Consider the following 55,583-nt stretch of genomic DNA (forward strand, 5'->3'; position numbering starts at 1 on the left):
GATCGAGGTGACGGGCGCAGCCGGCGTGCCCCACCACGCGTTGGCACGGGCGTAGGCCACCTTGTCGTCGCGGCAGGCAAAGATGCGCTCGCCCAGGCCGTTGGGGCCGAGCCCCGTGTGCAGGTCGATCCAGGCCAGGCGCTTCGCGTGGCCGGCATGGCGCTTGAGCACGCCGCGGATGGTCTTGTTGCTCCAGGTCGGTGCCTTGCCGCCGAAGAACAGGCCGTCGTCGAACTGGTACTGGCCGCTGGTCACCGCCGCCTGGTAGGCCGTGGCGCCGTGCTTCTCGATCCACTTCTCGATCGCGGCCTGGTTGTCCGGCGTCGGCGGCCAGGTGTCGGGCAGCAGCAGCGGATGCAGCTTGGCGTAGGGCTCGTTGACCGGCACCGGCTTCGAGAAGTCGAGGAAATTGCGGTTCAGGTCGACGTTCTCGTGCGTCACGCGGCGGCCGTACGAGAAGCCGTGCGGGTTCAGCGCATGCACGTACAGCACCGCCACGCCCTGCGCCTTGGCCTTCTCGCGCCACTCGGCGTCGTGCAGCGCGAACACCTGCACGCCGCTGCCGCAGTGGCCTTCGACACCGTGGCAGGCACTGGTGACGACCAGCAGCCGCTCGGCATTCGCATCGCCGTCGAGCGCCACGTCCATCGACAGCTCTTCGCCGTCGCGACCCTTGAGCGGGTGCGCATGCGGCTCGACCGTGAGACCGGCGCTGACGCAACCCTGCAGGAATTTCTGGCGCGCCTGGGCGTAGCGCGACGAGAAGGCCTCGCCGATGCCGATCATGCCGCGCTACCGCCGGGCTTGAGGAACTGCTCGGCGATCTGCACCCAGCAGGTCGCGCCCAGCGGGATGAGGTCGTCGTTGAAGTCGTAGCTCGCGTTGTGCAGCGTGCACGGGCCTTCGCCGTGGTGCACGTCGCGGTGCGATCCGTCGCCGTTGCCGATGAAGGCGTAGGCGCCGGGCTTGGCCTGCAGCATGAAGGCGAAGTCTTCGGAGGTCATGGCGGCCTCCTGCTTGAGCACGTTCTCGGGGCCGACGATGTCGCCCATCACGCGGCGCGCAAAGTTGGCCTCGGCTTCGGTGTTGATGGTCGGCGGGTAGTAGCGGTCGAAGCGGAACTCGCAGGTGGCGTCGTGCGCGGCGCAGATGTGCTCGGCAATCTGCTTCATCTTGGCTTCGATCATGTCGAGCACTTCGATCGAGAAGGTGCGCACGGTGCCCGACAGCTCGCAGTTGTCGGGAATGACGTTGTTGGTCTCGCCCGCGTGGATGGTGGTGACCGAGATCACCGCCGAATCGGTCGGCTTCATCTTGCGCGTGAGGATGGTCTGGAAAGCCTGCACGATCTCGCAGGCGATCGGCACGGGGTCGATGCCGGTCTGCGGCAGCGCCGCGTGGCCGCCCTTGCCGACCACGTTGACGTGGAACTTGTTGCCCGAGGCCATCACCGGGCCGGGACTCACGGCGAACTGGCCGGCCTTCATGCCGGGCCAGTTGTGCATGCCGAACACGGCGTCCATGGGGAACTGCTCGAACAGCCCTTCCTTGATCATCTCGCGGGCGCCGCCGCCGCCCTCTTCGGCCGGCTGGAAGATCAGGTAGACGGTGCCGTCGAAGTTGCGGTGCTTCGCGAGGTGCTGGGCCGCCGCGAGCAGCATCGCCGTGTGGCCGTCGTGGCCGCAGGCGTGCATCTTGCCGTGGTGCAGGCTGGCATGGGCGAAGGTGTTGAGCTCGGTGACGGGCAGCGCGTCCATGTCGGCGCGCAGGCCGACGGCGCGGTTGCTGGTGCCGTTCTTGACGATGCCGACCACGCCCGTGGTGCCCAGGCCGCGGTGGATGGGGATGCCCCATTCGGTGAGCTTGCCTGCCACCACGTCGGCGGTGCGGACTTCTTCGAAACAGAGTTCAGGGTGGGCGTGAAGGTCACGTCGGACGGCCGCGATGCCGGCCGCCTGCGTGACGAGCGAGTCGATGAGTTTCATAAGACACAGTCTAGGCTTTGCAGGATGCGCCGCAAAGACCGTGCCGGGCAAACCCTCAGCGGCCGATGCTCTTCAGGTATTCGTCGCGCGCGGCCCGCGCGGTGTCGGTGAAGTCGGTGAACACGCCGTCCACGCCGAGCTTGTAATAGACCGCGTATTCGTTCTTGCCGTCCTTGTTGTAGTCGGACGCCAGCCGGCGCGATTCGTTACGGAACGTGAAAGGGTGAACGAACAGGCCGGCCTTGTGGGCGTCGGCGATCAGCGTGGTGGGGGCCATCGAGGTGGCGTCGGCGTCGTTGATCTTGCCGTCCTTGTTGACGTCGACCACCTTGCCGTCGGCGCCGACGGTGCCCTTGACGCTCACGATGTAGCGCTTCCAGGGGCCGATGCCGTCGGCGTAGGTCTTGATCTCGGCCAGCCCGGCGGGCGTGACCATGACGTCGAAGTTGCGCTTGTCGCCGGCCTTGGTCCACTCGTAGGGGCGATCGACCGGCACGGCGTAGGTCATGGCGCCGGTCTTCATGTCGATGCCGTCGCCGTCGATCAGCTGGATGAGCCGGGTGTTCAGGCCCTTGCTCTTCATGTACTTGAGGCTGCCGGGCTCGAACGACTGCACGTAGATGGGCGCGGTCTTGCTGTTCCAGCCCGCCGCGTTGATGGCGGCGACGACCTTGTCTTCCATGGGCAGGCCCAGGTCGCGGAAGTAGGTCGGGTTCTTGGTCTCGGGGTAGATCGCGATGGTGCGGCCGGTTTCCTTCGACTTGGCCTTGGCGAAATCGATGATCTCCTGGAAGGTCACGACCTTGAACTTGCCGTTGAATTCCTGCGGGCGCTCGGGGTCGGTCGAGATGCCGCCCAGGGTCTTGATCTCGGCCAGCGTGAAGTCGTTGCTGAACCAACCGGTCTGCGTTTCGCCGTCGACCTGGATGGTCTTCTTGCGCGAGGCAAAGCGCGGGTGCTTGGCCACGTCGGTGCTGATCGCCAGGTTGGGGTCGTGGCGGGCAATGAGCACGCCGTCCTTGGTGGAGACCAGGTCCATCTCGATCACGTCGGCGCCCAGCTCGATGGCGCGGGCATAGGCCTCCAGCGTCTGTTCCGGCAGCTGGCCCGAGGCGCCGCGGTGGGCGATGACCAGTGGCGGCTGGCCGTCCAGCGTGAGCAGCTTGCCAGCCGACGGGCCGGTGGTGCCGCAGGCGGCGAGGCTCAGGGCGGCCACGGCGGTCAGGGTGATCTGCAGGGACATGCGCATGTTGTCTTCTCCATCCAAACAAAGAAAAAAGAGGAGGCAGGCTACCCGCTCCCGATGACAGGCCCGATACCCGGCGGCGCGCAAATTCAACTTCCGGGACAATCTGTTGCATGCAGCACACGCTTTCTCCCCAGAGCCTCTTGATGGCGCAAACCTTGGTTCGCATGAACACGGTGAGCGCAAACAGCAACCTCGAGCTGATCGACTTCGCCCAGGCCCACCTCGCGGCCCTGGGCGTGAAGAGCCGCATCACCTACAACGCCGAGCGCACCAAGGCGAACCTGTTCGCCACGCTGGGCGAGGGCAAGCCGGCCGGCGTGATCCTCTCGGGCCACACCGACACGGTGCCCTGGGACGGGCAGGCCTGGAGCGTCGACCCGCTCTCCGCCGTGGTGCAGAACGAGCGCCTGTACGGCCGCGGCTCGGCCGACATGAAGAGCTACATCGCGATCGCGCTGGCCAATGCCAAGCACTTCCTCGAGGGCGACGCGCCCTTCGCAGTGCACTTCGCCTTCACGTACGAGGAAGAAATCGGCTGCTTCGGCGTGCGCGAACTCATCGCCGACATGCGCGACGCCGGCATCAAGCCGCTGGCCTGCATCGTGGGCGAACCCACCAGCATGGTGCCGGCCATCGCGCATAAAGGCGTGTACCGCTACAAGTGCTGCGTGCGCGGCAAGGAAGCGCATTCGTCGCTCACGCCGAAGTCGGTCAACGCCATCGAGATGGCTGCGCGCGTGATCGGCAAGGTGCGCGACATGGCGGAAGACTTCGAGCGCAGCGAGCCACGCTACGACGGCTTCGACGTGCCCTTCAGCACCGCCAGCGTGGGCCAGTTCCACGGCGGCATCGCCGACAACGTGGTGCCGCGCGACGCCGAGTTCCGCTACGAATTCCGCGACCTGCCCACGGCCGATGCCAAGCGGATGCAGTCCGACGTGCTGGCCTATGCCGCGAGCATCGAGCCCGGCATGAAGAAAGTGGCGCCCGACGCCGGCTTCCAGTTCGAGACCATCTGCGAGATCCCCAGTTTTCTGGGCGCGGCCACCGACCCCGTCACGCTGCTGGCGCAGCGCCTGGCCAGCGAAGACCGCACCACGCTGGTGGCCTTCGGCACCGAAGCGGGCCTGTTCAAGAACGCCGGCATCCCCACCGTGGTGTGCGGCCCCGGCAGCATCGAGCAGGCGCACCAGCCCGACGAGTTCGTGAGCCTCGAACAGCTCGCGCGTTGCGAGCTCTTCATGCAGCGCCTGGCTTCCGCCCCGCACATTGGCTGACGACGGCGGCCGTTCGCTGCGGGGCATGAAGCGCGTCGCGCTCGGTCTGCTGTGCGCGGCGGCGGCGCTGTATGCGCTGGCCACAGTGCTGCACGACCAGCACGCGGCCTGGGGCTATGTGGCGGCCTTCGCCGAGGCCGCGATGGTCGGCGCCATCGCCGACTGGTTCGCGGTGGTGGCGCTGTTTCGCCATCCGCTGGGCCTGCCGATTCCGCACACGGCGATCATCCCGAGCAACAAGGACCGCATCGGCGCCAAGCTCGCGGGCTTCATCTGCGACAACTTCCTGAGCACGGCGCAGGTGCTGGCCAAGCTGCGCCAGTTCGACGCGGCGGCCCGCATCGCCGACTGGCTGGCCCGGCCCGCCAGCGGCGACAAGCTCGGCGAATGGGGCGTGGCCGCCACGCGCTACGGCCTCTCTGCGTTCGACGACGAGCGCGTGCGCGACTTCATGGGCCGCGCCGCCGCGGCCGGCTTGGCGAAGATCGACCTCTCGCGTCTCACCGGCCAGGCGCTGGACGCGCTCACGGCCGGCGGGCGCCACCAGGCGCTGCTCGACGACGTGCTGCAGCAGGTGGCCGACCTGCTCGACGGCGACGAGGTGCAGGCGCACATCACCGAGGCCATCGCGCGCGAGATCAAGACGCTGCGCTACGTGGGCCTGGACCAGGTGGCGGCCAAGCTCGCCACGCGCAAGATCGTGGCCGCCATCGCGCGCACCCTCGGCGAACTGGCGGCGGAACCGGAGCACCCGATGCGCCGGCGCTTCGACCACTTCGTCGACGACTTCGTGGTGCGGCTGAAGCTCGACCCCGAGTTCCAGCAGCGCGGCGAGCAGATCCGCGCCGAACTCATCGCGCACCCCGCGCTGGGCGACTACCTGCACGGCCTGTGGGGCGAGCTGCTGGGCTGGCTGCACGACGACCTCGGGCGCCCCGACTCGACCATCCGCCAGCGCATCGCGGCGATGGCGGGCGCGTTGGGCCAGCGGCTGCAGAACGACGCGTCCATCCGCGCCTGGATCAACGAGCAGCTCGAAGCCGCCGCGCCAGCGGCCATCGAGCGCTACCGCGAGGACATCCGCCGCTACATCGAGGAGCGCGTGGGCGAGTGGAACGCGCACGAGATGACGAACGAACTCGAGCGCCACATCGGGCGCGACCTGCAGTTCATCCGCATCAACGGCACGCTGGTGGGCGGGCTGGTGGGGCTGCTGATCCACACGGCGACGCAGCTGCTGCGCGGCTGAGGCCTCTCCTTCATTGCGGGTTATCCGCAGCGGACGAAAGTCCGCATCCAGTCCCGCGAGCGACTGCGCGGACCGCATCGGCTCCTAGACTGCGGGCGCACTGTCGCATCCGTCACAACGCCAACCCAGAGGAGATCGCCATGCCCCGTCGTTCGATCCGCGCAGCCGCGCTGACCGCCGCCCTCGCCCTGCTCGCCGCCTGCAGCACGCTGTCGCCACCACCCAAGCGCCCGGCCGCCTGGGCCGCGCCCGAAGTGCTCGTGGCCCCGTCGGCCTTCGCTGGCGTGCACGGCCTGGCCATCGATGCGAAGGGCCGGCTGCTCGCGGGCTCGGTGCTCGGCAACACGCTGTGGGAGGTCGACCGCCAGACCGGCGCCGCCAAGGTGCTGATCGACGCGCCCGAAGGCCAGGCCGACGACATCGCGGTCGGCCCCAAGGGCGAACTCGCCTGGACCAACTACCTCATGGGCATGCTGCGCTACCGCGAGAACGACAGCGCCCCGCTGCGCGTGCTCGCCAAGGACCTGCCCGGCCTGAACTCGCTCGACTTCGACCGCAAGAGCGGCAAGCTCTACGCCTCGCAGGTGTTCCTGGGCGACGCGCTGTGGGAGATCGACCGCGAAGGCCAGAAGCCGCCGCGCCTCATCAAGAAGGACATGGGCGGCTTCAACGGCTTCGAGGTCGGACCCGACGGCATGCTCTACGGCCCGCTGTGGTTCAAGGGCCAGGTCGTGAAGATCAACCCCGCCGACGGCGCCCTGACGGTGATCGCCGACGGCTTCAAGATCCCGGCCGCCGCCAACCTCGACGGCAAGGGCAACCTCTGGGTGGTCGACGCGCGCAGCGGCGAGCTGGTGAAGGTGGACCTGGCCAGCGGACGCAAGACCGTCGCGAAGCAGCTCCGCCCGTCGCTCGACAACCTGGCCATTGCCAAGGACACGCCCGACGGGACGATCTACGTCTCGAACATGGCCAACAACGAGGTGCAGGCCTTCAACCCCGCCACCGGCGAGCTGCGTACGCTCACCAGCGGCAAGGTCGCCGTGCCGGCGGGCCTGAAGATCGACGGCAACGACCTGTGGGTGGCCGACGTCTTCGGCTTCCGGCAGGTCGATGTGCGCACCGGCGAGGTGCGCGACGTGTTCCGAATGCAGCGCGACCCCGAGCTCGACTACCCCTTCGCGGTCGGGCTCTCGCCCAAGCTGTTCGCGCTGACCTCGTGGTTCACGGGCTCGGTGCAGCTGGTCGATCGCCAGAGCCTGAAGACGGTCGAAACCATCCACGGCCTCAAGGCTCCGTTCGACGCCCTGCCCATGGCCGACGGCAGCGTGATCTACGCCGAGCTCGCCACCGGCAGCATCACGCGCGCCAGCGGGCCGAAGTTTGCAGAGAAGTCAGTGCTGGCTAGCGGTCTGAACGGCCCGGTGCAACTGGTGGTCGGGAAAGACGGCGCGCTCTACGTGACCGAGGCGGCCGGCAAGCTGCTGCGCATTCCGCTGGACGCCAGCGCGCCGCTGCGCACCGTGGCCGACGGCCTCGCGTTGCCCGAGGGCCTGGCCCAGACGCCGTGGGGCAGCTTCATCGTGGCCGAGAGCGCGGCGCGCCGGCTGGTCGAGATCGACCCGGCCACCGGCACCCGCCGCACGGTGGCCGACAACCTGCCCATCGGGCTGGCCGCCGGACCCGGCCTGCCGCCGCCTTACGTGGTGACAGGCGTGGCCGTGGGCCGCGACGGCACGGTGTACATGAGCGCCGATCGGAACAATTCGATCTATCGAATTCGCCCTGTCATGCAGGGTAACAATTAGTACAAGTTTCTGTTTACTTTTACAAACACATATTACAAACTGGTCGGGACGCTTCGCAGCGTTCCGGTCGCATAGGGCTGTCGGAGGTCGGCGAGGCGCTCTTTCCGAAGGGACATCGCATGACTCCGCTCGTCGTAGGCCAAGTGCTATCGCCCGAATACTCCCTGGGGCTGGTGGCACTTTCTTTCCTCATTTCCTTCTTCGGCTCGCTGGTGGCCCTGATCTGCGCCGGGCGCATGGTCGGTGCCGACGGCAAACCCAACCTGGCCATCGTGGCCTGCGCGGCGGTGGCGCTGGGGGGCATCGGCATCTGGTCGATGCACTTCATCGGCATGCTGGCCTACCGGCTGCCCTTCGGCATCTCGTACAACATGCCGCTGACCATCGTGTCGCTGGTGGCGGCCATCCTGATCTCGGGCATCGCGCTGTACCTGGCGGGCGGGCGGCGCAAGTTCAGCCGCTCCGGCTGGCTGGCCGGCAGCCTGCTGGCGGGCCTGGGCGTGTGCGTGATGCACTACATGGGCATGTTCGCGATGAACATGCGGGCCACGATGAGCTTCGACTTCAGCATGGTCGCGCTGTCGGTGGTCATCGCCATCACGGCCGCCGCCGCGGCGCTGTGGCTGGCCTTCAACCTGCGCAAGCTGAGCCACCAGGTGGCCGCCGCCGCCGTGATGGGCGTGGCGGTCTGCACCATGCACTACGTGGGCATGAACGCAGCCAGCATGATCTGCACGGCGGCCGCCCCGCTCGACGCACTCGCCCTGGGCGGCAGCTACATGGGCCTCACGGTGTTCGGCACGGCCGGCGCGGTGCTGATCTTCATCTACTGGGTGGTCACGGGCAGCAGCCTCGACGCCGCGCCGGCTGCCTCCACGCAGCAGCGCGTACGCCCCAGCTAGTTGGCGCAAGCGGGCCGGGGGCCCGCCTCCTAAAGTCTGTGCGAAACGACACGCGCGCACCGCACAGACTCCCATGCCCTTCCTCGAATCCCGGCTGCAGACCGCCGGAGACACCTACCAGGCCAACCGCGCGAGCATGCTGTCGCTGCTGGAACAGGTCCGGTCGCACGAAGCCCGCGCCGTGGCCGCCTCCAGCGCCTCGGCCGAGCGCTTCGCCAAGCGTGGCCAGCTGCTCCCTCGCGACCGCCTTGCGCTGCTTCTGGACACCGGCGCGCCCTTCCTGCCGCTGGCCTCGCTCGCGGGCCTGGGGCAGGACAACCCCGACCTCTCGAAGAGCGTGCCCGGCGGCGGGCTGATCGCCGGCATCGGCCGCGTGGCCGGCGTGCGCTGCATGATCAGTGCCTCCGATTCCGGCATCGACGCCGGCGCGCTGCAGCCCATGGGGCTGGACAAACAGCTGCGCCTGCACGAGATCGCGCTGGAGAACAAGCTGCCCTTCGTGCAACTGGTGGAAAGCGCCGGCGCCAACCTCATGCAGTACCGCGTGCAGGACTTCGTGCGCGGCGGCAACATCTTCCGCAACCTCGCGCGGCTGTCGGCCGCGGGACTGCCGGTGGTGACGGTGACGCACGGCTCGTCCACCGCGGGCGGCGCCTACCAGACGGGCCTGTCGGACTACATCGTGATGGTGCGCGACCGCACGCGGGCCTTCCTGGCCGGGCCGCCGCTGCTGAAGGCCGCCACCGGCGAGATCGCCACCGAGGAAGAGCTCGGCGGCGCCGTCATGCACACCCACATCTCGGGCCTGGGCGACTACCTGGCCGAAGACGACCGCGACGCGCTGCGCATCGCGCGCAGCATCCTCGGCGGCATCGACTGGGCGCGCGACGAAACGCCACGCGCCTTCGCGCCGCCGCGCCACGACGCCGAGGAGCTGATGGGCCTCATGCCCGCCGACGGTCGCCGGCCGGTGGACATGCGCGAGGTCATCGCGCGCATCGCCGACGGCTCCGATTTCCTCGCGTTCAGCCCCGACTACGGCAGCGCCACCGTCTGCGGCCACATCCGCCTGGAGGGCCACGCGGTGGGCATCGTCACCAACAACGGCCCCATCGATTCCGACGGCGCCACCAAGGCCACGCACTTCATCCAGCTGTGCTGCCAGAGCCGCACGCCGATCGTCTACCTGCAGAACATCACCGGCTACATGGTGGGCCGCGCGCACGAGGAGGCCGGCATCATCAAGCACGGCGCCAAGATGATCCAGGCCGTGACCAATGCCAGCGTGCCGCAGATCACGCTGCACTGCGGCGCCTCGTACGGCGCGGGCAACTACGGCATGTGCGGGCGCGGCTTCGCGCCGCGCTTCTGCTTCTCGTGGCCCAACGCGCGCACCGCCGTGATGGGCGGCGAGCAGGCCGCGCAGACCATGGGCATGGTGATGGAGGCCGGCATGGCGCGCAAGGGTGCCGTCGACCGCGAGAAGATCGACGCCATGCAGCGCCAGATCGTCGAGCGCTTCGACCGCCAGATGAGCGTCTTCACCACCAGCGCGCTGCTGCTCGACGACGGCGTGATCGACCCGCGCGACACCCGCGCCGTGCTGGCCGAGGCGCTGTCGATCTGCCGCGACGCCGAGGCGCGCGCGCCGCAACCCATGCAGTTTTCGGTGGCACGGCCATGAAGAGTTTTCACAAGATCCTGATCGCCAACCGCGGCGAAATTGCCGTGCGCGTGATGCGCACCGCGCGCGCCATGGGCTACCGCACCGTCGCCGTGTACTCCCGCGCCGATGCAAACGCCGAGCACGTGCGCCAGGCCGACCAGTCCGTGTGCATCGGCGAGTCGCTGCCCGCGCAGAGCTACCTGAACATCGACGCGATCATTGCAGCGGCACACGCCAGCGGCGCCGACGCGGTGCATCCGGGCTACGGCTTCCTGGCCGAGAACGCGGCGTTCGCGCAGGCCTGCCGCGATGCGGGGCTGGTCTTCATCGGCCCCTCACCTGAAGCGATTCTGTCGATGGGCGACAAGGCCGGCGCCAAGCGGCTCATGCAGGCAGCGGGCGTACCTTGCATTCCCGGCTATCAGGGCGAGGACCAGCGCGCCGACACGCTCGCCGCCGAGGCCGAACGCATCGGATGGCCCGTGATGATCAAAGCCACGGCCGGCGGCGGTGGACGCGGCATGCGGCTCGTGAACTCGGCTGCGGCTTTCGCCGAGCAATTGCAGAGCGCGCAGTCCGAAGCGCTGCATGCCTTCGGCGACGCCACCGTGATCCTCGAACGCGCCATCGTCGCGCCGCGCCACATCGAGATCCAGGTCTTCGCCGACCGGCACGGCCATGCGATCCACCTCGGCGAGCGCGACTGCTCGGTGCAGCGGCGCCACCAGAAGGTGATCGAGGAGGCACCCTCGCCCGCCGTCGATGCCGCGCTGCGCGCGCGCATGGGCGCCACCGCCGTGGCCGCCGCGAAAGCCATCGCCTACGAAGGCGCGGGCACGCTCGAATTCCTGCTCGACGCGCAAGGCAACTACTGGTTCATGGAAATGAACACGCGGCTGCAGGTCGAGCACCCCGTGACCGAGGCGGTGACGGGTCTCGACCTGGTTGAACTGCAACTGCGCGTGGCCGCTGGCGAGCCACTGCCGCTGACGCAGGACGACGTGCGCATCACCGGCCACGCCATCGAGGTGCGGCTGTGCGCCGAAGACCCGCAGCAAGGCTTCCTTCCACAGAGCGGCACGCTCGCGGCATGGCGCCCCGCGCCCGCGCTGCGCACCGAGCACGCCTTGCGCGACGGCGCCGAAGTGCCGCCCTTCTACGACTCGATGATCGCCAAGCTCGTGGCCTCGGGCCGCACGCGCGACGAGGCGCGCCAGCGTTTGCTCGCAGGCCTGCGCGACACGGTAGCGCTCGGCCTGCCGACCAACCAGCCGCTGCTGGCACGCGCGCTCGCGCATCCGGTGTTCGCACAGGGCGGCGCGACCACCGCCTTCATCGGCGATCACCTCGACGCACTGCTGGCGCCCGACGCTGCCCTCGACACACGCGCCGCACTGCTGGCCGCGCTGCTGTTGCAGACCGGCGCGCGCGGCTGGCCTTCGCCCCTGGCGCACCGGCTGCCCAATGCGCTGCGCTTCGCACTCGATGGCCGCGTGCATGCCGCGCGCGTCACGCCGCTGGGCGCGGCGCGCTTCGAGATCGCGCTGGACGATGCCGCGCCGGTGTCGCTCGCACTGCTGGCGCTGGCGGACGACGGCAGCCTGCGCTTCGCCTGCGACGGCGTGGCCGACCAGGCGCTCGTGGCGCGCGGCGCCGAACACATCGACGTCCACTTCCAGGGCCGCGCCTTCCGTCTCGACGACCTCACGCACGCGGCGGTGCCCCGCGCCGACGCGGGCGGTGGCGACGGCCTGTTGCGCGCCTCGATGAACGGCCGCGTGGTCGCACTGCTGGCGGCCGAAGGCGACACGGTCGCGGCCGGCCAGCCGCTGGTCACGCTGGAGGCGATGAAGATGGAACACGTGCACTGCGCCCCGCGCGCGGGGCGCGTCGCGGCGCTGCACGTGGCCATCGGCGCGCAGGTGGCCGCGCGCCATGTGGTCGCGGAAATCGCCGAGGCCTGAACGAACCGCTTGCCGAAAGTATTTGCAGCATGAACGCACCCCACTACCGCTCCGTCTTCGCGCCCGGCCTGTTCGCCGGGCAGACCCTCGTCGTCACCGGCGGCGGCTCCGGCATCGGCCGCTGCACCGCGCATGAACTCGCCGCGCTCGGCGCGCACGTCGTGCTGGTCGGCCGCAAACCCGAAAAGCTCGATGCCGTGAAGGCCGAGATCGAAGCCGCCGGCGGCCAGGCCAGCACGCAGGCCTTCGACATCCGCCAGGAAGAGGCCGTGCGCGATGCGGTGAAAGCCATCGTCGCGGCGCGCGGCCGCATCGACGGGCTGGTCAACAACGCGGGCGGCCAGTACATCACGCCGCTCGAAGCCATCTCGGCCAAGGGCTGGGAGGCGGTGATCCACACCAACCTCACGGGCGGCTTCCTGGTCGCGCGCGAGTGCTACCTGCAGAGCATGCGCGCGCACGGCGGCGCCATCGTCAACATCGTGGCCGACATCTGGGGGTCGATGCCGAACATGGGCCACAGCGGCGCCGCGCGCGCCGGCATGGTGAGCTTCACCGAGACGGCAGCCGCCGAGTGGGCCGTGAGCGGCGTGCGCGTGAACGCCGTGGCGCCCGGCTACATCGCCTCCAGCGGCATGGACCACTACCCGCCCGAGGCCGGCGACATGCTGCGCGAGATGCGCCACACCGTGCCCGCGGGCCGCTTCGGCAACGAGGCCGAGACCTCCGCCGCCATCGCCTTCCTGCTGAGCCCGGCCGCCAGCTTCGTCAGCGGCACCGTGCTGCGCGTGGACGGCGCGCGACCGCAGGTGCGCATGGGCTGGCCGATGGCGCTGCCCGACGCGCAAGCGCAGCAGCGCCCGGCGGTGAAGCCCTACGACGGCTTCCACCTCGCGCAGACACCGCGCGTGTTCCAGGACAAGTGACGAACCACCGAGCAACGGACGAACGAACGGAGACCCCCTGATGCAGTACACCCACGAACACCTCGAGATGCAGAAGACCCTGCGCCGGTTCATCGACGAGGAGATCAACCCGCATGTCGACGCCTGGGAAGAGGCCGAGATATTCCCCGCGCACGAGGTCTTCAAGAAGCTCGGCAACCTCGGCCTGCTGGGTCTGAACAAGCCCGAGGCCTTCGGCGGCGCCGGGCTCGACTATTCATTCGCGATGGCCTTTGCCGAAGCGCTGGGCCACATCAGCTGTGGCGGCGTGCCGATGGCCATCGGTGTGCAGACCGACATGTGCACGCCCGCGCTTGCGCGCTTCGGCAGCGATGAGCTGCGCCGCGAGTTCCTCACGCCCGCCATCGCGGGCGACATGGTCGGCTGCATCGGCGTGAGCGAGCCCGGCGCGGGCAGCGACGTCGCGGGCCTGAAAAGCTACGCGAAGAAAGATGGCGACGACTACCTCATCACCGGCCAGAAGATGTGGATCACCAACAGCCTGCAGGCCGACTGGATGTGCATGCTGGTCAACACCAGCGACGGGCCGGTGCACCGCAACAAGTCGCTCGTGATGGTGCCGATGAACCTGCCCGGCATCGAGAAGGCGAAGAAGATCCGCAAGATCGGCATGAACTCCAGCGACACCGGCCTCATCTACTTCGACAACGTGCGCGTGCCGCAACGCTTTCGCATCGGCGAGGAAGGCCAGGGCTTCGTCTACCAGATGCAGCAGTTCCAGGAAGAGCGACTGTGGGCCGCCGCCAGTTCGCTCGTGCCGATGGAAGACTGCATCGCGCAGACCATCGAATGGGCGCAGCAGCGCCAGATGTTCGGCGCCACGCTGGCCGACCAGCAGTGGGTGCAGTTCAAGCTGGCCGAACTGAAGACCGAGGTCGAGGCGCTGCGCGCCCTCACCTACCGCGCCTGCGACCTGCACGTGAAGGGCGAGGACGTGCTCGAACTCGCCTCGATGGCCAAGCTCAAGACCGGCCGCCTCACGCGTCAGGTGGCCGACACCTGCCTGCAGTTCTGGGGCGGCATGGGCTTCACGCTGGAGAACCGCGTGGCGCGCCTGTACCGCGACGGCCGGCTGGGCTCGATCGGCGGCGGCGCCGACGAAGTGATGCTCGGCATCCTCGCCAAGACCATGGGCATCGCCAAGCGCCCGCCGCGCGGCTGATCGAATCCGTGATGGACGCCGAACTGCAGGCCGACCGTGCCGCGCTCGCCGACACGGTGCGACGCTTCGCCGAGCACGAGATCGCGCCGAACGTGCAGGCCTGGGACGAGGCGGGCGAGTTTCCGCGCGCGCTCTATGCCCGCGCGGCCGAACTCGGCCTGCTGGGCCTTGGCTACCCCGAGGCATTGGGCGGCACGCCGGCTTCCTACGCGCTCAAGCTGCCGGCCTGGGTCGCGCTCGCGCGGTACGGCAAGAGCGGCGGCGTGCTCGCCAGCCTGTTCTCGCACAACATCGGCCTGCCGCCCGTGGTGCTGCACGCCAGCGACGACGTGCGGCGCGAGGTCGTGCCGCCCGTGCTGCGCGGCGAGAAGATCGCCGCGCTCGCCATCACCGAACCCGGTGGCGGCTCCGACGTCGCAGCAGTACGCACCACGGCACGGCGCGACGGCGATCACTACGTGCTCAACGGCGAGAAGACCTTCATCACATCAGGCATGCGCGCCGACTGGATCACCGTGGCCGTACGCACCGGCGAGGGCCGCGGCGCGGGCGGCCTCTCGATGCTGCTGGTGCCGGGCGACGCGCCCGGCCTCTCGCGCACGCGGCTCGCGAAGATGGGCTGGCTGTGCTCCGACACCGCGACGCTGCACTTCGACAATGTGCGCGTGCCCGCGCGATACCTCCTCGGCGAGGAAGGCGCGGGCTTTCGCATGATCATGGGCAACTTCAACGGCGAGCGCGTGGGCCTGGCGGCCGGCGCGCTGGGCTTCGCGCAGGCCTGCCTCGACGAGGCGCTGGCCTGGTCGCGCGAGCGCAAGGCCTTCGGCGCCGCGCTCATCGAGCACCAGGCCGTGCGCCACAAGCTGGTCGACATGCAGATGCGCATTGCGTCGACCGAGGCCTGGCTCGAAGTCGTGTCCGCCGAGGGCGATGCGCACGAAGCCGCGGGCCGCATCAACGCGCCGGAGTGGGTGGCGCAGGTCTGCCTGCTCAAGAACCACGCCACGCAGACCATGCAGTTCTGCGCCGATCAGGCCGTGCAGATCCTCGGCGGCATGGGCTTCATGCGCGGCACCGTGAGCGAGCGCATCTACCGCGAGGTCAAGGTGATGATGATCGGCGGCGGCGCCGAAGAGATCATGAAGGAGCTGGCGGCGCGGCAGCTGGGGTGGGTGTAGCCGGCGTCAGTCGTTCGGTTCGGCGTCGTTGCGCTGCGAAGCGGCCGCCAGTGCCGCCGCCGCGCGCAGCTTGTCCTTCTTGCTCGGCCGCGCACCCTTGATGCCGCCGTTGCCCGAGGTATCGACGACCAGCGGCGCCACCTCGACCGGCTCGAAGCCCGCGATGCGCTCGCGCGGCACGCGCTGGCCCTGGCGCTTCTCGATCAGGCGGAAGTGCGCTTCGGTCGCGGCGCTCACGAAGCTAATCGCCAGCCCGCTCGCGCCCGCGCGGCCAGTGCGGCCGATGCGGTGGATGTAGTCGGTCGGCGAGCGCGGCAGGTCGTAGTTGATGACCACGGGCAGCTGCGCGATGTCGAGGCCGCGGGCTGCGAGATCGGTGGCGATCACCACGTCCCAGCGGCTTTGCTTGAACTGCGAGAGGATGTCGCGGCGCGTGCCCTGGGCGATGTCGCCATGGAAGGGCACGGCGTAGATGCCGTTGCGGTACAGCTTCTCGGCCACGGTCTGCGCGGCGTGCTGCGTGGCGACGAAGACGAGCACGCGGTCCCACGTGCCTTCGTTTTCCTTCAGCAGTTGGCGCAACAGCTGGGTGCGGCGGCTGGCGTCGACCTCGATGGCGCGCTGCACGATGTCGGGCCGGGTACCGGTCTCGCCCTGCACGTCGACCAGGGCCGGGTCGTGCAGCATGTCGTCGGCCAGCGCCTGGATGGCGATGGGGAAGGTGGCCGAGAACAGCAGGTTCTGGCGCCGCGCCGGCAGCAGCGCGAGGATGCGCTGGAGCTCTTCGGCAAAGCCGAGGTCGAACAGGCGGTCGGCCTCGTCGAGCACGAGCATCGACACCGCGTCGAGCGCGAGCGCGTTGTGCTCGACCAGGTCGAGCAACCGGCCGGGCGTGGCAACCACGATGTCGGCGCCGCCGCGCAGGCGCATCATTTGCGGGTTGATCGAAACGCCGCCGACCGCGACGACGATCTTCAGGCGCTGCGGCAGGTGACGGGCGAAGTCTTCCAGCGTCTCGCCGACCTGGGCCGCGAGTTCGCGCGTGGGCACGAGCACCAGCGCGCGCAGCCGGCGCGAGGCCGACGAAGCGGGCTGCGCGGTCAGGCGCTGCAGCAGCGGCAGGGAAAATGCGGCCGTCTTGCCGGAGCCGGTCTGCGCCGAGCCCCGCAGGTCGCGGCCCTGCAAAATTGCAGGGATGGCCGCCGCCTGGATGGCGGTCGGCGCGGCAAAGCCGCTCGCGGCGGCCGCTTGCGCGAGCGCGGGGGTCAGGCCCAGGGTATCGAATGGCATGGGAACGGGCACCGGGAAAAGAGAGAAGGAAAGACGGATCGAATGGGAACGATGAAGAACAACCGCACCGGCAGCACGCTGGTGTACTCCACCGAGGCGGGCGGGCGCATGTGCCCCGACTGCGGCGCCCCGGCGGCGCAATGCCGCTGCAAGGAACTCGCGAAGGCCCGCACGGCGGCCACGGACGGCATTGTCCGCGTATCGCACGAGACCAAGGGCCGAAAGGGCAAGGGCGTGACCGTCGTGAAGGGCCTGCCGCTCGACGCGGCAGCGCTCGTGGCCGTGGGCAAGCAGCTGAAAGCGGCCTGCGGCACCGGCGGCACGGTGAAGGACGGCACCGTCGAGATCCAGGGCGATCACCGCGAAACCGTGATCGCCGCCCTCGTGAAGCAGGGCCACACGGTCAAGCGCGCGGGAGGCTGAGCCACGCCATGAACCCCGAAGACCTGCAGCGCCTGGTGACGCTCGAGATGCCTTTTGGCAAGCACAAGGGCACGCTGATCGCCGATTTGCCCGGGAATTACCTGACCTGGTTCGCGCGCGAGGGTTTCCCCGCAGGAGAAATCGGCCGTCTGCTCGCTTTGATGCATGAAATAGACCACAACGGTCTGTCCGACCTCCTGAAACCGTTGCGAAACCGCCCGTCGGGCCGGAATGTTTCTCGCTAACACAAGATTTCCCGCCTTTTTTGGGAAATCGAGCCGGATAATCCGGCCTACGTGTCTGCGAGCTTTGGCTCCCGTGCACGTAATTTGGTGATCGGTCAGTTTCGCGCCACAGCGCATCGTTTGTTGTGATTCTGGGACTCCATCGCTTTGTGTTTTTTAGGTTTGAATTAGGAGTCCCTCCATGGGCAAGAAACTTTACGTGGGCAACCTCGCCTACTCCGTGCGTGACAACGATCTGGAACAGGCTTTCGGCGAGTTCGGCTCGATCGTCAGCGCCAAGGTCATGATGGAACGCGACACCGGCCGTTCGAAGGGCTTCGGCTTCGTCGAAATGGGTACCGATGCTGAAGCACTGTCGGCCATCGAAGGCATGAACGGCGCGTCGCTGCAGGGCCGCGCCCTGACGGTGAACGAAGCCCGTCCGATGGAAGCACGTCCCCCCCGCACCGGCGGTGGCGGCTACGGCGGTGGTGGCGGCGGCTACGGCGGCGGTGGCCGCAGCGGTGGCGGCGGCTACGGTGGTGGCGGCGGCGGCGGTTACGGCGGCGGTGGCCGTGGTGACGGCGGCGGCTACGGCGGCGGTGGCCGCGGCGGCTACTAAGCCCTCCCCCGCACTCCGAGAGCTTCGGCTCTCTGAATGAAAAAAAGCTCCTTCGGGAGCTTTTTTCGTTTCTGCACCCAATGGCCACCCTTGGGCAGCTCTGGTCAGCTCCTCCTAATGAAAACCCGGTAAGCATTAGTCCTTACCGCTGCGGTCAGCCCATGGTCAGCCGCTGGCGACGACCCTCGTCCTTCCCAAAACAGAGGACAACAGAGGGTCGAGACGATGAAGATCAAGAGACAGGCGGACTTCTTTTCAGGCGTCATGTTCGCCGCCGTCGGTGGCGCTTTCGCCATCGGCGCCACCACCTACAACATCGGGGACGGCGCCCGCATGGGGCCGGGCTACTTCCCGCTGATGCTGGGCATCCTGCTGGCGCTGCTGGGCGGGCTGATCATGTTCCAGGCCATGGTGGTCGAGAGCGCCGACGGCGACAAGATCGGCAAATGGGCCTGGAAGCCGCTGGCCTTCGTGCTCGGCGCCAACCTGGCCTTCGGCGTGCTGCTGGGCGGTCTGCCCAGCATCGGGCTGCCGGCGATGGGCATGATCATCGCGATCTACGCGCTGACGATCATCTCGAGCATGGCCGGCGAGCACTTCAAGCTGCGCGACGTGCTGGTGCTGTCGACCATCCTGGCGGCCGGCAGCTACGTGGCCTTCATCTGGGCGCTCAAGCTCCAGATCCAGGTCTGGCCCACGTTCATTTCGGGTTGAGGAGCACACCGCCATGGAACTGTTCCACAACCTGGCGACCGGCTTCGGCGTCGCCTTCACCTTCACCAACCTGCTGTACTGCCTGGTCGGCTGCATCCTGGGCACGCTGATCGGCGTGCTGCCGGGCATCGGCCCGGTCGCGACGATCGCGATGCTGCTGCCCGCCACCTATGCGCTGCCGCCCGTGTCGGCGCTGATCATGCTGGCCGGCATCTACTACGGCGCGCAGTACGGCGGCTCGACCACCGCCATTCTGGTGAACCTGCCCGGGGAGTCGTCCTCGGTGGTCACCTGTATCGACGGCTACCAGATGGCAAGGCAGGGCCGCGCGGGCCCCGCGCTGGCGGCTGCGGGCCTGGGCTCGTTCTTCGCGGGCTGCGTCGGCACGCTGATCCTGGCCGCCTTCGCGCCGCCGCTGACCGAGCTGGCCTTCAAGTTCGGCCCCGCCGAGTACTTCTCGCTGATGGTGCTGGGCCTGATCGGCGCCGTGGTGCTGGCCTCGGGCTCGCTGCTCAAGGCGGTGGCGATGATCGTGCTGGGCCTCCTGCTGGGCATCGTGGGCACCGACGTGAACTCGGGCGTCGCGCGCTTCAGCTTCGACATTCCCGAGCTGACCGACGGTATCGGCTTCGTGGTGATCGCCATGGGCGTGTTCGGCTACGGCGAAATCATCGGCAACCTCTCGCAGCCCGACGACGAGCGCGAGGTCTTCACGCACAAGGTCAAGGGCCTGTGGCCCACCAAGGACGACTTCAAGCGGATGATGCCGGCCGTGCTGCGCGGTACGGCACTGGGCTCGGCGCTGGGCATCCTGCCAGGCGGCGGTGCGCTGCTGGCGGCTTTCGCGGCCTATGCGCTGGAGAAGAAGATCAAGATGCAGCCCGGCGAAGTCGCCTTCGGCAAGGGCAACATCCGCGGCGTGGCGTCGCCCGAGTCGGCCAACAACGCCGGTGCGCAGACCTCCTTCATTCCGCTCTTGACGCTGGGCATCCCGCCCAACGCCGTGATGGCGCTGATGGTGGGTGCCATGACGATCCACAACATCCAGCCCGGCCCGCAGGTGATGACCAGCAACCCGGAGCTGTTCTGGGGCCTGATCGCCTCGATGTGGATCGGCAACGCGATGCTGATCATCCTGAACCTGCCGCTGATCGGCATGTGGATCAAGCTGCTGACGGTGCCCTACAAGTTCCTGTTCCCGGCGATCGTGCTGTTCTGCGCAATCGGCGTGTACTCGACCAACAACAACACCTTCGACGTGTGGATGGTGGCGATCTTCGGCTTCATCGGCTACCTGTTCCTGAAGCTGCGCACCGAGCCGGCGCCCCTGCTGCTGGGCTTCATCCTGGGCCCGATGATGGAAGAGAACCTGCGGCGGGCGCTGCTGCTGTCGCGCGGGGCGTGGAGCGTGTTCGTCACGCGGCCGCTGTCGGCAGGGCTGCTGATCGCCGCGGCGCTGCTGCTGGCCATCGTGCTGCTGCCGGCGATCAAGGCGAAACGCGAAGAGGCGTTTGTGGAGGACTGAGCCCGCCGTGTTGCCTCGAAAAGCCCCGGGCCTCGCGCCAGGGCTTTTTTATTTCAGGAACGCGTCGTAGGCGGTCTTCAGGATCAGCGCGCTCACCACCACGATGAACACGATCCGCACGAAGCCCGCGCCATGCTTCAGCGCCACGCGCGTACCGGCCAGGCTGCCGGCCACGTTGGCGACCGCCATCACCAGCCCGTAGTGCCACCAGACGTGGCCCTTGGCGGCCAGCAGGATCAGCGCCGCGGCGTTGGTCAGGGTGTTGATGACCTTGGCCGAGGCCGAGGCGTTGAGGAAGTCGTAGCCCATCCAGCGCACGAACAGGAACACCAGGAAGCTGCCCGTGCCGGGCCCGAAAAAGCCGTCGTAGAAACCGATGGTCAGGCCGATGGTGCTGGCCGCCAGGGTTTCGGCCCGGCCGCTGAAGCGCGGCGCGTGCAGCCGGCCCATGTCCTTGCGCGCCAGCGTGTAGATCAGCACGCCCAGCAGGATGACCGGCAGCGCCCGGCGCAGAAAGTCGCCCGGGAAGACCGTGACGGTCCAGGCGCCGAGCATCGAACCGCCGAAGCCCAGCAGCGCGGCCGGCCACATGGCGCCCCAGCGCATCTGCACCCGCTGGCTGAACTGGGCCGCCGACGCCGCCGTGCCCCAGATCGACGCGCTCTTGTTGGTGCCCAGCAGCGTGGCCGGCGGCGCGCCCGGAAACACCGCAAAGAGAGCCGGCACCAGGATCAACCCGCCGCCGCCCACGATCGCATCGATAAAACCCGCGAGCAGTGAGGCGCCCGTGACCACCAGCATTTCCATGCGGGGGATTGTCTCACCGGAATCGCTATCGAAACGATAGCTATCACGACCGACCCTGGCTGGTCAGAAGGCTTGTTTGGCTTGAAGGAAAACGTCGACCGCCACGCAACGAGCGGGCAAAAAAAAAGCGCCGACCAGCGGCGCTTTTAACTGTCAGACAGGCATCTCGTACGGAGCCTTTGAAGAATGTTCTTGTTGATCGATCGGAAGCTTGTCTCCTCGGACCCTCGGCAGTACGAGCAGGGCCCGTCGCGAGTGCGCAGATTGTGCAAGCGCGCACCTGCCCAGTGCATTAGGAATTACCCGCTTCGTCTTACTTCGACCTTCCGGTTGGCAAACCAAAGTGTTTCAACCGTTAACAGATGGCATGACTTGTGCACAGACGCACCTGTCCACCACTCCAAGAAGAAACGGCCATGGCCCTGCTGGCACCGCAAGCTTCCCTCCAAGCGGCCGACACGGCCTGGATGATGACCTCGACCGCGCTGGTGCTGCTGATGACACTGCCCGGCATCGCGCTTTTCTACGCCGGCATGGTGCGGCGCAAGAACGTGCTGGCCACCATGGCCGGGGTAGTGGCGATCGCCGCGGTGGTCTCGCTGACCTGGTTCGCGCTCGGCTACTCGCTGGCCTTCACGCCCGGCTGGCCCTGGCTGGGCGATCTCTCGCACATCGGCTTCTCGGGCTTCGAGTACCTCAAGGACGCCGGCCAGGTGGCCGTGAGCCACGTGGCGCCGAACGTGCCGGAATCGGTCTACGCCATGTTCCAGCTGAGCTTCGCGATCATCACCACCGCGCTGGTGCTCGGCGCCTTTGTCGAACGCATGCGCTTCTCGGCCCTGCTGTGGTTCGCGCTGTTGTGGAGCGTGCTGGTCTACGCGCCGGTCGCGCACTGGGTGTGGGAGCCGGGCGGCTGGCTCGCGCAGATGGGCGCGCTCGACTTCGCGGGCGGCTCGGTGGTGCACGTCAACGCGGGCATCGCGGGCCTCGTGTGCGCCTACGCGCTCGGGCCGCGCCGGGGCTACGGGCGCGAGGCCTTCGAGCCCTACAGCCTGGCGCTCACCATGACCGGCGCGGGCCTGCTGTGGGTCGGCTGGTTCGGCTTCAATGCCGGCTCGGCGGTGGCGGCCGACGGGCGTGCCGGGCTGGCCATGCTGGTGACGCACATCGCGGCGGCGGCCGGCGCCATGAGCTGGATGATCGGCGAATGGATCGTGCGCCGCAGCCCCTCGCTGCTGGGCCTGTGCTCGGGCCTCGTGGCCGGGCTGGTGGCGATCACGCCGGCGGCGGGCTTCGTCACGCCGCCGGCGGCACTGGCCATCGGCGCCATCGCCGGGCTGGCCTGCTACTGGGGCGCCACGGGCCTGAAGCACCTGCTCGGTGCGGACGACTCGCTCGACGTGTTCGGCGTGCACGGCATCGGCGGCATCGTGGGCGCGCTGCTCACCGGCGTGTTCGCCGACGCGCGCATCTCGGGCGCGACAGGCAACGTGCTCACGCAGGCGATCGCGGTCGGCAGCGTGGCGATCTACAGCGCGACGGGCACGGCCATCGTGCTGTTCCTGGTGCATGTGCTGGTCGGCTTGCGCGTCGACCCCGAGAGCGAACTGCTGGGCCTCGATCTTGCTCAACACAGGGAACACCTGGGAGGCTGAACAGCCCGAGACGGAGACCCTTGCCATGCCATCCATGTCCGAAAGCGAACGCATCGCCCTCGCCGCCCGTCTGCACGTGGCGCTGCGACGCAAGCACGGCCGCGTGACCGACACCGAATGGATGGCCACCAACGCCGAGTACGCCACCGAGATCGTGCGCATGACGCGCCTGCACGCCGCCGAGACGAAAGACGACGAACTCGACCAGCTCGCCACGCGGCTGGAACAGGCCATGGAACCGCTGGCCCGCGCGGCCCGGCTGGCGGCGCGCCAGCCCGATGGCCAGCCGCCCACGCCGCCGCCGCGCTACGTCGGCGGGCTGCGATGAGACGTCGTCTTCAATCGCCGATGTCGAAGGTCACGCCCTGCGCCAGCGGCAGGCGGGTCGAGTAGTTGATGGTGTTCGTCGCGCGGCGCATGTAGGCCTTCCAGCTGTCGGAGCCGGCTTCGCGCCCGCCGCCGGTTTCCTTCTCGCCGCCGAAGGCGCCGCCGATTTCCGCGCCGCTCGGCCCGATGTTCACGTTGGCGATGCCGCAGTCCGAGCCCGCGCTCGACAGGAAGCGCTCGGCCTCGCGCATGTCGAGCGTGAAGATCGACGACGACAGCCCCGCCCCCACCGCGTTGTGCCAGCCGATGGCTTCGTCGAGCGACGTGTAGCGCATCACGTAGAGGATGGGCGCGAAGGTCTCGCGCAGCACCGGGCCGTCGTGCGCGGCCAGCTCCACCAGGGCGGGACGCGCGTAGCAGGCCTGCGGCGTGCCGATGCCTTCCACGCGCTCGCCGCCATGGACGATGGCCCCCGCGGCGCGGCTTTCGTCGAGTGCGCGCTGCATGCCGTCGAAGGCCGCGCGGTCGATCAGCGGGCCGACCAGCGTGCCGCTCTCTCGCGGGTCGCCCACCTTCACGCTGGCGTACACCTTCGCCAGGCGCGGCACCAGGCGGTCGTAGATGCTGTCGTGCACGAACAGGCGACGCAGCGTCGTGCAGCGCTGCCCCGCCGTGCCCATGGCCGCGAAGGCGATGCCGCGCAGCGCGAGGTCGAGGTCGGCCGAGGGCGCGACGATGGCCGCGTTGTTGCCGCCCAGCTCGAGGATCGCGCGCGCAAAGCGCGCCGCCAGCTTCGGACCGACATGGCGCCCCATCGCGGTCGAGCCCGTGGCCGAGAGCACGGGCACGCGCGGGTCGTCGACCAGCACCTCACCCACCTCGCGTCGGCCCAGCAGCAGGCCGAGCAGACCGTCGGGCGCATCGGCGCCGAAGCGCGCCAGCGCACGCTGGGCGATGGCGTGCGTGGCAAGGGCCGTGAGCGGCGTCTTCTCGGACGGCTTCCACACCACCGGATCACCGCACACCAGCGCCAGCGCCGCGTTCCACGACCACACGGCAACGGGAAAGTTGAAGGCCGAGATCACGCCGCACACGCCCAGCGGATGCCAGCTTTCCATCATGCGGTGCTCGGCGCGCTCGGTGGCGAGCGTGAGGCCGTAGAGCTGGCGCGAGAGGCCAACCGCGAAGTCGCAGATGTCGATCATTTCCTGCACCTCACCCGCGCCTTCGGACGGCACCTTGCCAGCCTCGAGCGTGACGAGGCGGCCCAGGTCGGCCTTGGCGGCGCGCAGTTCTTCGCCGAGCAGCCGCACCAGCTCACCGCGGCGCGGCGCGGGCAGGTCGCGCCACGCCGGAAAGGCGGCGTGCGCGCGGCCGATGACCTGAGAGGCTTCGGAGGACGAGGTGGTCGGCACCTGCGCGATCACCTCGCCGGTGATCGGCGAGCGCACCGCGAGGTCGCCGCCGGTATGGGCGGCGCGCGGCACGCCCAGGCGGTGCAGCAGCTGGTCGACTTCGGTCGTGACGGACAGTGAGGTGTGAGGTGCGGTCATCCAGCCAATATCAGCGAAACCCGCACCCTTGCCTAGTGAAATGTGGAGGGACCCGATGTGTGTCAGGAATTCGCTTGACCTTCGGCACGCACCGACATCGCCTTGCCCAGCAGGATCGGCAGGCACAGCAGGTAGAGCACGGCACCGGCCAGCCACACGACGCCCGGAAAGCGCACGCGAAACGCGAAGTAGACCGAGCTGATCACCAGGGGCCCGAACACCGAGGCCAGGCTGGAGATGCTCGCGAGCACGCCCTGCAGGCGCCCCTGCTCGGCCTCGCCCACGCGCCGCGACAACGTCGCCTGCAGCGCAGGCTGGCCGATGCCGCCCATGCACAGCAGCGGCAGCAACGCGAGCGCCATCCAGCCTTGCGTGGCGAAGGCGATCAACGCGTAGGCCGTGCAGTCGGAGAGGGTGCCGATGGCAATCGCCACGCGCTCGCCCCAGCGCTCGACCACCGGGCCCGCCACGACGCCCTGCACCACCGCATGGATCAGGCCGAAGCACGCGAGCGACAGGCCGATCGTCGTGCTGTTCCAGGCGTAGCGGTCTTCGCCGTAGAGCACCCAGGTCGTGCCGGCGACCTCGCCCACCATCACGAGCACCAGGAACACACCCAGGATCGGCAGCAGCGCGGGAAAGCCCGCGGCCCAGCGCAGCGGCGCCAGCGGATGCAGCACGCCGCGGTCGAAGGGCTTTGCCGCGAGCGCCGGCGGGCGCGACTCGCGCAGCACCAGCAGGCCGACAAGGAAGGTGATGCCGTTGAGCGCGGCGGCCGCCACGAACGGCAAGCGCACGCCGTGGTCGCCAAGGACGCCGCCGATCGCCGGCCCGGCGATGAAGCCCAGCCCGAAGCAGGCGCCCATGCGGCCGAACCATCGCGCGCGCTGGTGTTCGGGCGTGAGGTCGGCGATGGCCGCCGAGGCCACCGCCATGTTCGCGCCCGTCATGCCCGCGATCGCGCGGCCCACGAACAGCATCCACAGCGATGGCGCGAAGGCCATGAAGAGCGCATCGATCGCCGCGCCGCCCACCGACACCAGCAGCACCGGCCGGCGGCCGAAGCGGTCGCTCAGCGCGCCGAGCACAGGCGCGCAAAGGAACTGCATCAGCGCATAGAGCGACAGGAAGGCGCCGAAGCGCCAGCCGAGTTCGCCGGTGTGGCCGACCTCGCGCAGCAGGCCCGGCACGATCGGCATGACCAGGCTGATGCCGATGGCGTCGAGCGTGACGATCGCAAGGATCACCGCATGCGCGTGGCGTCCGCCCGCGAAGGCGGAGGGAGAAGAAATGCTGGAATTTATCATTGATAAGGAATTATCAACGATAAATTCCAGGCTGTGAAGCACCCCTCATTGGCCTGAATACGGGCACGCACATCGGCATGAAACTGGACAATGAAGTGATCCTCGAGGCGGCGCTCGCGCTGCTGGACGAGGTCGGCATGGACAAGCTCAGCACCCGGCTGCTGGCCGAGCGGCTCGGCGTGCAGCAGCCCGCGCTGTACTGGCATTTCAAGAACAAGCGCGCGCTGCTGGACGCGATGAACCGCGAGATCCTGCGCCGCGCACACGACCGCCGGCTGCCGCTGGAAGGCGAAACGTGGGAGACGTTCCTGCGCGAGAACGCACGCAGCTTCCGGCGCGCGCTGCTGGCGCGGCGCGACGGTGCGCGGCTGCATGCCGGCTCCGAACCCGACCCGGGCGACCTCGACATGGTGGAAGCCCAACTGGCGGCCGTGGTCCGCCTGGGCATGCCGGCGACACAGGCCATGGCGCTGCTGATCGCGCTGGGCCGCTACACCGTGGGCTGTGTGATGGAAGAACAGGCCGCGCCACCCGATGCGGCCGAGCGGCAGCAGACGCTCGATGCCGCCGCCGCGTCGCGCCCCCTGCTGGCCGAGGCCTTCGCCAGCTACCGCAAGGCCGGTCCCGATGCCATGTTCGAGGTCGGCGTGGACCTCATGCTCGAAGGCGCGAAGGCGCGGCTGACGGCCCCTGCCGAGCCGCCCAAGCCGCGCAAGTCAACAACGCGCCGCTAACCTCGGCTCAGCGGCCGTTGTTGTCTTCGAGGATCCAGCCCGCCGCCTTCTCCGCCATCATCAGCGTCGGGCTGTTGGTGTTGCCGCTCGTGATGGTGGGCATCGCGCCCGCATCGACCACGCGCAGGCCGCGCACACCGCGCACGCGCAGGCGCGCGTCGAGCACCGCCATCGGGTCGCTGTCGGCGCCCATCTTGGTGGTGCCGACCGGATGGAAGATGGTGGTGGCGATGTCGCCGGCCAGCCTCGCGAGGTCCTCGTCGGTCTGGTACTGCGCGCCGGGCTTCCACTCCTGCGGCTTGTACTTCGCGAGCGCGGGCTGCTGCGCGATGCGGCGCGTCACGCGCAGCGAGTCGGCGGCGACCTTGCGGTCTTCCTCGGTGCTCAGGTAGTTGGGCGCGATGGCCGGCGCGTCTTCGAAACGCTGGCTCTTGATGCGCACCGAGCCCCGGCTCGTCGGATTCAGGTTGCACACGCTCGCGGTGAAGGCCGGGAAGCTGTGCAGCGGCTCACCGAAGGCATCGAGCGACAGCGGCTGCACGTGGTACTGGATGTTGGGCCACTCGCGGTCGGGCGAGCTGCGCGTGAAGGCGCCGAGCTGCGACGGCGCCATGCTCATCGGGCCGCTGCGCTTGAGCAGGTATTCGAGGCCGATCTTCGCCTTGCCGACCAGCGACGAGGCCAGCACGTTGAGCGTGGGCGCGCCCTCGATCTTGTAGACCGCGCGGATCTGCAGATGGTCCTGCAGGTTGGCGCCGACGCCGGTCGCGTCGACCGCCACATCGATGCCGTGCTGGCGCAGCAGCTCTGCCGGGCCGATGCCCGACAGCTGCAGGATCTGCGGCGAGCCGATGGCGCCCGCGCTCAAGATCACTTCGCGCTCGGCATGGGCGGTGGTCATCTCGGAGCCGTTCCACACTTCGGCGCCCGTGCAGCGTTTCGTGCCGTCGGGCAGCGTTTCGAACAGCAGGCGCGACACCTGCGCGCCGGTCCACAGCTCGAAATTGGGGCGGCCGTAGCAGGTGGGCCGCAGGAAGGCCTTGGCCGTGTTCCAGCGCCAGCCGTTCTTCTGGTTGACCTGGAAGTAGCCCACGCCTTCGTTGCTGCCGCGGTTGAAATCGGTCGAGTGCGGCACGCCGGCCTGCACGGCCGCGTCGGCGAAGGCGTCGAGGATGTCCCAGCGCAGCCGCTGCTTCTCGACGCGCCATTCGCCGCCCGCGCCGTGCATCTCGTCGGCGCCCAGGTAGTGATCTTCGTGTTTCTTGAAAGCCGGCAGCACGCTGTCCCAGCGCCAGCCGTCGTCACCCGTGAGCTCGGCCCAGTGCTCGTAGTCGCGCGACTGGCCGCGCATGTAGATCATGCCGTTGATGCTGGAGCAGCCGCCCAGCGTCTTGCCGCGCGGGTAGCGCAGCGTGCGGCCGTTCAGGCCCGCGTCCGGCTCGGTGTTGTAGAGCCAGTCGGTGCGCGGGTTGCCGATGCAATACAGATAGCCCACCGGAATGTGGATCCAGTGGTAGTCGTCCTTGCGGCCGGCCTCGATGAGCAGCACGCGCTTGTTCTTGTCGGCGCTCAGCCGGTTGGCGATGAGCGAGCCGGCGGTGCCGGCGCCGATGATGATGTAGTCGAAGGTGGTGTCGCTCATGGCGGCTGGCTTTTTTGTCTCTCGTTGTTCTTCGGATGGAAGCGCCGCGCGTGCAGCGCCCCTTTTTACTTCGCCGTCGGCATCACGAATTCCGCGCCTTTTCCGATGCTCTCGGGCCAGCGCTGCATGATCGACTTCTGCTTCGTATAGAAGCGCACGCCCTCTTCGCCATACGCGTGCATGTCGCCGAACAGGCTCTTCTTCCAGCCGCCGAAGCCATGCCACGCCATCGGCACCGGGATCGGCACGTTGATGCCGACCATGCCGACCTGGATGCGGCGGCCGAATTCGCGCGCCACGTTGCCGTCGCGCGTGAAGCAGCTCACGCCGTTGCCGAACTCGTGGGCGTTGATGAGGTCGACCGCGTCCTTGAAGGTCGCCACGCGCACGCAACCCAGCACCGGGCCGAAGATCTCTTCCTTGTAGATGCGCATCTCGGGCGTGACGTGGTCGAACAGCGTGCCGCCCATCCAGAAGCCATCGCCGCAGCCTTCGCCAGCCTGGCTGCCGTCGAACTGACGCCCGTCGACCAGCAGCTTCGCGCCTTCCTTCTCGCCCTGCGCGATGTAGCCGGTGATGCGCTCGTGCGCGGCGCGCGTGACGATCGGGCCCATCTCGGCCGCGAGGTTCCTGCCGTCGAGCACCTTCAGCGTCTTCGTGCGCTCGATGAGCTTGGGCAGCAGCCGGTCGGCCACGTCGCCCACCAGCACCGCCACGCTGATCGCCATGCAGCGCTCGCCGGCCGAGCCGTAGCCGGCGCCGATGAGTGCGTCCACGGCCTGGTCGATGTCGGCGTCGGGCATGACCACCATGTGGTTCTTCGCGCCGCCCAGGGCCTGCACGCGCTTGCCGTGGCGCGCGCCGGTCTCGTAGATGTAGTTGGCGATGGGCGTGGAACCCACGAAGCTGATGGCCTTGACGTCAGGGTGCTCGAGCAGCGCATCGACCGCCGCCTTGTCGCCCTGCACCACGTTGAACACGCCGTCGGGCAGGCCGGCCTGCTTGAGCAGCTCGGCCATCATGAGCGACGCGCTCGGGTCGCTCGGGCTGGGCTTGAGCACGAAGGTGTTGCCCGCGGCGATGGCCACCGGGAACATCCACATCGGCACCATCACCGGGAAGTTGAAAGGCGTGATGCCGGCGACCACGCCCAGCGGCTGGCGCAGCGTCCAGTTGTCGATGCCGGTGCTCACCTGGTCGGTGAAGTCGCCCTTGAGCAGTTGCGGGATGCCGCAGGCGAACTCGACGATGTCGATGCCGCGGCTGACTTCGCCCTGCGCATCGGTGAACACCTTGCCGTGCTCGGCGGTGATGAGGTGGGCCAGCTCGTCCTTGTGCTGGTTGAGCAGTTCGAGGAACTTGAACATCACGCGTGCGCGGCGGATCGGCGGCGTGTCGGCCCACTTGGGGAACGCCGCCTGCGCGGCAGCCACGGCAGCGTCGACCTGCGCCGCGTCGGCCAGACCCACCTTGCCGGTGACGGCGCCGGTGGCGGGGTTCGTCACGTCCTGCGTGCGGCCCGAGGTGTTGGCGGCAGCGACGCCAGCGATGTGGTGATCGATATTTCTGATACTGATGGACATAAGAAGGTCTCCTGAAGGCAATTTGGCCTAATCCACGTGGAAAAGGCCAATGAATTCGCGTCGATGGGCTTATAAATCTGTTTTATATGACTACGGCATCGATGGACCTCCAGATTCTGCGCGCCTTCGTTCTGGCGGCGCGGGAAGGCAACGTGTCACGCACGGCCGAGAAGCTGCACCTGACGCAACCCGCGGTGAGCCTGCAGCTCAAGCGTTTCGCCGAGGACACCGGGTTGCAACTGTTCACGCGCACACCGCATGGCCTGGCGCTGACGGCCGACGGCGCGGCCCTGCTGCCGCAGGCCGAGCGCGTGCTTGCGGCCGTGGGCGACCTGCAGCAGGCCGCGCGCAACCTGCAGTCGACCGTGCGCGGCGCGCTGCGCATCGGCACCATCCTCGACCCTGAATTCACCCGCCTGGGCATGTTCCTGCGCGAGCTGGTCGAGGCCGCGCCGCAAATCGAGACCGAGCTGCGCCACGGCATGAGCGGCAGCGTGCTCGCGCAGGTGCAGCGCGGCGAACTCGACGTGGGCTTTCACCTCGGCACCGAGGGCGACGCCGCGTCGGCCACATCTGCGTCCCCGGCGCTCTCGGCGCGCACGCTCACCCGCTTCACCTACCGCGTGGTGGCGCCGGCGGGCTGGGGCCCGCAGGTGCTGGGCCGCGACTGGAAGGCGCTGGCCGCGCTGCCCTGGCTGGCCACGCCACCCGAGTCGGCGCACCACCGGCTGCTGGAACAGGTGTTCGGCCCCCTTGGGCTGGCGCCGCGCCGTGTGGCGCTGGTGGACCAGGAGGCCTCGATGCTCGACCTGCTGAAGTCGGGCGTGGGCCTGAGTCTGGTGCGCGATTCGATCGCGATCCGCGAGAGCCAAGCCCACGGCCTCGTGCTCGCCGACCGCGTGCAGCTCGACTGCGCGTTGCGCTTCGTCTCGCTGGCGGCGCGGCGCAACGAGCCCGTCATCGCCAGCGCCTGGGACGCGCTCTCGCGCGCCTGGAGTTGAAGCGGGCGCCGCAGGGGCCGGGCCAGTACGCATCGCCGACGCACACCAGGCTGAAGAAAAGCTGAAAAAACGGCGTCACGCCCTACGCGAACGGGAGATTCGGGGCACACGAGGTGCGGATGCACGCGGTTACGATGCGCCCTTCCCGAACCAGTTTTTTGTTAACTTTTCCGTTCATCCGCCTATGCCGCCCGCCACATCGCCTGCCGACGCTCCAGCCGCCGACAGCGCGTGGCCCCGACTCGGGCAACAGACGCAGGATGGCCGCACCTGGGCCGTGGCCGGCGGTCGCTGGACCACGTTGGCGATGTCGTCGCGGCCGGCCTGGGAGGCGCTGGCGAAAAGCCTGAGCGCCCTGCCGCCCGAAGCCGACCGAGCCTGGGACCTGCGCCCGATCGAGCAGCTCGACCACATCGGCGCCCAGTTGCTGTGGGACCACTGGCGCCACGAATGGCCCGCCACGCTCGAACTGCTGCCGCAGCACCGCGCGGTGCTCGACCAGGTGGCGCAGTTCACCGTCGCCACGCCGGACGAGCCGGCGAAGTCGCTGCCCGACCGCGTGCGCGAGTTCGCCCACCACGGCCCGCGCGCGATGGTGGTGATGCGCGACTTCGTCGGCCTCATCGGCCAGCTCGCGCTCGACCTGTGCACCCTGGCGCGCGCACCGCATCGCGCGCCGTGGCGCGATTTCTCGGGTCATCTCTACCAGTTCGGCGCCACGGCGCTGCACATCACGGCGCTAGTCGGGCTGCTGATCGGCGTGGTGCTGGCCTACCTGATCTCGCAGCAGTTGCGCCAGTACGGCGCCGAGACCTTCGTGGTGAACATCCTGGGCCTGTCGCTGATCCGCGAGCTGGGGCCGGTGCTGGCCGCCGTACTGATCGCGGGCCGCTCGGGCTCGGCGATCACGGCGCAGATCGGCGTGATGCGCGTCACCGAAGAACTCGACGCCATGCGCGTGATGGGCATCCCGCACGGCTTTCGCCTCGTGATGCCGCGCGTGCTGGCGCTGGCCATCGCAATGCCCTTGATCAGCCTGTGGACCTCGATGGCGGCGCTGGCCGGCGGCATGCTCGCGGCCAACGCGGCGCTCGACATTTCGCCCTCCTACTTTCTCTCGGCGCTGCCGCGCGCGGTGCCGATTTCCAACGTCTGGCTCGCCACCGCCAAGTCGGCGGTGTTCGGCGTGCTGATCGCGCTGATCGGCTGCTACTTCGGCATGAAGGTCAAGCCCAACACCGAGAGCCTGGGGCGTGGCACCACGTCGTCGGTCGTGACCTCGATCACCGCCGTGATCCTGGTCGACGCGCTCTTCGCCGTCCTGTTCAAGGGCATAGGATTCCGCGGATGACGAACGCTGCCGACAACGTGGTCGTCGACATCCGCAAACTGTGGACGGTGTTCAAGAACACCGACGGCGAGCAGGTGGTGCACCGCAACCTCGACCTGCACATCGAGCGCGGCGAGGTGCTGTCGCTGGTCGGCGGCTCGGGCACCGGCAAGACGGTGCTGCTGCGCCAGATCCTCGGGCTGCAGAAACCCACGAAAGGCGTGGTCGAGGTGCTGGGCCAGGCGCCGGGCGAACTCAGCGCGGCCGGCGCGGCCAACGTGGGCATGCTGTTCCAGCACGGCGCGCTGTTCTCGGCCTTCAGCGTTCTGGAGAACATCGCCTTTCCGCTGCGCGAACTCAAGCTATTGCCCGACGACCTGATCCGCCACGCCGCGCTCGTGAAGCTGCAGATGGTGGGGCTGGAGCCGCAGCACGCCAACAAGAGCCCGTCGGACCTGTCGGGCGGCATGATCAAGCGCGTGGCGCTGGCGCGCGCGCTCATCATGGACCCGCCGCTGCTGCTGCTGGACGAACCCACCGCCGGCCTCGACCCCGAGGCCTCCGACAGTTTCTGCGACCTGCTGCGCGGCCTGCACCGCGAGCTGGGCCTGACGGTCGTGATGGTCACGCACGACCTGGACACGCTGTTCGACCTGAGCACCCGCATCGCGGTGCTGGCCGACCAGCAGGTGATCGTGAGCGGCACGGCGCGCGAAGTCATCGCTTATCCGCACCCCTTCATCCACGAGTACTTTCTCGGCGGGCGCGGCCAGCGCGCCCTGGAAGCGCTGCACGACAAACCCGCGCCGCGGCCCGAGGCCGCTCGCGCTGAAGAAAGGTAGGTCCCCACCATGGAAAACAAGGCCCATGCCCTTGCCGCCGGCGCCTTCGTGCTCGGCCTGCTCGCCGCGCTCATCGCGCTGGTGGTCTGGTTCACGCGCGACAACACCGTGCGCAACGTCTACGAACTGTCCACCCGCGACGCCGTGAGCGGCCTGCAGCCGCAGGCCATGGTGCGCTACCGCGGCATCGCGGTCGGCAAGGTGACCTCGATCGACTTCGACCCCAAGACCAAGGGCAACGTGCGCGTGCGCATCACGGTCGATGAGCGCGTGCCGCTCACCACCTCCAGCTTTGCCACGCTGAGCTACCAGGGCGTGACCGGCCTGGCCTTCATCGCACTGGACGACGAAGGCGAATCGACCGTCGCGCTCAAGCCCGACAACGGCAACCCGCCGCGCATTCCGCTCAAGCCCTCGATGCTGGCGAAACTGCAGGACCGCGGCGAGGAAATCATCGACCAGGTGGAAGAAGTGACCAAGCGCGCCAACGCGCTACTGGCCGACGCCAACCAGAAGCGCGTGGCCGATGCGCTGGAGAACATCGCGGCCGCCTCGGCCAGCGCCAACACGCTGCTCAAGCAGCTCGACAACACCGTGAAGACCGGCCTGAACCCGACGCTGGCCGCCATGCCCGAGACGCTGTCGACGGTGAAGAAGGCCGCCGGCGACGTCTCGCGCGTGGCCAACAACTTCAACACCACCGTGGGCCGGCTCAACGCGCCCGACGGCCCGGTCGAGCGCCTGAGCGACGGCACCAAGGCGCTGGCGCAGGCGGTCGATTCGTTCAACGCCGCCACCCTGCCGCGCGTGAACCGCGTGGCCGACGACACCGCGCACGCGGTGCGCCGCCTGGGCCGCGCGGCCGACAGCATCAACGACAACCCGCAATCGCTGCTGTTCGGCAACGGCGGCGCGGCGGCGGGTCCGGGCGAGCCCGGTTTTGTCGCGCCCGCGGCACGCCACTGAAACGGGAGCAGAAATCATGCGCAAGACCACCCTCCTCACCCTCGCCAGCCTCGGCAGTGCGCTGCTGCTCGCCGGCTGCGGCGCGCTGCCCGACAAGCCCGCGCGCGCCACGCTCTACGACTTCGGCCCCGGTCTTTCGGCCACCACGCCTGCTGCTGCAGCGACGCCGGCGACCGCGCTGCCGACGCTGTCCCTCGCGGAGTTCGACAGCAACACGCGCCTGGACGGCACGCAGATCCTGTACCGCATGGGCTATGCCGACGCCAACGAGCTGCGCCCCTACGGCCAGTCGCGCTGGAGCCTGCCGCCCGCGCAGCTGCTGCGCCAGCGGCTGCGCGACACGCTCGCCGAGCGCCGCACCGTGCTCGGCCCCGAGGAGAGCGCGACGCTCGCGCGCGCCGAGGGCGTGGTGCCCGACACGCTGCGCATCTCGCTCGACGAGTTCAGCCACTACTTCGATGCCCCCGCCAGCAGCGCGGGGCTGGTGCGCCTGCGCGCCACGCTGGTCCGTACCGCCACCGGCGGCGACCGCGTGCTCGGCCAGCGCACCTTCACCGTGCGCCGCCCCGCGGCCAGCGCCGATGCGCCCGGCGGCGTGAGGGCGCTGATCGCGGCCAGCGACGCGGCCATGGCCGAGGTCGTGCAATGGGTCGACCAGCTGCAACAGCAACAACCGCCGCAGCCGCGCACGGCTGCGACGCGGCGCTGAAGCGCACCCGCTTTCTTCTTCCGTTCCGTCTTCGTCCGCAACCCACCTTCGAGGAGACCTGTCCCATGAACGCAACGCGCATCGTCGGCATCCTGCTGGTCGTGGCCGGCATCGCCGGGCTCGGCCTGGGCGGCTTCAGCTTCACCAAGGAAACCCACCAGGCCAAGCTCGGCCCGCTGGAGTTCTCGGTGAAGGAAAAACAGAACGTCAACATCCCGGCCTGGGCCGGCGTGGCGGCGATCGTGGTGGGCGGCGCGCTGGTGCTGCTGGGTGGCAAGAAGGGCTGAAAGCGCCCGCCACCCGCCATGGCCGACGCCTTCGTGCCGCTCGAAGGCGGCTGCACCTGCCGGCAGGTGCGCTACCGCCTGAACGCCCCGCCGCTCTTCGTGCACTGCTGCCACTGCCGCTGGTGCCAGCGCGAGACGGGCTCGTCCTTCGCGCTCAATGCGCTGATCGAACCCGAGCACGTACAGATGCTGCAGGGCGCGGTCGATCTCGTGCTCACGCCTTCGGCCAGCGGGCGCGGCCAGAAATACGCGCGCTGCCCGGCCTGCCACGTCGCGCTGTGGAGCCACTACGCGGGTGCCGGCGACGCCGTGAGCTTCGTGCGCGTGGGCACGCTGGACACGCCCGACCGGCTGCCGCCGGACCTGCACATCTTCACGATGTCGAAGCAGTCGTGGGTGGTGCTGCCGCCCGGCGCACCGGCGGTGCCCGAGTACTACGACCGCAAGGACCACTGGCCGGCCGCGAGCCTCGCGCGCTGGCGCGTGCTGCGCGAGAAGATGCGAGCGGCCGGCTGACGTTTCAGTCGCCGGCCATCCCCGCCAGCAACTGCGGCAGCAGGTCTTCCGACGCCCCGCGCAGCACCACCGCCGCCGCGTCGTCCAGATGCGGCAGCGGCTCGATGTTGAGCGTGACGAGCCGCGCCCCGCGCGCCATCGCAAGCTTGGGCAGCTCGGCCGCCGGGTAGACGATGGTGGTGCTGCCGACCACGAGGAACAGGTCGGACTCCTGCGCCGCCACCTGGGCGTCGAGCAGCACGCCCGGGTTGAGCATCTCGCCGAACATCACCACGTCGGGCCGTGCATGCGAACCGCAGCGCAGGCAGCGGTGGAAGGGCCATGGGCCGCTGCGGTTGCCGCAGTGGTCGCAGCGCCAGCGGCGCAGCGAGCCATGCAGCTCCAGCACGTCCTGTCCGCCGGCCTTGCCGAGGAGGCCATCGACGTTCTGCGTGATGAGCCGGGTCGCGGGCCGCAGCCGTTGCAGCTGCGCCAGCGCGAGGTGGCCGGGGTTGGGTGACGCGGTCTCGATCAGCGACAGGCGCTGGGCCCAGAACTTGGTGAAGCCGCCCGGGTCGCGCGCGAGGTCTTCGGCGTGCGAGAACTTGAGCGCGTTCTGGCTCGCCCAGAGGCCGTCGGCGTCGCGGTAGGTCGGGATGCCCGAGGCCTTCGAGAGGCCCGCGCCCGAGAAGACCACGATGCGCCGGGCACCACGCAGCAACGCCACGGTGCGGTCGATGCGCAGCGCGAGGTCGTCGGAGGCGGAAGCAGAAGACGAAGAAGAGGAAGACACGGCGGAAGAAAACAGGCTCATCGGTCGGACACAAGGGACACCGCGGCAGCGCCCAGTCGCTGCGACACCGTGCCCGCGCAGGCCTTGAGCGCGCGCGCGATCTCGCCGTCCCAGGCGGTGTCGAAGATGGCGGCCGGGCCGATGGCGGTCACGGCCAGCACGATGGCGCCGGTGTGGTCGAACACCGGCGCGGCCATGGCGCTCACGCCCTCGATCACCTCGCCGTCGGAGCGGCTGATGCCGTGGTCGCGCACCTCCTTCAGCTGGCGCTCGAAGTCGCTCCACGAGGGCAGCGGCTGCACGGCAGGCATGCCCGCCGCCGGGGCGGATTCGGCGGCGCCCTTGCGCTGCTTCTGGCGCTGGCGCTCGTCCTCGAGCTGGCCGCGCACCACGGCGGCGTCGAGGTAGGCGCCGAAGACGCGGCCCGAGGCCGTGGTGGTCAGCGAGAACACCGTGCCGTGGCGCATGTTCACGTGCACCGGCGAGGGCGACTCGGCCGTGCGCACGATGGTCGCGCCCCGCGCGCCCCACACGGCCAGCGCCACGGTATGGCCGATCTGCTGCGCGAGCCGGGCGACCAGCGGCGTGGCGATGTGCACCGGGTCGGCCTGCTGCAGGCTGATCAGCCCCAGTTGCAAGGCCAGCGGGCCGAGCAGATAGTGGCCGCTGGCGCGGTCCTGCTCGATGAGCCCCAACCGGCCGAAGCTCACCATGTACGGGTGGGCCTTGGCGGCCGTCATGTCCGCTTCGCGGGCAAGGTCTTTGAGCGCCATCGGGCGGCCGTGGTGCACCAGGGCGCGCAGCAGCTGCCCGCCGACTTCGATGCTCTGGATGCCGCGCTGGGCGCGGTCGGTGTCATTGGCTGCCATGGCCCGCCTTGCCCTGTGGTCGTTCGTTCATGAAGAAGGGATTAGACATGAACTGATCCGCGGCTTACACTCCGCACATTCGTTAATAGCGAATTCATTCGCCAGAAACAAATACACCCCCACCCACACCGGAGACACACGATGAGCCAAGCCAAGAAATTCGCCAGCCAGGCCGATCTGGAAGAAAAGAAGGTCACCTTCAGCCAGATCTCCGAACACGCCTGGGCCTACACGGCCGAGGGCGACCCCAACACCGGGATCATCATTGGCGACGACTGCGTGCTGGTGGCCGACACCCAGGCCACGCCCGCCATGGCCGCCGACGTGGTGCGCCGCATCCGCGAAGTGACCGACAAGCCCATCAAGTACGTGGTGCTCACCCACTACCACGCGGTGCGCGTGCTGGGCGCGGCGGGCTACGGCGCCGAGCACATCCTGGCCAGCCAGGACACGCGCGACCTGATCGTCGAGCGCGGCGAGGAAGACAAGGCCAGCGAAATCGGCCGCTTCCCCCGCCTGTTCCAGAACGTCGAGACGGTGCCCCCGGGCCTGACCTGGCCCACCATGACCTTCACCGGCAAGATGACGCTGTGGCTGGGCAAGCTCGAAGTGCAGCTGCTGCAGCTGGGCCGCGGCCACACCAAGGGCGACACGGTCGTCTGGCTGCCGCAGGAGCGTGCGCTGCTGTCGGGCGACCTGGTCGAGTTCGGTGCCACGCCGTATGCGGGCGATGCCTACTTCCAGGACTGGCCGCAGACGCTGGACAACCTCGCCGCCCTGAAGCCGCTGGCCCTGGTGCCCGGCCGCGGCGCCGCGCTGACCACGCCGCAGGACGTGGCCAAGGGCCTGCAGGAAACGCGCGACTTCATCGCCGACGTGTACGCCAGCGTGAAAGAAGGCGTGAAGGCCGGCCGCGACCTGAACGCGGTCTACAAGGACACCTACGAGAAGCTCAAGCCCAAGTACAGCCAGTGGGTGATCTTCGACCACTGCATGCCCTTCGACGTGAGCCGCGCCTACGACGAGGCCTCGGGCCACGCCGACCCGCGCGTGTGGACGGCGCAGCGCGACATCGACATGTGGAAGGCGCTGGAAGGCTGACCGGTATTTCTCCCTCCCCTGCCGGGGGAGGCGCAAGACAACGACAGAAGACCCCAGACACGGAGACAAGCACGTGATCGACTACCAAAGCCTGCGCTTCGACTACAAGCGCCACGCCGACCAGGACGCCGCCGCGCCCGCCCGCCACCCCGTGGTGGTCGTGGGTGCCGGCCCGGTGGGCCTGGCGCTCGCCATCGACCTCGCGCTGCGGCAGATTCCCGTGGTGCTGCTGGACAACGACAACACGCTGTCCAGCGGCTCGCGCGCGATCTGCTTCGCCAAGCGCACGCTCGAAGTGTTCGACCGCCTCGGCTGCGGCGACCGCATGGTGGACAAGGGCGTGTCGTGGAACGTCGGCCGGGTGTTCTTCCATGACGAGCAGGTGTACAGCTTCGACCTGCTGCCCGAGCCCGGCCACGAGCGACCGGCCTTCATCAACCTGCAGCAGTACTACGTCGAGGGCTACCTCGTCGAGCGCGCTGCTTCGCTGCCGCTGATCGACCTGCGCTGGAACAACAAGGTGACGGGTATCGAACAGGGCGACGACGGCGCCGTGCTCACCATCGAGACGCCCGAGGGCGACTACCAGCTGCAGGCCGGCTACGTCGCCGCCTGCGACGGCTCGCGCTCCAACCTGCGCCAGCTGCTCGGGCAGGAAGCCAAGGGCCGCGTCTTCCGCGACCGCTTCCTGATCGCCGACATCACGATGGACGCGCACCTGCCCACCGAGCGCCGCTTCTGGTTCGATCCGTCGTTCCACCCCGGCCAGAGCGTGCTGCTGCACAAGCAGGCCGACGGCGTGTGGCGCATCGACTTCCAGCTCGGCTGGGACGCCGACCCGGTGGAAGAACGCAAGCCCGAGAACATCACGCCGCGCGTGCGCGCGCTGCTGGACAGCATCGGCTTCGAGGGCGTGCAGTTCCAGATCGGCTGGGCCAGCGTCTACACCTTCGCCTGCCAGCGCATGGAGCGCTTCCGCCACGGCCGCGTGCTGTTCGCGGGCGACTCGGCGCACGGCGTGTCGCCCTTCGGCGCGCGCGGTGCCAACTCGGGCGTGCAGGACGCCGACAACCTCGCCTGGAAGCTCGCGGCCGTGGTGCAGGGCGACGCGCCCGACGCGCTGCTCGACACCTACGCCAGCGAACGCGAGTACGCGGCCGACGAGAACATCCGCAACTCCACGCGCGCGACCGACTTCATCACGCCCAAGAGCGAGGTGAGCCGGCTGTTCCGCGACGCGGTGCTGGAGCTGACCAAGCGCCACGCCTTCGCGCGCACGCTGGTCAACAGCGGGCGCCTGTCGGTGGCCACGGTGCTGCGCGATTCGCCGCTGAACACGCCCGACGCCGACACCTTCGCGGGTGCGATGGTGCCCGGCGCGGCGGCGGCCGATGCACCGGTGGTGCGCGCCGATGGCAGCACCGGCTGGCTGCTGCGCGAATGCCATGGGGCGCGCTTCACCGCGCTGGTGTTCGGCGACGGCGAAGCGGCCGAGCGCAGCCTGCAGGCCCTGAAGGCGTCCGAGCTGACGCTGCACACCGTGCGCGTGGCGAGTGGCGGTGCCGAGGCGGCGCTGGCCACGCAGCGCTACGACGCGCAACCCGGCACCGTCTACCTGCTGCGGCCCGACCAGCACGTGTGCGCACGCTGGCGGCAACCCACCGCGGCGAAGCTCCGCGCGGCCCTCGACCACGCACTGGCAAAGGCATGACGACGATGCAACTGATCACCACGCCCCACCTCGACGCGCCCGACGATTTCTACGAGGCGCTCATCGAAGCCCACCAAGGGCTTTCCACCGAAGAAAGCCACGCCTTCAACGCACGGCTCGTGCTGGTGCTGGCCAACCACGTCGGCTCGCTGGCCGTGCTGCGCGAGGCCTTCGACGCGGCGCGCGCCGGCTGAGCTGCGGCGCCTTCACGCACATTCAACAGATTCACCTCATCGCGATTTTCGAAAGAGAAGCCCATGACCCAAGCAACCCCTGCCTCCGAACGGCGCTACCAGAGCGGCTTCGGCAACGAATACGCCTCCGAGGCCGTGCCCGGCGCGCTGCCGCAAGGCCGCAACAACCCGCAGCGCGGCCCCTTCGACCTGTACACCGAGCTGCTCTCGGGCACCGCCTTCACGGCGCCGCGCCACGAGAACCGCCGCACCTGGCTGTACCGTCGCCAGCCCTCGGTGGTGTCGGGCCGCTACCAGCCCTACGCCCAGGCGCGCTGGACCACCGGCGCCGACCGCGAGATCGCGCTGCCGCCCGAGCCGATGCGCTGGGGCCCGCTGCCGCTGGACGGCGCGGCCGACAAGGACTTCGTCGACGGCATGCACACGCTGGCCGCCAACGGCGACGCCGAGTCGCAGGTCGGCATCGGCTCGCTGATGTACCTGGCCGGGCGTTCGATGGAACAGCGCGCCTTCGTCAATGCCGACGGCGAGATGCTGGTGATGCCCCAGCAGGGCCGCCTCGTCATCACCACCGAACTCGGCGTACTCGACGTCAAGCCCGGCGAGATCGCCGTGCTGCCGCGCGGCATGGTCTTCAAGGTCGCGCTGCCCGACGGTCTCTCGCGCGGCTACGTGTGCGAGAACTACGGCGCGCACTTCCGCCTGCCCGAGCTCGGCCCGATCGGCTCGAACGGCCTGGCCAATGCACGCGACTTCCAGGCACCCGTGGCAGCCTTCGAGGAAGACGGCGGCGCCTACGAGCTGGTGAAGAAATTCGGCGGCCGCTTCTGGACCGCGCCCACCAAGCAGTCGCCCTTCAACGTGGTCGCCTGGCACGGCAACCTGGCGCCGGTGAAGTACGACACGGCGAACTTCATGGTGATCGGCTCGATCAGCTTCGACCATCCCGATCCGTCGATCTTCACCGTGCTGACCTCGCCCAGCGACACGCCCGGCACGGCCAACTGCGACTTCGTGATCTTCCCGCCGCGCTGGATGGTCATGGAGAACACCTTCCGTCCGCCATGGTTCCACCGCAACCTCATGAGCGAGTTCATGGGCCTGGTGCTGGGCGAGTACGACGCCAAGCCGGGCGGTTTCAAGCCCGGCGGCGCCAGCCTGCACAACTGCATGGTGCCGCACGGCCCGGATGAAGAAGCCTTCGACAAGGCGACGCACGCCGACCTCAAGCCGCACAAGCTGGACAACACGCTGGCCTTCATGTTCGAGAGCCGCTACCGTTTCATCCCGACGAACTTCGCGCTGCAAAGCCCGGCGCTCGACACCGACTACACGGACTGCTGGGCCGGCTTGAAGGACCAGTTCAAGGCATGACGCACGCTCTCACCCTCACACGCCGCGCGGCGGCCCTCGCGCTGCTGGCCGCGCCCCTGCTCACGCACGCGGCCGACTTTCCGTCGAAGCCCATCAAGTTCATCGTGCCCTACACGGCCGGCGGCACCACGGATCTCGTGGCACGCACCGTGGGCCAGAAGGTCTCGGAGAAGCTGGGCCAGCCGGTGCTCATCGACAACCGCGGCGGCGCGGGCGGCAACATCGGCATGGACGCCGTGGCCAAGGCCGCGCCCGACGGCTACACCATCGGCTTCGGTGCGATCTCGACCAATGCGCTGAATCCGCACATCTACAAGTCGATGGCCTTCGACCCACGCAAGGACTTCACCGCCATCAGCCTGCTGGGCATGTCGACCATCGTGCTCGAAGTGCCGGCAAGCTCGGCCATCAAGACCGTGCCCGACCTGATCGCCGCCGCGAAGAAGAACCCCGGCCTGCCCTACGCCACCGCGGGCGCCGGCACCTCGATGAACCTGGCCGGCGTGATGTTCGCGCAGATGACCGGCACCGAGCTCACGCACGTGGCCTACAAGGGCAGCGGCCCGGCCATCACCGACATGCTGGGCAACAACATCACGGTGATGTTCGACAACCTGCCGGCCTCGCTGCCGCACATCCAGGCCGGCAAGCTGCGCGCACTGGCGGTGGCAGGATCGACGCGCTCGCCCTCGCTGCCCGACGTGCCGACGATGGCCGAGGCCGGCCTCAAGGGCTACGCGCTGGAACCCTGGTTCGGCGTCTACGGTCCGGCGAAGCTGCCGGCACCGATCGTGAAGGCATTGAACGACGCCTTCGTCGAAGCGCTCGCGATGCCCGACGTGAAGGCCAAGCTGCAGCAGGCGGGCTTCTCGCCACGCGGCTCGACCGCGCAGGAGCTGAGCACGCTCACCGACACCGAATACAAGCGCCTGGGCGACGTCGCCAAAAAGGCCGGCATGACCGCAGAGTGACGCTCACCCCCAGGCTTGCCCACTTCGTGTGGCCGCCACCCCCCTTCCGGGGGCAACACCTGCGGCCCGGCAAAGCCGGTTCCGCGGTGTTCCCTGAAAGAGTCCGGACCCTTAGAACATTTGCTTGAAAGACATCCATGACCGCACTCAACGCCACCCATGACCCGAAGCTGCGCAGCTGGGTCGCCGCCGCCAACGTGGCCGGCACCGACTTCCCGATCCAGAACCTGCCTTTCGGCCGTTTCCGCACCGCCGGCAGCAGCGAGGCCTTTCGCATCGGCGTGGCCATCGGCGACCAGATCCTCGACCTGCGCGCGGCCGGCCTCGTCGACACCGACGACATGAACATGCTGATGAACGCGAGCGTGAAGGATCGCCAGGCCCTGCGCGCCGCGATCTCCGCCGGCCTCGCCGAAGGCAGCGACAAGCAGGCCGCCTGGTCGAAGGCGCTGCTCGCACAGGCCCAGGCCGAGATGACCGTGCCCTGCCGCATCGGCGACTACACCGACTTCTACACGGGCATCCACCACGCCACCACCATCGGCAAGCTGTTCCGTCCCGACCAGCCGCTGATGCCCAACTACAAGTGGGTGCCCATCGGCTACCACGGCCGCGCCTCGTCGATCGGCGTGAGCGGCCAGACCTTCAAGCGCCCCCAGGGCCAGACCAAGGCGCCGGACGCGGTCGCGCCGAGCTTCGGTCCTTCGAAGCGCCTCGACTACGAACTGGAGCTGGGCTTCCTCGTGGGCCGCGGCAATGCGCTGGGCGAGCCCATCGCCATCGCCGATGCCGAAGACCACCTGTTCGGCGTGACGCTGCTCAACGACTGGTCGGCGCGCGACCTGCAGGCCTGGGAATACCAGCCGCTGGGCCCGTTCCTGGCGAAGAACTTCGCCAGCACGCTGTCGCCCTGGATCGTGACGACCGAGGCGCTGGCCCCGTTCCGCGCGAAGTTCGAGCGCCCCGCCGAAGACCCGCAACCGCTGCCCTACCTCGACGCCCCGTCGAACCGCGCCAGCGGCGCGCTCGACATCACGCTCGAAGTGCTGCTGCAGACCGCGAAGATGCGCGCCGACGGCGTGGCGCCCGTGCGCCTGACCCTGGGCAACACCACCGAAGCCGCCTACTGGACCGCCGCGCAGCTCATCACGCACCACACGGTCAACGGCTGCAACCTGCAGCCCGGCGACCTGCTGGGCTCGGGCACGCTGTCGGGCCCGCAACCCGACCAGGCCGGCTCGCTGATGGAACTCACGCTGGGCGGCAAGCAACCCGTCACGCTGCCCAACGGCGAGAAGCGCACCTTCCTGGAAGACGGCGACACGCTGGTGATGCGCGGCTGGTGCGAGCGCGACGGCGCGGTGCGCATCGGGTTGGGTGAAGTGGCGGGGACCGTGGTCGCCTGAAGTCCGGTGTTGTCCCCTCTCCCCTTGCGGGGAGAGGGTTAGGACAGGGGCTTCGCAACGTCGCGCGGCGTTGACTGCCGCGAGCCCCCACCCCAGCCCTCCCCCGGAAGGGGAGGGAGCAAGACTTCAGGGCGTAGGCGTCGCCGACGATGCCGCGCCCGCCGGCGCCGGTGCGGCAACCGCCGCCGGCCACGCCACCTCGCTGGCCACGCGCGGCTTGCCCATCGGGGCGCCGGCGCGACCGATGCGCACGGCGGCCATGTCGGCCTCGCTCGGGTACTGGTCCATGAGCCAGTAGTCGAACACTCGGCGCGCCAGCGGCGCTGCGGCACCCGCACCCCAGCCCGCGTTCTCCACGATGACCGCCAGCGCGATCTTCGGGTTGTTGGCCGGTGCGTAGGCCATGAACAGCGCGTGGTCGCGCTGGTGCTCCTCGAGCGCGCGCGCGTTGTACTTGGTGTTCTTGGCCTGCGTCACGGCCTGCGCCGTGCCGGTCTTGCCAGCCGCCTGGTAGCCCGCGCCCGCGAACACGCCGCGCGCGGTGCCGCTGGTGACCACGCTGGTCAGACCCTCCCGGATCACCGCGACGTTGGCCGCCGTGTAGCCGAGGTTCTCGGCGGGCGGCTGCGGCAGCGGCACGACCTGCCCGCTGACCGTGTTGCGCATCGCCAGCGCCAGGTGCGGCCGGTGCTTCATGCCGCCGTCGGCCACGATGGCCGTGGCCTGCGCCAGCTGCAGCATGGTGAAGGCGTTGTAGCCCTGGCCGATGCCCAGCGAGATCGTCTCGCCCGCGTACCACTTCTTCTGCTCGGGCCGCTTGTAGGCGTTGCGCTTCCACTCGGTGCTCGGCAGCACGCCGCGCACCTCGCCGCCCAGGTCGATGCCGGTGATCTGGCCGAAGCCCAGCGGCTTCATGAAGTCGTGGATCAGGTCCACGCCCATCTCGTTGGCCAGCGAGTAGTAGTAGATGTTGCTCGACACCTGGATCGAGCGGCGCATGTCGACACCGCCCAGGTAGCCTTCGGGGCTGCCGAAGCGGTGGCCGCCGAAATTGAAGTAGCCGGGGTCGTTCACCACCACGCTCGCCGCGCGCTTGCCGGTCTGCAGCGCCGCCAGCGCCATGAAGGGCTTGTAGGTAGAGCCCGGCGGGTAGGTGCCGCGCAGCGCGCGGTTGAGCAGCGGCTTGTCGATGGATTCGGTGAGCGCCTGCCAGCTCTCGGTGTCGATGCCTTCGACGAACAGGTTGGGGTCGAAGGTCGGCTTGCTCACGAAGGCCAGGATCTCGCCGGTCTTCGGGTCGATGGCCACGAGCGCGCCGCGCCGCTCGCCGTACATGTCTTCGATCAGCTTCTGCAGCTTGATGTCGAGCGACAGCATGACGGTGTTGCCCGGCGTGGCCGGGTGGCTCGCGAGCCGGCGCACGGCGCGCCCGCCGGCGGAGGTTTCCATCTGCTCGACGCCGGTCTGGCCGTGCAGCATCTTCTCGTAGCTCTGCTCGATGCCGAGCTTGCCGATGTAATCGGTGCCCTTGTAGTTGGCCTGCTCTTCCTCGTCCCAGTCTTCCATCGCGGTCTTCTCGCGCTGGTTGATGCGGCCGATGTAGCCCAGCACGTGCGAGGCCAGCTCGCCCTGCGGGTAGTTGCGGAACAGGCGCGCCTTGATCTCCACGCCCGGAAACCGGTAGCGCTGCGCCGCGAAGCGCGCGACCTCTTCGTCGCTCAGCCGGGTGCGGATCGGAATGGAGTCGAAGCTGCGCGAGTCCTCGCGCAGGCGCTTGAAGCGGCGGCGATCGCGCGGCGACACCTCGAGCACGCTGGTCAGGCTGTTGATGGTTTCCTCGACATCGCCGACCTTCGAGGGCGTGATCTCCAGCGTGTAGGCCGAGTAGTTGGAAGCCAGCACGATGCCGTTGCGATCGAGGATGAGCCCCCGGTTCGGCACCACCGGCACCACGGCTGTGCGGTTGCTCTCGGCCTGCTCGGCCAGGTCTTCGTGCCGCACCACCTGCAGGTAGACCAGTCGCGACCCCAGCAAGCCGAAGCCGAACAAGACCGCCAGGCCGATGACGATCACGCGGCGCTTGAAGCGCGCCAGATCGGCGGCAACGTTGCGGATTTCGGTCATGGCATCAGGAGCTTAGGCGTGCGCAGGAGCGATGGCAAATGCGACGAAGGGCAGGACTTAGAGGGGTCGGTTCTCGTCGGGTTCGGGCGTGCGGCGCTGAGGCGCGAGCAGCAGCGCCGTTGCCAGCGGCCACAGCGCCGCCTCGAGTGCGGGCGAGATCAGCACGCTCCAGCCCGGGAATACACCGCCGCCGATCATGCGCGTGAGCACCTCGATCAGCTGCGACAACGCAAACAGCGGCAGCACCTGCAGCGCCTGCGAGAACACCGGGTACCAGAGCAGGCGCCGGTGGATCATGATCGCGAAGAAGCCCAGCGTGGTGTAGGACAGCGCATGCTGGCCCAGCATGGCCGACTGGTGCACGTCCATGAGCAGGCCGAACATGAAGGCCGCGCCGATGCCCACGCGCGCAGGCTGGTGCACGCCCCAGAACACGATCACCAGCGCCAGCAGGTCGGGCATCCAGGCGGCACGGCCGATGGGCACCATGTTGACCAGCAGCGCCACGATGAGGCTGGTCCACATGAAGACGGGGCTGACGGGCAGCAGAAGCTGCTGCTGGCCGGGGCGCTTGATCATCGCGTGGAGCCTCCCGCCGGTTTCTTCTCGTTCTTGCCGGCGCCCGGCTTGCCGTCGGGCCGTTTGCGCTGGGTGCTCGCCGCCTCGACGTGCGGCGGCGCCACCGGCGCGCCGGAGGGTTCGAGCACGAGCACGTAGCGCGCGGCCGTCACGTGGGCCAGCGGCACGCAGTAGATGCGGGCAAAGGCCGAGTCGGCGCGGCGCTCGATGCGTTCGATCTTCGCCACCGGCAGGCCGGCCGGGTAGATGCCGTCGACGCCGCTGGTAGAGAGCAGGTCGCCCTCCTGCAAGTCGGCGTTGGCGGCCATGAAGCGCAGCTCGAGGCCGCCGCCGTGCGCCGAGGCGTCGCCGAAGGCCACGCTGCGCACGCCGGTGCGGGTGTTCTGCACAGGAATGGCCAGGTCGCGGTCGATCACCAGCGTGACCTCGCTCGTGAAGGGCAGCACCTGCGTCACCTGGCCCAGCACGCCGCGCGCGTCGATCACCGGCGAGCCGGCGGCCACGCCTTGCGCGAGGCCCTGGTCGATGACGATCTTGCGGGTGTAGGGGTCGGCCGCGTCGTACAGCACCTCGGCCGGGCGGCCGGGCGTGGTGGTGGTCTGGCGCAGCTCGAGCAGTTCGCGCAGGCGGGCGTTGTCCTGGGCGAGCGTGTCGGCGCGGCTGGCGGTCTCGGCCTGCAGCATCAGGGCCTTGCGGGCCTCGTCCTCGTTGCGCTGCGCGGTCTGCAGGTCTTCGAAGTAGCGGCTGCCACCCATCACCAGCATGACCGGCTTGAGCGCCGCCATCTGCACCGGATAGAGCACCGCGCCGATGGCCGAGCGGATCGGCTTCACGAGGTGAAAGCGTGCGTCGGCGACCATCAGGAAGAGCGAGAGCGCGCCGAAGAAGATCAGCTTGCTGAGTGCCGATTGCCCCTGGTTGAACAGGGGAGGCGCTGTGCGATCGAGCGTGCCCAGAGGCATGTAGTCAGACCCGGCAGTGGTGCGGCATCAAATAACAAAAAGCCGGCCTGCGCAAGCAAAGGCCGGCCGATGGCGGCTTTCGCCTTTTATTCGCTCGTGAAGATGCTGCCCAGACGGTCCATGCGCTCGAGGGCGATGCCGCAGCCGCGCACCACGCAGGTCAGCGGATCTTCGGCCACGAGCACCGGCAGGCCGGTTTCCTCGGCGAGCAGGCGGTCGAGGTCGCGCAGCAGCGCGCCACCGCCCGTGAGCATCATGCCGCGTTCGGCGATGTCGGCGCCCAGTTCGGGGGGCGTCTGTTCCAGCGCGTTCTTCACGGCCGAGACGATGTTGTTCAGGGGATCGGTCAGGGCTTCCAGCACTTCGTTGCTGCTGATGGTGAAGCTGCGCGGCACGCCTTCGGAGAGGTTGCGGCCCTTGACTTCCATTTCCTTGACTTCGGAGCCCGGAAAGGCCGAGCCGATGTTCTTCTTGATGACTTCGGCCGTCGGCTCGCCGATCAGCATGCCGTAGTTGCGGCGGATGTAGTTGATGATGGCTTCGTCGAAGCGGTCGCCACCGACACGCACCGAGCCCTTGTAGACCATGCCGCCCAGCGAGATGACGCCCACCTCGGTGGTGCCGCCGCCGATGTCCACCACCATCGAGCCCGAGGCTTCGCTGACGGGCAGGCCGGCGCCGATGGCCGCGGCCATGGGTTCTTCGATGAGGTAGACGGCGGTGGCGCCGGCGGCTTCGGCTGCGTCCTTGATGGCGCGGCGCTCGACCTGGGTCGAGCCGCAGGGCACGCAGATGATGATGCGCGGGCTCGGCGTGAGCAGCGTACGCGGGTGCACCATCTTGATGAACTGCTTGATCATCTGCTCGGTGATCACGAAGTCGGCGATCACGCCATCCTTCATCGGGCGGATGGCTTCGATGTTGCCGGGCACCTTGCCGAGCATCGCCTTGGCTTCGCGGCCGACTGCCTGGATCACCTTCTTGCCGTGGGGCCCGCCTTCGTGGCGGATCGCGACCACCGAGGGTTCGTCCAGCACGATGCCCTTGTTGCGGGCGAAGATCAGGGTGTTGGCGGTGCCGAGGTCGATCGCCAGGTCGGTGGAGAAGTACCGACGGAAAGCTCCAAACATGTGCGGAATCCTCTGAGCACGGCCTGCGCATCGGCAGGTCGTCGCTCTATTTTTGGGTCGTTTGACGGGGTGAATTGATCGTTTTTGGCGCAAAAGCCGGCGCGTTCGCGGGGGTTGCGGCAAAGGCGGGATAATACCCGAATCCCCTCTGAATCCCGTGTGAGCACCCTCTTCGGCGTGCGATTACCTCTGGTTTTTCGACCGGTCAGCCATCTATGTCTCTTTCCGCTTCCGATATTGCACGCATCGCCTCCTTGGCGCGGCTGCAGCTTGCCTCAGACGAAAGCGAGCGCATGCTCACTCAAATCAACGGCTTCTTCGATCTGGTCGAACGCATGCGCGCGGTCGACACCACGGGCGTCGAGCCGCTGGCGCATCCGGTGGCCGCGCTCGAAGACGTGACGCTGCGCCTGCGCGACGACGTCGTGAGCGAGCCGAACAACCGCGAAGCCAACCAGAAGAGCGCCCCGGCCGTCGAAGCCGGCCTGTTCCTCGTGCCGAAAGTGATCGAATGATGAGCAGCGGTGAACTGCACCAATGGAGCGTTGTCGAGCTGGCGAAGGCGCTGGCCGACCGCAAGGTCTCGGCCGTCGAGGCCTCGCAGGCTTTTCTCGGCCGCATGAAGGCCCACGAATCGCTCGGTACCTTTGTCGACGTCAACGAAGAAGTCACGCTGGCCCAAGCCCGCGCGGCCGACGCGCTCATCGCCAAGGGCAACGCCCCGGCGCTGGCCGGCGTGCCGATCGCGCACAAGGACATCTTCGTCACCACCGATTTCGCCACCACCGCAGGCTCGAAGATGCTCGCGGGCTACCGCTCGCCCTTCGACGCGACCGTGGTGCGCCGCCTGGCCGACGCTGGCGCGGTCACGCTGGGCAAGCTCAGCTGCGACGAGTTCGCGATGGGCTCGGCCAACGAGAACGTCGCCGTGCCCGCCGTGGGCCACAACACCGCCGTGCCGGTGCGCAACCCATGGAACCGCGAGCGCATTCCGGGTGGCTCGTCGGGCGCCAGCGCCGCCGCCGTGGCCGCACGCCTCGCACCCGCGGCGACCGGCACCGACACCGGCGGTTCGATCCGCCAGCCCGCATCTTTCTGCGGCGTCACCGGCATCAAGCCCACGTACGGCCGCGCCTCGCGCTATGGCATGGTGGCCTTCGCATCGAGCCTGGACCAGGCCGGCCCGATGGCCCGCTCGGCCGAAGACTGCGCGCTGCTGCTGTCGGCCTTCTGCGGCCCCGACCTCGACCGCGATTCGACCTCGCTCGACAAGCCCGCGGAAGACTTCGGCCGCTCGCTGAACGACTCGCTCGAAGGCCTGCGCATCGGCGTGCCGAAGGAGTTCTTCGGCGAAGGCGTGGCACCCGGCGTGCGCGCGGCCATCGATGCGGCACTGTCGCAGTACGAGAAGCTGGGCGCGAAGCGCGTCGAGGTCTCGCTGCCGCGCACCGAGCTGTCGATTCCCGTGTACTACATCCTGGCCGCGGCGGAAGCATCGAGCAACCTGAGCCGCTTCGACGGCGTCAAGTTCGGCCACCGCGCCAAGCAGTACAAGGACCTGGCCGAGATGTACGAACGCACGCGCGCCGAAGGCTTCGGCGACGAGGTGAAGCGCCGCATCATGATCGGCACCTACGTGCTCTCGCACGGCTACTACGACGCCTACTACCTGCAGGCGCAGAAGGTGCGCCGCATGATCGCGGACGACTTCCAGCAGGCACTCACGCAGTGCGACGTGATCGCCGGCCCCGCCGCGCCGACCACCGCATGGAAGATCGGCGAGCACGGCGACGACCCCGTGGCCGACTACCTCGCCGATATCTTCACGCTGCCCGCCTCACTGGCCGGCCTGCCCGGCATGAGCGTGCCCGCGGGCTTCGACGGTGGCATGCCCGTGGGCCTGCAGCTGATCGGCAACTACTTCGGCGAAGCGAAGCTGCTCAACGCAGCGCACCGCTTCCAGCAAGCCACCGACTGGCACACGCGCACGCCGGAGGGCTTCTGACATGAGCGACAACACCGCAGTGAACACCTTCGAAGCACAACAACAAGGCCGCCCGACCGGCCCGCTCGTGCGCGGCTATGAAGTCATCATCGGCTTCGAGACGCACGCGCAGCTGTCGACCGCGAGCAAGATCTTCAGCCGCGCCTCCACGGCCTTCGGCGCCGAGCCCAACACGCAGGCCTGCGCGGTCGACCTGGCATTGCCGGGCACGCTGCCCGTGATGAACAAGGGCGCGGTCGAACGTGCCATCAAGCTCGGCTTGGCGCTGGGGTCGCACATCGCGCCGCGCAGCGTGTTCGCGCGCAAGAACTACTTCTATCCCGACCTGCCCAAGGGCTACCAGATCAGCCAGTTCGAGATCCCGGTGGTGCAAGGCGGCGCGGTGTCGTTCTTTCTCGGCGAAGAAAAGAAGACCGTGCGCCTGGTGCGCGCCCACCTCGAGGAAGACGCGGGCAAGTCGCTGCACGAAGACTTCATCGGCCAGAGCGGCATCGACCTGAACCGCGCCGGCACGCCGCTCTTGGAGATCGTGACCGAGCCCGACATGCGCTCCACCGCCGAGGCCGTGGCCTATGCGAAGGAACTGCACAAGATCGTCACGTGGATCGGCATCTGCGACGGCAACATGCAGGAAGGCAGCTTCCGCTGCGACGCCAACGTGTCGGTGCGCAAGCCCGGCGAGAAGCTCGGCACGCGCCGCGAGATCAAGAACCTGAACAGCTTCAAGTTCATGCAGCAGGCGATCGACTACGAGATCCGCTGGCAGATCGAGGAGATCGAGGACGGCCGCGAGATCCAGCAGGCCACGGTGCTGTTCGATCCCGACACGGGCGAGACGCGCGCGATGCGCACCAAGGAAGACGCGGCCGACTACCGCTACTTCCCCGATCCCGACCTGCCGCCGCTGGTCATCGCCGCCGACTGGATCGAACGCGTGAAGGCCGACATGCCCGAGCTGCCGCGCGCCATGGCCGACCGCTACGTGGGCGACCACGGCCTGTCGGAGTACGACGCCGCGCAGCTCACGCAGAGCCCGTCGCTGGCGCGCTATTTCGATGAAGCGGTGCAGGCCGGCGCCACGCCGAAGCTCGCCAGCAACTGGATCACCGGCGAAATGGCACGGCGCCTGAATGCCGCCGAGATCGGCATCGAGGCCGCGCCCGTGAAGGCCGCGCAACTCGCGCAGCTGGTCAAGCGCGTCGCCGACGGCACGCTGCCGAACAACGCGGCACGCCAGGTGTTCGAAGCGCTGTGGAGCGGCGAAGGCAGCGATGTCGACGCGATCATCGAGGCGAAGGACCTGAAGCCGATGGCCGACACCGGCGCGCTCGACAAGATCCTCGACGAGGTGATTGCCAAGAATGCCAAGAACGTCGAGGAATACCGCGGCGGCAAGGAGAAGGCGCTCAACGGCCTCGTCGGTCAGGTCATGAAGGCCAGCGGGGGCAAGGCGAACCCGGCGCAGGTCACCGAACTGCTGAAAGCCAAGCTGGGCTGACCCGGCCCCTTTCGCGGAACACCGCGGAACCGGCTCCGCCGGGCCGCAGGTGTTGCCCCCGGAAGGGGGTTGGCGAAGCGACACGAAGTGCGCGAAGCCTGGGGGGTTACCTGGGATTCCCGCCGTTCTGCGGGGACCAGAGCGTCTTGAGACGCCCACGCTCCTCGTCGAAGCGCGCATTCACGCGCTTTTTCTCGTCTTCCTGCTCCGAGATGAACCGGTTCTGCACGGCCACGCTCTGCGTGTTGTCGTCGAGCCGGCGGCGCACCGCGCCGGGCGCCTTGCTCGGGTCCTGCTTGTAAAACTCGAGCTCCTCGTCGATCTTCTTGCGGTCGTCGCCGAGTTCGACGATGCGCTTCTTCGCAGCCTGGATCACCGCATCGATCTGCGACAGCGCCTCGACGCGCTCGCGATCGTGGGTGGTGGCGTTGGGGTAGCGCACCAGCAGCGCGCGCTCGCGGCGGCGCTCGTCGACGATCCGCGCGGCCTGGATGGCGGCCTCGCGGGCGCGGTCCTCACGCTCCTGCTGTTCGCGCGCCGTGTAGGTCGGCTCCAGCTTGCGGCGCACCGAGCCGCTCGGGCTCAACTCGCGCTGCTCGCGGTCGTTGCACTCGGCGATCGGCCGGTCGGCCGTGAGCGTGCGCCCGCGTGCGTCGACACAGGTGTAGATGCCGACGCTCGGCCCCTCCGTCTTGGCGGGCTGGGCCAGCGCCGCCCCGCACGACAGGGCCGCCAGAGCGCCCAGCCACAGCGACGCCACGGCGGCGGCAGAAGAGGGATCGCGCGCGAGGCGTCGCATCGGCGCTGCGTCTCAGGCGCCGTAGCGCGTGCGGTAGGCCAGCACGCGCTCGCGGTGCGCGCCGAGGTCGGCGGCGGCGTTGCCCGAGAGGTAGCTCAGCAGATCGTCCAGCGTGGCGATAGGGATCACGGCCAGCCCGAGCTGGTTGCGCACGTACTGCACGGCGCTGTGGTTCACGTCGACGCCGTTCTCGGTGGCCTTTTCCTGCCGGTCGAGCGCGATGGCCACGGCATGCGGCGTGGCACCGGCGGCCTGGATGGCGGCGATCGATTCACGCACCGCGGTGCCGGCCGACATCACGTCGTCGACGATCAGCACGCGGCCCTTCAGCGGCGCGCCCACGAGGTTGCCGCCTTCGCCGTGCGCCTTGGCTTCCTTGCGGTTGTAGGCGAAAGGGTAATTGCGACCGCGGCGGGCCAGCTCGGCGGCCACGGTGGCGCCCAGCGGGATGCCCTTGTAGGCGGGGCCAAAGATCATGTCGAACTCGAGGCCGCTTTCGATCAGGCGGTCTGCATAGAATCCGGCGAGCCGCGCGATCTTGGCGCCGTCGTCGAACAGTCCCGAATTGAAGAAATAAGGACTCATGCGACCGGCCTTGGTCTTGAATTCGCCGAAGCGAAGCACGCCGGCGTCGAGCGCGAACTGGACGAAGTCCTGTGCCACCGCGCTGCTTGTCTGACCGTCTACAGCCATTGGAAATTCCTTGTGTTCAAACTGACCAGTCTCAATCTCAATGGCCTGCGCTCGGCGACCACCAAAGGCGTCGCCGACTGGGTGGCCGAACTCGCGCCGGATTGTATTTGCATGCAGGAGATCCGCGTCCAGGCCAGCGACGTCGCAGGCCGCTTCGAACAGATGGCGGGCCTGCAGGGCCACTTCCACTTTGCCGAGAAAAAGGGCTATGCGGGCACCGCGGTCTACACGAAGCATGCGCCCAGCGACGTGATCGTGGGCTGGGGCGATCCCGAATTCGACGCCGAGGGCCGCTACCTCGAGCTGCGCTTCGACACGCCCAAGCGCAAGTTCTCGGTCATCAGCTGCTACTTCCCGAGCGGCAGCTCGGGCGAGGAGCGGCAGGCCGCCAAGTTCCGCTTTCTCAAGGGCTTCTTCCCGCACCTGGTGGCGCTCAAGAAGCAACGTGAATTCGTGCTGTGCGGCGACATCAACATCGCGCACCAGGAGATCGACCTGAAGAACTGGCGCGGCAACCAGAAGAACAGCGGCTTCCTGCCCGAAGAGCGCGCCTGGATGACGCGGCTGCTCGACATCGGCGCCGACGGCGCGGGCTTGGTGGACGTCTACCGCATGCTCAAGCCCGACACCACGGGCGAGGCGTACACGTGGTGGAGCAACCGCGGCCAGGCCTACGCGAACAACGTGGGGTGGCGGCTGGACTACCACCTTGCGACGCCGGCCATTGGCGCGCTGGCGCGCACCGAAGCAATCTACAAGACCATCAAGTTCAGCGACCACGCGCCGATCACGGTGGAGTACGACTTCACGCTCTGAGCGCAAGTCGCCGCGCGCTCGTCAGCTGCGCTTGGCCGCCCGGTAGAGGTTTTCGACCTTCGGCACATTCGCCTCGAGCTTGGCGATGCGGTCCGGCCCGCTCGGGTGCGTCGACAGAAAACTCAGGCCGCCCTGGTTCTTGGAGGCCGACGCCATCTTCTTCCACAGCGACACCGACGCCTTCGGGTCATAGCCCGCGCGCGCCGCGAGTTCGAGGCCCACGAGGTCGGCGTCGGTCTCGTCGCTGCGGCTGAATTTCAGGGTGATGAGCTGCGTGCCGGCGCGCGCCGCGAGGTCGCCCACCTGGCCGAGCCCCAGCAGCTGCGCGCCGATGGACAGCGCCGCGCCGGTGCCGACGCTCTTGGCCATGCGGGCGCGGGCATGTTCGCGCAGCGCGTGCGCCATCTCATGGCCCATGACCATCGCGACTTCGTCGTCGCTGAGCTTCAGCTGTTCGAGGATGCCGGTAAAGAAGGCGATCTTGCCGCCGGGCATGCAGAAGGCGTTGATCTGCTTGCTGCCGATCAGGTTCACCTCCCACTTCCATTCACGCGCGCGGGCGTTCCACGGCAGGGCGAAGGGAATGAGCCGCTGCGCGATGGCGCGCAGCCGCAGCAGTTGCGGGTTGTCGCCGCCCGCCAGCGCGCCCTTGGACCGCGCCTGTTCGAGCAGCTGGCCGTACTGCTGCACGCCGGCCGCCTCGATCTGGTCGGCGGGCACGAGGTTGCGCGCCACCGAGGCATTGCCGACGTTGACCTGCGCCAGCGCCGGCGCGCTGAGCGCCGCACCGGCGGCGGCCAGCAGGAAGGCCCGGCGCGGGTTCCAGGCCGAGGCTGCGGAAAGGGCAGAAAGGGGGCGTTCGCATCGTGTGCACATAAGTGTCCGGATGATAGGAACAAATGCAGACAAACGGGCGCGCCGATGTCCCCGACCTTCCACGAAAACCTCCGCCTTCGGCTGCGGTGCGAGTGCCTTCGGGCGGCCGGGCGGCACTCATGGACAATCCCTCACTCATGTCCGCACCGCCCGCCGAAACCACCCAAGCCCCCGCGAGCACCGCCCTGCCCTGGCGCGACGCGCTCAAGGTCTACCTCGAACCCGCCACCCTGCGCATGCT

Annotated in this window: 53 protein-coding genes (2 of these 53 cut by a window edge); 35 read left to right on the forward strand and 18 right to left on the reverse strand. The window is 68.7% G+C overall.

The features are described 5' to 3' along the window. The 3 genes in view from D3H34_RS08700 to D3H34_RS08710 are tightly spaced (at most 55 nt apart) and all read right to left on the reverse strand, a layout consistent with a single transcriptional unit that may run on beyond the window. Window positions 1-786 carry the 5' portion of a M14 family metallopeptidase gene (locus tag D3H34_RS08700; protein WP_119553051.1) on the reverse strand. The gene continues 309 nt to the left of window position 1, outside the view, so only the first 786 of its 1,095 coding nucleotides appear in the window; it begins with the start codon at window positions 784-786; the stop codon falls past the left edge of the window. After that, window positions 783-1,985 (reverse strand): M20 aminoacylase family protein, encoded by a 1,203-nt coding sequence (locus D3H34_RS08705; protein ID WP_119553052.1) that lies wholly within the window; start codon window positions 1,983-1,985, stop codon window positions 783-785. Before D3H34_RS08705 ends, D3H34_RS08700 begins: the two co-directional genes overlap by 4 nt. A 55-nt stretch (window positions 1,986-2,040) precedes the next feature. Further along, window positions 2,041-3,234, reverse strand: coding sequence for a glycerophosphodiester phosphodiesterase (locus D3H34_RS08710; protein WP_119553053.1), 1,194 nt, complete (start codon window positions 3,232-3,234; stop codon window positions 2,041-2,043). Between the two features lie 110 nt (window positions 3,235-3,344). Between D3H34_RS08710 and argE the strand changes: the two genes are divergently transcribed. From argE to D3H34_RS08755, 9 genes are all read left to right on the forward strand, one after another. Further along, on the forward strand, window positions 3,345-4,511 hold the full coding sequence (argE, locus tag D3H34_RS08715; protein ID WP_119553054.1) for an acetylornithine deacetylase: 1,167 nt from the start codon (window positions 3,345-3,347) through the stop codon (window positions 4,509-4,511). Next, on the forward strand, window positions 4,504-5,760 hold the full coding sequence (locus D3H34_RS08720) for a DUF445 domain-containing protein (RefSeq protein ID WP_286185542.1): 1,257 nt from the start codon (window positions 4,504-4,506) through the stop codon (window positions 5,758-5,760). The genes argE and D3H34_RS08720 overlap by 8 nt, the downstream gene beginning before the upstream one ends. 140 nt (window positions 5,761-5,900) lie before the next feature. Continuing rightward, window positions 5,901-7,568 carry a Vgb family protein gene (locus tag D3H34_RS08725; protein ID WP_119553055.1) on the forward strand — a complete coding sequence of 556 codons (1,668 nt, stop codon included), beginning with the start codon at window positions 5,901-5,903 and terminating at the stop codon, window positions 7,566-7,568. A 119-nt stretch (window positions 7,569-7,687) separates the two neighbouring features. Beyond that, window positions 7,688-8,470: an MHYT domain-containing protein gene (locus tag D3H34_RS08730; protein WP_119553056.1), complete on the forward strand. Its 783-nt coding sequence runs from the start codon at window positions 7,688-7,690 to the stop codon at window positions 8,468-8,470. A gap of 73 nt (window positions 8,471-8,543) precedes the next feature. Continuing rightward, a complete protein-coding gene (locus tag D3H34_RS08735) occupies window positions 8,544-10,154 on the forward strand; it encodes an acyl-CoA carboxylase subunit beta (protein WP_119553057.1) in 1,611 nt (536 codons plus the stop codon). Further along, window positions 10,151-12,100: an acetyl/propionyl/methylcrotonyl-CoA carboxylase subunit alpha gene (locus tag D3H34_RS08740; RefSeq protein ID WP_119553058.1), complete on the forward strand. Its 1,950-nt coding sequence runs from the start codon at window positions 10,151-10,153 to the stop codon at window positions 12,098-12,100. The genes D3H34_RS08735 and D3H34_RS08740 overlap by 4 nt, the downstream gene beginning before the upstream one ends. 29 nt (window positions 12,101-12,129) lie before the next feature. After that, window positions 12,130-13,026 (forward strand): SDR family oxidoreductase, encoded by an 897-nt coding sequence (locus D3H34_RS08745; RefSeq protein WP_119553059.1) that lies wholly within the window; start codon window positions 12,130-12,132, stop codon window positions 13,024-13,026. A 40-nt stretch (window positions 13,027-13,066) separates the two neighbouring features. After that, complete coding sequence (locus D3H34_RS08750; RefSeq protein ID WP_119553060.1) at window positions 13,067-14,227, forward strand: acyl-CoA dehydrogenase family protein; 1,161 nt, start codon at window positions 13,067-13,069, stop codon at window positions 14,225-14,227. A gap of 11 nt (window positions 14,228-14,238) precedes the next feature. Next, window positions 14,239-15,405, forward strand: coding sequence for an acyl-CoA dehydrogenase family protein (locus tag D3H34_RS08755; protein WP_119553061.1), 1,167 nt, complete (start codon window positions 14,239-14,241; stop codon window positions 15,403-15,405). Window positions 15,406-15,411: 6 nt separating this feature from the next. Here D3H34_RS08755 and D3H34_RS08760 read toward each other — a convergent pair whose 3' ends face one another. Beyond that, on the reverse strand, window positions 15,412-16,695 hold the full coding sequence (locus D3H34_RS08760; RefSeq protein WP_119553062.1) for a DEAD/DEAH box helicase: 1,284 nt from the start codon (window positions 16,693-16,695) through the stop codon (window positions 15,412-15,414). Window positions 16,696-16,737: 42 nt separating this feature from the next. Between D3H34_RS08760 and D3H34_RS08765 the strand changes: the two genes are divergently transcribed. The 5 genes from D3H34_RS08765 to D3H34_RS08785 all read left to right on the forward strand — a co-directional run bounded on the left by D3H34_RS08765 (window position 16,738) and on the right by D3H34_RS08785 (window position 20,203). Then, complete coding sequence (locus D3H34_RS08765) at window positions 16,738-17,118, forward strand: translation initiation factor Sui1 (protein ID WP_119553063.1); 381 nt, start codon at window positions 16,738-16,740, stop codon at window positions 17,116-17,118. 8 nt (window positions 17,119-17,126) lie between these two features. After that, window positions 17,127-17,363, forward strand: a complete 237-nt coding sequence (locus D3H34_RS08770; RefSeq protein WP_056584018.1) for a DUF3820 family protein — start codon at window positions 17,127-17,129, stop codon at window positions 17,361-17,363. A gap of 181 nt (window positions 17,364-17,544) precedes the next feature. Further along, the gene (gene rbp / locus D3H34_RS08775) at window positions 17,545-17,964 is read left to right on the forward strand and encodes an RNA-binding regulator (protein ID WP_119553064.1); all 420 of its coding nucleotides are present in this window, start codon (window positions 17,545-17,547) and stop codon (window positions 17,962-17,964) included. 225 nt (window positions 17,965-18,189) lie between these two features. Further along, window positions 18,190-18,678, forward strand: a complete 489-nt coding sequence (locus tag D3H34_RS08780; RefSeq protein ID WP_119553065.1) for a tripartite tricarboxylate transporter TctB family protein — start codon at window positions 18,190-18,192, stop codon at window positions 18,676-18,678. Window positions 18,679-18,691: 13 nt separating this feature from the next. Next, on the forward strand, window positions 18,692-20,203 hold the full coding sequence (locus D3H34_RS08785; protein ID WP_119553066.1) for a tripartite tricarboxylate transporter permease: 1,512 nt from the start codon (window positions 18,692-18,694) through the stop codon (window positions 20,201-20,203). Between the two features lie 48 nt (window positions 20,204-20,251). On the opposite strand, the gene D3H34_RS08790 is transcribed toward D3H34_RS08785, so the two are convergent. Further along, complete coding sequence (locus D3H34_RS08790; RefSeq protein WP_119553067.1) at window positions 20,252-21,010, reverse strand: sulfite exporter TauE/SafE family protein; 759 nt, start codon at window positions 21,008-21,010, stop codon at window positions 20,252-20,254. 416 nt (window positions 21,011-21,426) lie between these two features. Between D3H34_RS08790 and D3H34_RS08795 the strand changes: the two genes are divergently transcribed. Beyond that, complete coding sequence (locus D3H34_RS08795; protein WP_119553068.1) at window positions 21,427-22,665, forward strand: ammonium transporter; 1,239 nt, start codon at window positions 21,427-21,429, stop codon at window positions 22,663-22,665. 25 nt (window positions 22,666-22,690) lie between these two features. Next, window positions 22,691-22,993 (forward strand): hypothetical protein, encoded by a 303-nt coding sequence (locus tag D3H34_RS08800; protein ID WP_119553069.1) that lies wholly within the window; start codon window positions 22,691-22,693, stop codon window positions 22,991-22,993. A gap of 10 nt (window positions 22,994-23,003) precedes the next feature. On the opposite strand, the gene amaB is transcribed toward D3H34_RS08800, so the two are convergent. Continuing rightward, a complete protein-coding gene (gene amaB, locus D3H34_RS08805) occupies window positions 23,004-24,545 on the reverse strand; it encodes an L-piperidine-6-carboxylate dehydrogenase (protein WP_119553070.1) in 1,542 nt (513 codons plus the stop codon). A gap of 62 nt (window positions 24,546-24,607) precedes the next feature. Further along, entirely contained in the window at window positions 24,608-25,852 is a 1,245-nt protein-coding gene (tet, locus tag D3H34_RS08810; RefSeq protein ID WP_119553071.1) for a Tet(A)/Tet(B)/Tet(C) family tetracycline efflux MFS transporter, read from the reverse strand. Between the two features lie 77 nt (window positions 25,853-25,929). Here tet and tetR point away from each other — a divergent pair, with 77 nt between their 5' ends. Beyond that, entirely contained in the window at window positions 25,930-26,586 is a 657-nt protein-coding gene (tetR, locus tag D3H34_RS08815; protein ID WP_119553072.1) for a tetracycline resistance transcriptional repressor TetR, read from the forward strand. Window positions 26,587-26,593: 7 nt separating this feature from the next. Here tetR and D3H34_RS08820 read toward each other — a convergent pair whose 3' ends face one another. Both D3H34_RS08820 and D3H34_RS08825 read right to left on the reverse strand, forming a co-directional pair. After that, window positions 26,594-28,228 carry a GMC family oxidoreductase gene (locus tag D3H34_RS08820; RefSeq protein WP_119553073.1) on the reverse strand — a complete coding sequence of 545 codons (1,635 nt, stop codon included), beginning with the start codon at window positions 28,226-28,228 and terminating at the stop codon, window positions 26,594-26,596. A 65-nt stretch (window positions 28,229-28,293) separates the two neighbouring features. Next, window positions 28,294-29,811, reverse strand: coding sequence for a CoA-acylating methylmalonate-semialdehyde dehydrogenase (locus D3H34_RS08825; protein WP_119553074.1), 1,518 nt, complete (start codon window positions 29,809-29,811; stop codon window positions 28,294-28,296). An 86-nt stretch (window positions 29,812-29,897) separates the two neighbouring features. On the opposite strand from D3H34_RS08825, the gene D3H34_RS08830 reads away from it, so the two are divergent. The 7 genes from D3H34_RS08830 (at window position 29,898) to D3H34_RS08860 (ending at window position 35,462) form a co-directional block, all read left to right on the forward strand. Beyond that, entirely contained in the window at window positions 29,898-30,812 is a 915-nt protein-coding gene (locus tag D3H34_RS08830) for a LysR family transcriptional regulator (RefSeq protein WP_119553075.1), read from the forward strand. Window positions 30,813-30,996: 184 nt separating this feature from the next. Further along, complete coding sequence (locus D3H34_RS08835; protein WP_119553076.1) at window positions 30,997-32,163, forward strand: MlaE family ABC transporter permease; 1,167 nt, start codon at window positions 30,997-30,999, stop codon at window positions 32,161-32,163. Further along, window positions 32,160-32,984 carry an ABC transporter ATP-binding protein gene (locus D3H34_RS08840; RefSeq protein WP_119553077.1) on the forward strand — a complete coding sequence of 275 codons (825 nt, stop codon included), beginning with the start codon at window positions 32,160-32,162 and terminating at the stop codon, window positions 32,982-32,984. Before D3H34_RS08835 ends, D3H34_RS08840 begins: the two co-directional genes overlap by 4 nt. A gap of 9 nt (window positions 32,985-32,993) precedes the next feature. Next, window positions 32,994-33,950, forward strand: a complete 957-nt coding sequence (locus tag D3H34_RS08845) for an MlaD family protein (protein WP_119553078.1) — start codon at window positions 32,994-32,996, stop codon at window positions 33,948-33,950. Between the two features lie 16 nt (window positions 33,951-33,966). Further along, window positions 33,967-34,659 (forward strand): ABC-type transport auxiliary lipoprotein family protein, encoded by a 693-nt coding sequence (locus D3H34_RS08850; protein ID WP_119553079.1) that lies wholly within the window; start codon window positions 33,967-33,969, stop codon window positions 34,657-34,659. 65 nt (window positions 34,660-34,724) lie between these two features. Next, window positions 34,725-34,946, forward strand: coding sequence for a hypothetical protein (locus tag D3H34_RS08855; protein WP_119553080.1), 222 nt, complete (start codon window positions 34,725-34,727; stop codon window positions 34,944-34,946). Window positions 34,947-34,964: 18 nt separating this feature from the next. Next, window positions 34,965-35,462 carry a GFA family protein gene (locus D3H34_RS08860; protein ID WP_119553081.1) on the forward strand — a complete coding sequence of 166 codons (498 nt, stop codon included), beginning with the start codon at window positions 34,965-34,967 and terminating at the stop codon, window positions 35,460-35,462. Window positions 35,463-35,466: 4 nt separating this feature from the next. Here the strand turns inward: D3H34_RS08860 and D3H34_RS08865 are convergent, their stop codons facing one another. Then, entirely contained in the window at window positions 35,467-36,255 is a 789-nt protein-coding gene (locus tag D3H34_RS08865; protein WP_286185550.1) for an SIR2 family NAD-dependent protein deacylase, read from the reverse strand. Beyond that, complete coding sequence (locus tag D3H34_RS08870) at window positions 36,252-37,103, reverse strand: IclR family transcriptional regulator (protein WP_119553082.1); 852 nt, start codon at window positions 37,101-37,103, stop codon at window positions 36,252-36,254. Before D3H34_RS08870 ends, D3H34_RS08865 begins: the two co-directional genes overlap by 4 nt. Window positions 37,104-37,244: 141 nt before the next feature. Between D3H34_RS08870 and D3H34_RS08875 the strand changes: the two genes are divergently transcribed. The 6 genes from D3H34_RS08875 (at window position 37,245) to fahA (ending at window position 43,860) form a co-directional block, all read left to right on the forward strand. Beyond that, complete coding sequence (locus tag D3H34_RS08875; RefSeq protein WP_119553083.1) at window positions 37,245-38,204, forward strand: MBL fold metallo-hydrolase; 960 nt, start codon at window positions 37,245-37,247, stop codon at window positions 38,202-38,204. Window positions 38,205-38,277: 73 nt separating this feature from the next. Next, a complete protein-coding gene (locus D3H34_RS08880; protein ID WP_119553084.1) occupies window positions 38,278-39,915 on the forward strand; it encodes an FAD-dependent oxidoreductase in 1,638 nt (545 codons plus the stop codon). Between the two features lie 5 nt (window positions 39,916-39,920). Further along, entirely contained in the window at window positions 39,921-40,109 is a 189-nt protein-coding gene (locus D3H34_RS08885) for a DUF2783 domain-containing protein (RefSeq protein WP_119553149.1), read from the forward strand. A gap of 63 nt (window positions 40,110-40,172) precedes the next feature. Continuing rightward, entirely contained in the window at window positions 40,173-41,483 is a 1,311-nt protein-coding gene (gene hmgA, locus D3H34_RS08890) for a homogentisate 1,2-dioxygenase (protein WP_119553085.1), read from the forward strand. Beyond that, a complete protein-coding gene (locus D3H34_RS08895; RefSeq protein WP_119553086.1) occupies window positions 41,480-42,454 on the forward strand; it encodes a Bug family tripartite tricarboxylate transporter substrate binding protein in 975 nt (324 codons plus the stop codon). Before hmgA ends, D3H34_RS08895 begins: the two co-directional genes overlap by 4 nt. 137 nt (window positions 42,455-42,591) lie before the next feature. After that, window positions 42,592-43,860: a fumarylacetoacetase gene (gene fahA, locus D3H34_RS08900; RefSeq protein WP_119553087.1), complete on the forward strand. Its 1,269-nt coding sequence runs from the start codon at window positions 42,592-42,594 to the stop codon at window positions 43,858-43,860. A 126-nt stretch (window positions 43,861-43,986) separates the two neighbouring features. Here the strand turns inward: fahA and mrdA are convergent, their stop codons facing one another. The 4 genes from mrdA to D3H34_RS08920 all read right to left on the reverse strand — a co-directional run bounded on the left by mrdA (window position 43,987) and on the right by D3H34_RS08920 (window position 48,655). Next, entirely contained in the window at window positions 43,987-45,984 is a 1,998-nt protein-coding gene (gene mrdA / locus D3H34_RS08905) for a penicillin-binding protein 2 (RefSeq protein WP_119553088.1), read from the reverse strand. Between the two features lie 57 nt (window positions 45,985-46,041). Next, window positions 46,042-46,563 carry a rod shape-determining protein MreD gene (gene mreD, locus D3H34_RS08910; protein WP_119553089.1) on the reverse strand — a complete coding sequence of 174 codons (522 nt, stop codon included), beginning with the start codon at window positions 46,561-46,563 and terminating at the stop codon, window positions 46,042-46,044. Continuing rightward, window positions 46,560-47,525: a rod shape-determining protein MreC gene (gene mreC, locus D3H34_RS08915; RefSeq protein WP_119553090.1), complete on the reverse strand. Its 966-nt coding sequence runs from the start codon at window positions 47,523-47,525 to the stop codon at window positions 46,560-46,562. The genes mreD and mreC overlap by 4 nt, the downstream gene beginning before the upstream one ends. Window positions 47,526-47,611: 86 nt before the next feature. Further along, window positions 47,612-48,655 (reverse strand): rod shape-determining protein, encoded by a 1,044-nt coding sequence (locus D3H34_RS08920; protein WP_056583929.1) that lies wholly within the window; start codon window positions 48,653-48,655, stop codon window positions 47,612-47,614. Between the two features lie 215 nt (window positions 48,656-48,870). Between D3H34_RS08920 and gatC the strand changes: the two genes are divergently transcribed. From gatC to gatB, 3 genes are read left to right on the forward strand one after another with little or no spacing between them, the layout of a single operon-like run. Then, window positions 48,871-49,170, forward strand: coding sequence for an Asp-tRNA(Asn)/Glu-tRNA(Gln) amidotransferase subunit GatC (gatC, locus tag D3H34_RS08925; protein WP_119553091.1), 300 nt, complete (start codon window positions 48,871-48,873; stop codon window positions 49,168-49,170). Then, entirely contained in the window at window positions 49,170-50,660 is a 1,491-nt protein-coding gene (gene gatA, locus D3H34_RS08930) for an Asp-tRNA(Asn)/Glu-tRNA(Gln) amidotransferase subunit GatA (RefSeq protein WP_119553092.1), read from the forward strand. Before gatC ends, gatA begins: the two co-directional genes overlap by 1 nt. Window position 50,661: 1 nt before the next feature. Beyond that, window positions 50,662-52,158, forward strand: a complete 1,497-nt coding sequence (gene gatB, locus D3H34_RS08935; RefSeq protein WP_119553093.1) for an Asp-tRNA(Asn)/Glu-tRNA(Gln) amidotransferase subunit GatB — start codon at window positions 50,662-50,664, stop codon at window positions 52,156-52,158. Window positions 52,159-52,264: 106 nt separating this feature from the next. Here gatB and D3H34_RS08940 read toward each other — a convergent pair whose 3' ends face one another. Together D3H34_RS08940 and pyrE are read right to left on the reverse strand one after the other, a co-directional pair. Beyond that, entirely contained in the window at window positions 52,265-52,957 is a 693-nt protein-coding gene (locus D3H34_RS08940; protein ID WP_119553094.1) for a DUF4124 domain-containing protein, read from the reverse strand. Window positions 52,958-52,969: 12 nt separating this feature from the next. Next, window positions 52,970-53,650 (reverse strand): orotate phosphoribosyltransferase, encoded by a 681-nt coding sequence (pyrE, locus tag D3H34_RS08945; protein WP_119553095.1) that lies wholly within the window; start codon window positions 53,648-53,650, stop codon window positions 52,970-52,972. A gap of 12 nt (window positions 53,651-53,662) precedes the next feature. On the opposite strand from pyrE, the gene D3H34_RS08950 reads away from it, so the two are divergent. Beyond that, entirely contained in the window at window positions 53,663-54,466 is an 804-nt protein-coding gene (locus D3H34_RS08950; RefSeq protein ID WP_119553096.1) for an exodeoxyribonuclease III, read from the forward strand. Between the two features lie 21 nt (window positions 54,467-54,487). On the opposite strand, the gene D3H34_RS08955 is transcribed toward D3H34_RS08950, so the two are convergent. Beyond that, a complete protein-coding gene (locus D3H34_RS08955) occupies window positions 54,488-55,342 on the reverse strand; it encodes a M48 family metallopeptidase (protein ID WP_119553097.1) in 855 nt (284 codons plus the stop codon). Between the two features lie 119 nt (window positions 55,343-55,461). On the opposite strand from D3H34_RS08955, the gene D3H34_RS08960 reads away from it, so the two are divergent. After that, window positions 55,462-55,583 carry the beginning of an AmpG family muropeptide MFS transporter gene (locus D3H34_RS08960; protein ID WP_119553098.1) on the forward strand. It continues 1,273 nt past the right edge of the window, so 122 of the gene's 1,395 nt are visible here — the first part of the coding sequence; it begins with the start codon at window positions 55,462-55,464; its stop codon lies beyond the right edge, outside the window.

The sequence above is a fragment of the Acidovorax cavernicola genome (assembly GCF_003581445.1).

What these genes read in the sequence shown, in the direction of transcription:
- D3H34_RS08705 (WP_119553052.1), bottom strand. Translation starts at nt 1,985, where the DNA reads ATGAAACTCATCGACTCGCTCGTCACGCAGGCGGCCGGCATCGCGGCC.
- D3H34_RS08710 (WP_119553053.1), bottom strand. Translation starts at nt 3,234, where the DNA reads ATGCGCATGTCCCTGCAGATCACCCTGACCGCCGTGGCCGCCCTGAGC.
- argE (WP_119553054.1), top strand. Translation starts at nt 3,345, where the DNA reads ATGCAGCACACGCTTTCTCCCCAGAGCCTCTTGATGGCGCAAACCTTG.
- D3H34_RS08725 (WP_119553055.1), top strand. Translation starts at nt 5,901, where the DNA reads ATGCCCCGTCGTTCGATCCGCGCAGCCGCGCTGACCGCCGCCCTCGCC.
- D3H34_RS08730 (WP_119553056.1), top strand. Translation starts at nt 7,688, where the DNA reads ATGACTCCGCTCGTCGTAGGCCAAGTGCTATCGCCCGAATACTCCCTG.
- D3H34_RS08735 (WP_119553057.1), top strand. Translation starts at nt 8,544, where the DNA reads ATGCCCTTCCTCGAATCCCGGCTGCAGACCGCCGGAGACACCTACCAG.
- D3H34_RS08740 (WP_119553058.1), top strand. Translation starts at nt 10,151, where the DNA reads ATGAAGAGTTTTCACAAGATCCTGATCGCCAACCGCGGCGAAATTGCC.
- D3H34_RS08745 (WP_119553059.1), top strand. Translation starts at nt 12,130, where the DNA reads ATGAACGCACCCCACTACCGCTCCGTCTTCGCGCCCGGCCTGTTCGCC.
- D3H34_RS08750 (WP_119553060.1), top strand. Translation starts at nt 13,067, where the DNA reads ATGCAGTACACCCACGAACACCTCGAGATGCAGAAGACCCTGCGCCGG.
- D3H34_RS08755 (WP_119553061.1), top strand. Translation starts at nt 14,239, where the DNA reads ATGGACGCCGAACTGCAGGCCGACCGTGCCGCGCTCGCCGACACGGTG.
- D3H34_RS08760 (WP_119553062.1), bottom strand. Translation starts at nt 16,695, where the DNA reads ATGCCATTCGATACCCTGGGCCTGACCCCCGCGCTCGCGCAAGCGGCC.
- D3H34_RS08765 (WP_119553063.1), top strand. Translation starts at nt 16,738, where the DNA reads ATGGGAACGATGAAGAACAACCGCACCGGCAGCACGCTGGTGTACTCC.
- D3H34_RS08770 (WP_056584018.1), top strand. Translation starts at nt 17,127, where the DNA reads ATGAACCCCGAAGACCTGCAGCGCCTGGTGACGCTCGAGATGCCTTTT.
- rbp (WP_119553064.1), top strand. Translation starts at nt 17,545, where the DNA reads ATGGGCAAGAAACTTTACGTGGGCAACCTCGCCTACTCCGTGCGTGAC.
- D3H34_RS08780 (WP_119553065.1), top strand. Translation starts at nt 18,190, where the DNA reads ATGAAGATCAAGAGACAGGCGGACTTCTTTTCAGGCGTCATGTTCGCC.
- D3H34_RS08785 (WP_119553066.1), top strand. Translation starts at nt 18,692, where the DNA reads ATGGAACTGTTCCACAACCTGGCGACCGGCTTCGGCGTCGCCTTCACC.
- D3H34_RS08790 (WP_119553067.1), bottom strand. Translation starts at nt 21,010, where the DNA reads ATGGAAATGCTGGTGGTCACGGGCGCCTCACTGCTCGCGGGTTTTATC.
- D3H34_RS08795 (WP_119553068.1), top strand. Translation starts at nt 21,427, where the DNA reads ATGGCCCTGCTGGCACCGCAAGCTTCCCTCCAAGCGGCCGACACGGCC.
- D3H34_RS08800 (WP_119553069.1), top strand. Translation starts at nt 22,691, where the DNA reads ATGCCATCCATGTCCGAAAGCGAACGCATCGCCCTCGCCGCCCGTCTG.
- amaB (WP_119553070.1), bottom strand. Translation starts at nt 24,545, where the DNA reads ATGACCGCACCTCACACCTCACTGTCCGTCACGACCGAAGTCGACCAG.
- tet (WP_119553071.1), bottom strand. Translation starts at nt 25,852, where the DNA reads ATGATAAATTCCAGCATTTCTTCTCCCTCCGCCTTCGCGGGCGGACGC.
- tetR (WP_119553072.1), top strand. Translation starts at nt 25,930, where the DNA reads ATGAAACTGGACAATGAAGTGATCCTCGAGGCGGCGCTCGCGCTGCTG.
- D3H34_RS08820 (WP_119553073.1), bottom strand. Translation starts at nt 28,228, where the DNA reads ATGAGCGACACCACCTTCGACTACATCATCATCGGCGCCGGCACCGCC.
- D3H34_RS08825 (WP_119553074.1), bottom strand. Translation starts at nt 29,811, where the DNA reads ATGTCCATCAGTATCAGAAATATCGATCACCACATCGCTGGCGTCGCT.
- D3H34_RS08830 (WP_119553075.1), top strand. Translation starts at nt 29,898, where the DNA reads ATGACTACGGCATCGATGGACCTCCAGATTCTGCGCGCCTTCGTTCTG.
- D3H34_RS08835 (WP_119553076.1), top strand. Translation starts at nt 30,997, where the DNA reads ATGCCGCCCGCCACATCGCCTGCCGACGCTCCAGCCGCCGACAGCGCG.
- D3H34_RS08840 (WP_119553077.1), top strand. Translation starts at nt 32,160, where the DNA reads ATGACGAACGCTGCCGACAACGTGGTCGTCGACATCCGCAAACTGTGG.
- D3H34_RS08845 (WP_119553078.1), top strand. Translation starts at nt 32,994, where the DNA reads ATGGAAAACAAGGCCCATGCCCTTGCCGCCGGCGCCTTCGTGCTCGGC.
- D3H34_RS08850 (WP_119553079.1), top strand. Translation starts at nt 33,967, where the DNA reads ATGCGCAAGACCACCCTCCTCACCCTCGCCAGCCTCGGCAGTGCGCTG.
- D3H34_RS08855 (WP_119553080.1), top strand. Translation starts at nt 34,725, where the DNA reads ATGAACGCAACGCGCATCGTCGGCATCCTGCTGGTCGTGGCCGGCATC.
- D3H34_RS08860 (WP_119553081.1), top strand. Translation starts at nt 34,965, where the DNA reads ATGGCCGACGCCTTCGTGCCGCTCGAAGGCGGCTGCACCTGCCGGCAG.
- D3H34_RS08865 (WP_286185550.1), bottom strand. Translation starts at nt 36,255, where the DNA reads ATGAGCCTGTTTTCTTCCGCCGTGTCTTCCTCTTCTTCGTCTTCTGCT.
- D3H34_RS08870 (WP_119553082.1), bottom strand. Translation starts at nt 37,103, where the DNA reads ATGGCAGCCAATGACACCGACCGCGCCCAGCGCGGCATCCAGAGCATC.
- D3H34_RS08875 (WP_119553083.1), top strand. Translation starts at nt 37,245, where the DNA reads ATGAGCCAAGCCAAGAAATTCGCCAGCCAGGCCGATCTGGAAGAAAAG.
- D3H34_RS08885 (WP_119553149.1), top strand. Translation starts at nt 39,921, where the DNA reads ATGCAACTGATCACCACGCCCCACCTCGACGCGCCCGACGATTTCTAC.
- hmgA (WP_119553085.1), top strand. Translation starts at nt 40,173, where the DNA reads ATGACCCAAGCAACCCCTGCCTCCGAACGGCGCTACCAGAGCGGCTTC.
- D3H34_RS08895 (WP_119553086.1), top strand. Translation starts at nt 41,480, where the DNA reads ATGACGCACGCTCTCACCCTCACACGCCGCGCGGCGGCCCTCGCGCTG.
- fahA (WP_119553087.1), top strand. Translation starts at nt 42,592, where the DNA reads ATGACCGCACTCAACGCCACCCATGACCCGAAGCTGCGCAGCTGGGTC.
- mrdA (WP_119553088.1), bottom strand. Translation starts at nt 45,984, where the DNA reads ATGACCGAAATCCGCAACGTTGCCGCCGATCTGGCGCGCTTCAAGCGC.
- mreD (WP_119553089.1), bottom strand. Translation starts at nt 46,563, where the DNA reads ATGATCAAGCGCCCCGGCCAGCAGCAGCTTCTGCTGCCCGTCAGCCCC.
- mreC (WP_119553090.1), bottom strand. Translation starts at nt 47,525, where the DNA reads ATGCCTCTGGGCACGCTCGATCGCACAGCGCCTCCCCTGTTCAACCAG.
- D3H34_RS08920 (WP_056583929.1), bottom strand. Translation starts at nt 48,655, where the DNA reads ATGTTTGGAGCTTTCCGTCGGTACTTCTCCACCGACCTGGCGATCGAC.
- gatC (WP_119553091.1), top strand. Translation starts at nt 48,871, where the DNA reads ATGTCTCTTTCCGCTTCCGATATTGCACGCATCGCCTCCTTGGCGCGG.
- gatA (WP_119553092.1), top strand. Translation starts at nt 49,170, where the DNA reads ATGAGCAGCGGTGAACTGCACCAATGGAGCGTTGTCGAGCTGGCGAAG.
- gatB (WP_119553093.1), top strand. Translation starts at nt 50,662, where the DNA reads ATGAGCGACAACACCGCAGTGAACACCTTCGAAGCACAACAACAAGGC.
- D3H34_RS08940 (WP_119553094.1), bottom strand. Translation starts at nt 52,957, where the DNA reads ATGCGACGCCTCGCGCGCGATCCCTCTTCTGCCGCCGCCGTGGCGTCG.
- pyrE (WP_119553095.1), bottom strand. Translation starts at nt 53,650, where the DNA reads ATGGCTGTAGACGGTCAGACAAGCAGCGCGGTGGCACAGGACTTCGTC.
- D3H34_RS08955 (WP_119553097.1), bottom strand. Translation starts at nt 55,342, where the DNA reads ATGTGCACACGATGCGAACGCCCCCTTTCTGCCCTTTCCGCAGCCTCG.